This is a genomic window from Bacteroides sp. DH3716P, from assembly GCF_025914115.1.
GTDB classification, from domain to species: domain Bacteria; phylum Bacteroidota; class Bacteroidia; order Bacteroidales; family Bacteroidaceae; genus Bacteroides; species Bacteroides ovatus.
On the sequence record NZ_CP083673.1, the window covers coordinates 1585855 to 1643525 of the forward strand.

Annotated in this window: 41 protein-coding genes and 1 pseudogene (1 of these 42 running past the window's edge); 20 read left to right on the plus strand and 22 right to left on the minus strand. The window is 39.7% G+C overall.

What is annotated here, in order from left to right; genetic code table 11:
* Positions 1-80 precede the first annotated feature (80 nt).
* From KQP79_RS05520 to KQP79_RS05555, 8 genes and pseudogenes are all read left to right on the plus strand, one after another.
* Positions 81-3320 (plus strand): annotated as a pseudogene (locus KQP79_RS05520) (SusC/RagA family TonB-linked outer membrane protein); the annotation flags it as partial.
* Positions 3321-3340: 20 nt separating this feature from the next.
* Positions 3341-5173 (plus strand): RagB/SusD family nutrient uptake outer membrane protein, encoded by a 1833-nt coding sequence (locus KQP79_RS05525; RefSeq protein WP_372585140.1) that lies wholly within the window; start codon positions 3341-3343, stop codon positions 5171-5173.
* A 26-nt stretch (positions 5174-5199) separates the two neighbouring features.
* Positions 5200-6285 carry a family 43 glycosylhydrolase gene (locus KQP79_RS05530; protein ID WP_087317672.1) on the plus strand — a complete coding sequence of 362 codons (1086 nt, stop codon included), beginning with the start codon at positions 5200-5202 and terminating at the stop codon, positions 6283-6285.
* 3 nt (positions 6286-6288) lie between these two features.
* Positions 6289-7365, plus strand: a complete 1077-nt coding sequence (locus KQP79_RS05535) for a metallophosphoesterase (RefSeq protein ID WP_087317605.1) — start codon at positions 6289-6291, stop codon at positions 7363-7365.
* Between the two features lie 39 nt (positions 7366-7404).
* Positions 7405-9213 (plus strand): glycoside hydrolase family 2 protein, encoded by a 1809-nt coding sequence (locus KQP79_RS05540; protein ID WP_004307464.1) that lies wholly within the window; start codon positions 7405-7407, stop codon positions 9211-9213.
* A gap of 282 nt (positions 9214-9495) precedes the next feature.
* Positions 9496-10698, plus strand: a complete 1203-nt coding sequence (locus tag KQP79_RS05545) for a glycoside hydrolase family 88 protein (RefSeq protein ID WP_004298320.1) — start codon at positions 9496-9498, stop codon at positions 10696-10698.
* Positions 10699-10849: 151 nt separating this feature from the next.
* Positions 10850-12400, plus strand: a complete 1551-nt coding sequence (locus KQP79_RS05550) for a sulfatase (protein WP_087317607.1) — start codon at positions 10850-10852, stop codon at positions 12398-12400.
* A 113-nt stretch (positions 12401-12513) separates the two neighbouring features.
* On the plus strand, positions 12514-15375 hold the full coding sequence (locus KQP79_RS05555; RefSeq protein WP_087317609.1) for a chondroitinase family polysaccharide lyase: 2862 nt from the start codon (positions 12514-12516) through the stop codon (positions 15373-15375).
* A 139-nt stretch (positions 15376-15514) separates the two neighbouring features.
* On the opposite strand, the gene cysS is transcribed toward KQP79_RS05555, so the two are convergent.
* From cysS to KQP79_RS05580, 5 genes are all read right to left on the minus strand, one after another.
* The gene (gene cysS / locus KQP79_RS05560; protein ID WP_004308002.1) at positions 15515-16996 is read right to left on the minus strand and encodes a cysteine--tRNA ligase; all 1482 of its coding nucleotides are present in this window, start codon (positions 16994-16996) and stop codon (positions 15515-15517) included.
* A gap of 231 nt (positions 16997-17227) precedes the next feature.
* Positions 17228-18040 (minus strand): Cof-type HAD-IIB family hydrolase, encoded by an 813-nt coding sequence (locus KQP79_RS05565; RefSeq protein WP_004307449.1) that lies wholly within the window; start codon positions 18038-18040, stop codon positions 17228-17230.
* A gap of 164 nt (positions 18041-18204) precedes the next feature.
* On the minus strand, positions 18205-20208 hold the full coding sequence (locus KQP79_RS05570; RefSeq protein WP_061448412.1) for a PL29 family lyase N-terminal domain-containing protein: 2004 nt from the start codon (positions 20206-20208) through the stop codon (positions 18205-18207).
* 21 nt (positions 20209-20229) lie between these two features.
* Positions 20230-22818 (minus strand): DUF4955 domain-containing protein, encoded by a 2589-nt coding sequence (locus KQP79_RS05575; protein WP_004322491.1) that lies wholly within the window; start codon positions 22816-22818, stop codon positions 20230-20232.
* A 145-nt stretch (positions 22819-22963) separates the two neighbouring features.
* Complete coding sequence (locus tag KQP79_RS05580) at positions 22964-25804, minus strand: DEAD/DEAH box helicase (protein ID WP_138343102.1); 2841 nt, start codon at positions 25802-25804, stop codon at positions 22964-22966.
* Positions 25805-25857: 53 nt separating this feature from the next.
* Here KQP79_RS05580 and mnmA point away from each other — a divergent pair, with 53 nt between their 5' ends.
* The gene (gene mnmA, locus KQP79_RS05585; protein WP_004308010.1) at positions 25858-27015 is read left to right on the plus strand and encodes a tRNA 2-thiouridine(34) synthase MnmA; all 1158 of its coding nucleotides are present in this window, start codon (positions 25858-25860) and stop codon (positions 27013-27015) included.
* 180 nt (positions 27016-27195) lie between these two features.
* Here the strand turns inward: mnmA and KQP79_RS05590 are convergent, their stop codons facing one another.
* On the minus strand, positions 27196-28722 hold the full coding sequence (locus tag KQP79_RS05590; RefSeq protein WP_138343103.1) for a GH3 auxin-responsive promoter family protein: 1527 nt from the start codon (positions 28720-28722) through the stop codon (positions 27196-27198).
* A gap of 137 nt (positions 28723-28859) precedes the next feature.
* On the opposite strand from KQP79_RS05590, the gene KQP79_RS05595 reads away from it, so the two are divergent.
* A complete protein-coding gene (locus tag KQP79_RS05595; RefSeq protein WP_099147220.1) occupies positions 28860-29870 on the plus strand; it encodes an ATP-dependent 6-phosphofructokinase in 1011 nt (336 codons plus the stop codon).
* Here KQP79_RS05595 and rnc read toward each other — a convergent pair.
* From rnc to KQP79_RS05610, 3 genes are read right to left on the minus strand one after another with little or no spacing between them, the layout of a single operon-like run.
* Positions 29812-30876, minus strand: coding sequence for a ribonuclease III (rnc, locus tag KQP79_RS05600; protein ID WP_099147226.1), 1065 nt, complete (start codon positions 30874-30876; stop codon positions 29812-29814). The two genes, KQP79_RS05595 and rnc, sit on opposite strands and share 59 nt — an antisense overlap.
* Complete coding sequence (fabF, locus tag KQP79_RS05605; protein WP_008024013.1) at positions 30842-32104, minus strand: beta-ketoacyl-ACP synthase II; 1263 nt, start codon at positions 32102-32104, stop codon at positions 30842-30844. The genes rnc and fabF overlap by 35 nt, the downstream gene beginning before the upstream one ends.
* Positions 32105-32119: 15 nt before the next feature.
* Positions 32120-32356, minus strand: a complete 237-nt coding sequence (locus tag KQP79_RS05610) for an acyl carrier protein (protein WP_002558672.1) — start codon at positions 32354-32356, stop codon at positions 32120-32122.
* A gap of 98 nt (positions 32357-32454) precedes the next feature.
* Here KQP79_RS05610 and KQP79_RS05615 point away from each other — a divergent pair, with 98 nt between their 5' ends.
* Positions 32455-33075: a phosphoribosylglycinamide formyltransferase gene (locus KQP79_RS05615; protein WP_138343104.1), complete on the plus strand. Its 621-nt coding sequence runs from the start codon at positions 32455-32457 to the stop codon at positions 33073-33075.
* 108 nt (positions 33076-33183) lie between these two features.
* Here the strand turns inward: KQP79_RS05615 and pdxB are convergent, their stop codons facing one another.
* Positions 33184-34224, minus strand: coding sequence for a 4-phosphoerythronate dehydrogenase PdxB (pdxB, locus tag KQP79_RS05620; RefSeq protein WP_138343105.1), 1041 nt, complete (start codon positions 34222-34224; stop codon positions 33184-33186).
* 117 nt (positions 34225-34341) lie between these two features.
* Between pdxB and KQP79_RS05625 the strand changes: the two genes are divergently transcribed.
* The 3 genes from KQP79_RS05625 to KQP79_RS05635 are packed head-to-tail and all read left to right on the plus strand — an operon-like array spanning position 34342 to position 37118.
* Positions 34342-34947: a DUF4254 domain-containing protein gene (locus KQP79_RS05625; protein ID WP_004315555.1), complete on the plus strand. Its 606-nt coding sequence runs from the start codon at positions 34342-34344 to the stop codon at positions 34945-34947.
* 3 nt (positions 34948-34950) lie between these two features.
* Positions 34951-35982 carry a glycosyltransferase family 9 protein gene (locus KQP79_RS05630; protein ID WP_138343106.1) on the plus strand — a complete coding sequence of 344 codons (1032 nt, stop codon included), beginning with the start codon at positions 34951-34953 and terminating at the stop codon, positions 35980-35982.
* A 59-nt stretch (positions 35983-36041) separates the two neighbouring features.
* Positions 36042-37118 (plus strand): glycosyltransferase family 4 protein, encoded by a 1077-nt coding sequence (locus KQP79_RS05635; protein WP_055235778.1) that lies wholly within the window; start codon positions 36042-36044, stop codon positions 37116-37118.
* On the opposite strand, the gene KQP79_RS05640 is transcribed toward KQP79_RS05635, so the two are convergent.
* Positions 37101-38159 carry a glycosyltransferase family 9 protein gene (locus KQP79_RS05640; RefSeq protein WP_008641782.1) on the minus strand — a complete coding sequence of 353 codons (1059 nt, stop codon included), beginning with the start codon at positions 38157-38159 and terminating at the stop codon, positions 37101-37103. The genes KQP79_RS05635 and KQP79_RS05640 overlap by 18 nt on opposite strands.
* A 231-nt stretch (positions 38160-38390) precedes the next feature.
* On the opposite strand from KQP79_RS05640, the gene KQP79_RS05645 reads away from it, so the two are divergent.
* The gene (locus KQP79_RS05645; RefSeq protein WP_134993190.1) at positions 38391-39302 is read left to right on the plus strand and encodes a lipopolysaccharide kinase InaA family protein; all 912 of its coding nucleotides are present in this window, start codon (positions 38391-38393) and stop codon (positions 39300-39302) included.
* Here the strand turns inward: KQP79_RS05645 and KQP79_RS05650 are convergent, their stop codons facing one another.
* From KQP79_RS05650 to KQP79_RS05675, 6 genes are read right to left on the minus strand one after another with little or no spacing between them, the layout of a single operon-like run.
* The gene (locus KQP79_RS05650; protein ID WP_138343107.1) at positions 39303-40115 is read right to left on the minus strand and encodes an FkbM family methyltransferase; all 813 of its coding nucleotides are present in this window, start codon (positions 40113-40115) and stop codon (positions 39303-39305) included.
* On the minus strand, positions 40112-41245 hold the full coding sequence (locus tag KQP79_RS05655) for a glycosyltransferase family 4 protein (protein ID WP_138343108.1): 1134 nt from the start codon (positions 41243-41245) through the stop codon (positions 40112-40114). The genes KQP79_RS05650 and KQP79_RS05655 overlap by 4 nt, the downstream gene beginning before the upstream one ends.
* Positions 41246-41274: 29 nt before the next feature.
* A complete protein-coding gene (locus tag KQP79_RS05660; RefSeq protein ID WP_061448407.1) occupies positions 41275-42087 on the minus strand; it encodes a LicD family protein in 813 nt (270 codons plus the stop codon).
* Between the two features lie 17 nt (positions 42088-42104).
* Positions 42105-42836: an NTP transferase domain-containing protein gene (locus tag KQP79_RS05665; protein WP_061448406.1), complete on the minus strand. Its 732-nt coding sequence runs from the start codon at positions 42834-42836 to the stop codon at positions 42105-42107.
* Complete coding sequence (locus KQP79_RS05670) at positions 42833-43882, minus strand: pyridoxal phosphate-dependent aminotransferase (protein WP_061448405.1); 1050 nt, start codon at positions 43880-43882, stop codon at positions 42833-42835. Before KQP79_RS05670 ends, KQP79_RS05665 begins: the two co-directional genes overlap by 4 nt.
* 1 nt (position 43883) lies before the next feature.
* Positions 43884-44693, minus strand: coding sequence for a glycosyltransferase family 2 protein (locus KQP79_RS05675; RefSeq protein ID WP_009039125.1), 810 nt, complete (start codon positions 44691-44693; stop codon positions 43884-43886).
* Positions 44694-44889: 196 nt separating this feature from the next.
* On the opposite strand from KQP79_RS05675, the gene KQP79_RS05680 reads away from it, so the two are divergent.
* Entirely contained in the window at positions 44890-45873 is a 984-nt protein-coding gene (locus KQP79_RS05680; RefSeq protein WP_061448404.1) for a glycosyltransferase family 2 protein, read from the plus strand.
* Between the two features lie 28 nt (positions 45874-45901).
* Positions 45902-47005 carry a glycoside hydrolase family 99-like domain-containing protein gene (locus tag KQP79_RS05685; RefSeq protein WP_061448403.1) on the plus strand — a complete coding sequence of 368 codons (1104 nt, stop codon included), beginning with the start codon at positions 45902-45904 and terminating at the stop codon, positions 47003-47005.
* Between the two features lie 87 nt (positions 47006-47092).
* Here the strand turns inward: KQP79_RS05685 and KQP79_RS05690 are convergent, their stop codons facing one another.
* The gene (locus KQP79_RS05690) at positions 47093-49399 is read right to left on the minus strand and encodes a glycosyltransferase (protein WP_061448402.1); all 2307 of its coding nucleotides are present in this window, start codon (positions 49397-49399) and stop codon (positions 47093-47095) included.
* 352 nt (positions 49400-49751) lie between these two features.
* Between KQP79_RS05690 and KQP79_RS05695 the strand changes: the two genes are divergently transcribed.
* Both KQP79_RS05695 and KQP79_RS05700 read left to right on the plus strand, forming a co-directional pair.
* Entirely contained in the window at positions 49752-50681 is a 930-nt protein-coding gene (locus KQP79_RS05695; protein ID WP_061448401.1) for a glycosyltransferase family 2 protein, read from the plus strand.
* Positions 50682-50745: 64 nt separating this feature from the next.
* On the plus strand, positions 50746-52071 hold the full coding sequence (locus tag KQP79_RS05700; protein ID WP_061448400.1) for a glycosyltransferase: 1326 nt from the start codon (positions 50746-50748) through the stop codon (positions 52069-52071).
* Between the two features lie 72 nt (positions 52072-52143).
* Here the strand turns inward: KQP79_RS05700 and KQP79_RS05705 are convergent, their stop codons facing one another.
* The 4 genes from KQP79_RS05705 to KQP79_RS05720 form a co-directional block, all read right to left on the minus strand.
* The gene (locus tag KQP79_RS05705; RefSeq protein ID WP_061448399.1) at positions 52144-52983 is read right to left on the minus strand and encodes a glycosyltransferase family 2 protein; all 840 of its coding nucleotides are present in this window, start codon (positions 52981-52983) and stop codon (positions 52144-52146) included.
* Positions 52983-53984, minus strand: a complete 1002-nt coding sequence (locus KQP79_RS05710; RefSeq protein WP_061448398.1) for a glycosyltransferase — start codon at positions 53982-53984, stop codon at positions 52983-52985. Before KQP79_RS05710 ends, KQP79_RS05705 begins: the two co-directional genes overlap by 1 nt.
* 52 nt (positions 53985-54036) lie before the next feature.
* Positions 54037-54852: a glycosyltransferase family A protein gene (locus KQP79_RS05715; RefSeq protein WP_061448397.1), complete on the minus strand. Its 816-nt coding sequence runs from the start codon at positions 54850-54852 to the stop codon at positions 54037-54039.
* A gap of 188 nt (positions 54853-55040) precedes the next feature.
* A complete protein-coding gene (locus KQP79_RS05720; protein ID WP_225483878.1) occupies positions 55041-55898 on the minus strand; it encodes a glycosyltransferase family 2 protein in 858 nt (285 codons plus the stop codon).
* Between the two features lie 353 nt (positions 55899-56251).
* Between KQP79_RS05720 and KQP79_RS05725 the strand changes: the two genes are divergently transcribed.
* Positions 56252-57671, plus strand: the 5' portion of a protein-coding gene (locus KQP79_RS05725; RefSeq protein WP_229093020.1) for a DUF5722 domain-containing protein. Its footprint extends 302 nt past the window's final position; the window shows 1420 of its 1722 coding nt (coding positions 1-1420); the start codon lies at positions 56252-56254; its stop codon lies off the right edge, out of view.

Genomic DNA, 57671 nt, shown 5'->3' on the forward strand with positions numbered 1-57671 from the left:
GCTAACTCGTTACCACTGTTTCTCAAATACTCAGTTAAATGTTTATTCTTCAAACGGTTATATTAAACCGTTGAAAATCTAAAATAAAAGATAATCATATTATTATCACCCGGCCTGTCGTTCAGAAATCGGATAAGAAACGGCGTATCAATGGTGTCATCAGCGATGTCAATGATGAATTGTTAATTGGAGTATCGGTATCAATTCCCGGTACTAATATTGGCACGGTGAGTAATATGGAAGGGAAATTTGAACTGGAAATACCGGAGGACGCTAAGAAATTGCAAGTGTCTTATATCGGTTTTGACACGCAGGAAATTTCATTGTCGCCTGGCAAGACGACATTCAACATTGTAATGGGAGAGAATGTGAAAATGCTTTCAGAAGTAGTAGTGGTTGGTTATGGCACACAAAAGAAGGTGAACCTGACCGGTTCGGTTGCTACGGTAAATTTGGAAAAGGAATCACTTTCCCGTCCTTTGGTCAGTGCTTCGCAGGCGTTGAGCGGTATGACAGCCGGTTTGCAGGTGATGCAAAGCTCCGGGACTCCATATAATGAAGGCTTTTCTTTCAATATTCGGGGAGTAGGTACCCTGAACAGTTCTTCACCACTCGTGTTGGTGGATGGGATGGAACAAAGTCTGAATAATGTAGATCCCAACGATATTGCTTCTATTTCCATCCTGAAAGATGCGGCCTCGTGTGCTATTTATGGTAACCGAGGGGCAAATGGGGTTATTCTGGTTACTACCAAAACCGGACAAACAGGAAAGGTCAGCGTATCTTACAATGCTACTTTTTCACTGAATCAACCTACCAAACTGATAAAAACGGTATCTAACTACGCCAAGTATATGGAATTGATGAACGAAGCTGCTACTAATATAGGAGAATCTGCTCCTTTCAGCGACATTACCATCAATCAATGGCGTGAAGCTGAAAAAGATCCGAATGGCATTTCTGCCTCCGGCTATCCTAATTATGTAGCTTATCCCAATACGGATTGGTACGATGAGATATATAGTAATGACTGGATGATGAAACATTCGCTTTCCGTCACTGGGCAGGAGGGACGTACCGGATATAATCTTTCTATATCTTATACTGACAATCCGGGATTAATCAAGGATACCGGATACCAACGCTATTTTTTGCGTGCCAATGTTTATTCGGATATTACTAAGTGGTTACGTATTGGTACTCGCGTATGGGGGTATCACACTGACCAGAAGAAAAGCGATACCGGTTCACTCACCAATATCAATACCCAAAAAATGATACCGGGCGTATATCCATATTATGACGGAAAATATGGTGCGCCGGAAGCGAACGAGGAAGATCCGCAATCTCACAATCCTCTGTGGGACATGGCACAATCGGAAGGGCATATCAAAAACACGCAGTTCTTTACTACTTTCTATGCCAACGTGAAGTTTCTGAAACACTTCTCATACGATGTTAATCTGAACTATAAAGATTACCGTTATGAATCGATGTCCGTAAATACGGATTATGGGAAATATAGTTTTAGTACAGATCAGTGGATAGCTGCCCCCAAAGATCCTGCCGATTTGTATACCCGTATGGCGTATGTCCGTGAAAACCATTGGAAATTAACGCACTTGCTCAACTATAACCAGACTTTTTATAAGCATGATATTGGTATGTTATTGGGCTTTGAAGAAGAACGTTTTGTCAAACGGACTACCGACACTGCCAAACTTGGATTAATAGATTCGTCTGTGGGTGATTCAAGTTCTGCTACTACTCCTTCTTCCATAGGTGGTACAGGTGAGGAATTTACATCCCGTTCTTACTTCGGTCGTATTAACTATGCTTTCGACAGCCGTTATTTATTCGAGGTTAATATGCGTTATGACGGTTCCTCCCGTTTTGCTCCGGATAATCGCTGGGGGCTTTTTCCATCTTTCTCTGCCGGGTGGAGAATCTGTGAAGAGAGATTTATGAAAGGACTTCCTATCGACAATCTGAAATTACGTGCTTCGTGGGGTAAGTTAGGGAACAATGCGATTGGTAACTATGAATGGCAGGCTGTGTACAACTCGGCAAAGTACGCGTTTGGAGGTAGCCTTAATAATGGTTTGGCAATTACTTCTATTTCTAATAACCTGTTGGAATGGGAAAGTACTGCTATTACGAATATTGGTATCGACTTTGCAACTTTAAGAAACCGTCTGACATTCGAGGCTGAATTTTATAATAAAGTAACGGATGGAATCTTATATCGCCCTGATATGTATATGTCTCTCGGGACAGCCAGTGGCCCTCGTCAGAACATTGCGGAAGTGACTAACCGCGGTATTGAAATGACCCTGAATTGGCAAGACCGTATCGGTAAAGTAGAATATCGTGTATCTGGTAACTTTGCCTATAACCAGAACAAGGTCAGTAAATACAAAGGAGAGCTGCAGCGTGGCTGGGTGACAGATGAAAACGGGAACCGTGTTTATCAAACCAATATCGGCGATGTCTCTACCGGAGGATCTACCCGTGTAATAGAGGGTAAAATGATTAATGAATACTATATGTTGCAACCATATAAGGGCAGTGGAAACGGTTTTAACGCAGATGGAACAGTCAATATCAACGGTGGTCCGAGAGACGGAATGATCCGTACGGTAGACGACATGAAATGGCTGAATGCTATGGTAGGGGCAGGGTATAAGTTCTATCCGCGTCAGAACGTCAGTAAGAGTGGCATTTGGTATGGTGATTACATCTATGCTGACTTAAATGGCGACGGTGTATATGGTAATGACGCTGATAATGAGTTTCAGGGATGCTCCAATGTGCCCAAGTATAACTTCGGTCTGCAGGCAAGCGCTAATTGGAAAGGCTTCGATTTCTCCATGAACTGGTCCGGTGCGGCAGGTTTCAAGATTTACTACTATCGTTTGGCATTGAACAGCAGTGCTACCATCAAAGGATATGCTATTGGGGAAGCAATAGCAAACGATCACTATTTCTTTGATCCCAAAAATCCCAATGATCCGCGCACGAACTTGAGTTCAAAGAATCCTCGTTTGACAAATAACTCCGGTAACGACCAAAGTGGTATGACACAGTCATCAGTACATTTGCAAAAAGGGGATTATATTAAACTGAAGAACCTGACTATCGGATATACATTGCCTGCTGTCCTGTCGAAAAAAGTATATGCACAGAATATCCGTTTCTTTGCTTCCGGTGAAAATTTATTTACCATTACCGGGTATGAAGGAATGGATCCGGAAATGCGTACCGCAGTGGGATATTCTACTATGAGACAATATGCATTCGGTGTAAATATCACTTTCTAAACTTACTCTAAAACGATTTTATGATGAAAAACAAAATAAAAATATTTCGGAAATTAGTAAGATGTGCATCTATTGCCTTGCTGTCTTTCTCTATGGCTGGATGCGGTGCGGACTTTTTAGATACTACTCCTACCAATAACATAAGCGGTAGTAGTATCTGGACGAAAGCAACTTTGGCCGAACAGGCTGTTATCGGCGTATATAATGTCTTTCTGGATCAATATTGTCCTAACTCCGGCATTTTGGATTCGCACCGGATTCCATGGGATGCTTATTCTTCTGTGATGGATACAGACAAGAACTGGATTAAGCGAATGCCTAATTGTACAGGAGCAGCTACTCCCTCAAGTGGCCTGTTCAGTGATATTTATAAACGTTTTTATACTTTTATCTATCGTGCTAATGATGTGATAGATAATATTGGTCAGGTTCCTGATATGTCGACCGGAGAGAAGCAACGGGCTATCGCCGAATGTAAATTCTTGCGTGCATTTGCTTATATGCGCTTGAATATCTTGTATAAAGGAGTGCCGTTATATATGAATGCAATCACGAGTCCTGAAAACGGTAACAAAGCCCGTTCTTCAGAAGCGGATGTTTGGGCGGCTGTACTCCAGGATCTGACAGATTGTGTGAATGAACCCAATCTACCGGGTAAATATAATTCGGGTGACTCTAACTATGGACGGGTAACCAAAGGAGCTGCTTATGCATTACGCGGACAAGTATATATGTGGCAGAAGAATTGGGAGGCGGCGGTTGATGATTTTAATTCTGTGGCTGACTGTGGCTTCGGGTTATATACTAAGGCCGGTGCTACCAGTTATAAGCAGTTGTTGAAAATAGCAAATGAACAATGTGAAGAAATGATATTCTCTGTGCAATGCATCAAGCAATACGGCTACTCCAATACAAGGAACATCACTTACGGCAACCGTTGTACAGCAGGTTCTATGTGGAATAACTATTTGCCTAATCCGCATTTTGTAGAATCTTTTGAGACGGCGACCGGAGAAAAGTTTAATTGGGATAACTACTTGCCGGGCTATAGTGCGATGAAAGAAAAAGAACGTGTGGTGTTTTTTCTACGCGATGGACTGTCTGCGGCGGAAAAGGAACGTATGGCTGCCTATGGGGCAGATATGAACAAATATCTGGATAGTGGCAATGAAGCACGTATCAAAAAAGCTTACGAGAGCCGTGATCCACGTCTGCAAATGGCTGTCATTACCCCTTACGCACAATACAATGGCGCTTCTTCTGGAATAGCTCATACTTATACATTGCGTTGGCCTTATCGTGGCTCCGACAGTGCAGAGCCTTTTGATATCCGTACTGATACAAACGATAAGTTTTACTATCTATGGAGAAAGTTTGTTCCTGAAGGTCTGGAACAGACAGAACGTGATACTTATGGATTGGATATTCCATTAATACGCTATGCGGAAGTATTGCTCCTGAAAGCAGAAGCGCTAAATGAATGGGGAAGTACCCATGAAAGCGAAGCAATCAGATGTGTTAATGAAGTAAGACGTCGTGCAGGGCATGTCGAATTGAATAATGCAACTTATCCTGCTACGAAAGTTAACGGGCAGAGTGATTTGCGTGAACGTATCCGGAATGAGTATTACTGGGAAATCGGTGGCGAAGATTCCATGTATTTCCATGAATTGCGTTGGGGAACGTGGAAAGATAAGAAGTTTGATAATAATCGTAACGGTCTGATGCAGATGTGGGGTGAAACGACTTATACCTGGTACTGGTTGGGAGATCAGTGCTGGAGCTGGCCTATTCCTGCTAAAGAAATGGAAATGAACTCGAATTTGGAACAGAATGAAGGTTGGATAAATTAATCTTAGTTTTAACTAATAAAGTATATATGAAAAAAATATCTTTTTTAATTGCGACAGCATTGTGTATCATGGCATGTTCCGGTGGCTCTGACGAACAACCGGATGGGCCGGGTAACGGTAATGGAAATGGGGGTGGGGGGAGTACCCCTAATCCTGTTTCATTCTCCAATCCTATAGTCGGCAAACAGTTGCCTGATCCGACTATAATCCATGCGGCAGACGGGAACTTTTATTTGTATGTTACCCAACAGGATAATATCTATATTCCGATTTACAAATCTACTAATATGACACAGTGGACTTATGCTGGGGCAGCCTTTCTGCAAAAACCGAACTGGCAGCCGGACACTCGCTTATGGGCTCCGGACATTAACTATATCAATGGTAAATATGTGCTCTATTATACTCTCGGGCACTGGGACTTGCCTAAGAATAGTTGTATCGGGGTGGCGGTCAGCGACTCTCCTGTAGGACCTTTTACGGATCACGGAAAACTTCTTGACTACAATTCTGGTACTATGCAGTGCATCGACCCTTGTTATTTTGAAGATAATGGTAAGAAGTATCTTTTCTGGGGAAGTTATAATAGTACTTCTAAAGGCTATGAAGGAGGTATCCGTTATGTAGAGTTAAGTGCTGACGGTCTATCCATTAAAGGTGCTGTTTCCGAAAAGATAGCGGGTCCTTCAATAGAAGGCATCATGGTTCATAAACGCGGGAATTATTATTATCTATTTGGCTCTACGGGTAGTTGTTGTGAAGAGGAAAGAAGTACGTACCGTGTAGTGGTGGGGCGTTCTAAAAATATCGAAGGTCCTTATGTGGGTAAAAACGGTACTGTGATGAAAGAAAATAGTAGTTATAATGAAGTAATTCTACAGGGTAATAACCTGTTTGCCGGAACCGGACACAATTCCGAAATTATCACGGATGACGAGGGTAATGACTGGTTCTTCTATCATGCCTGGCAGAAAGCGAAAATAGATAATGGTCGTCAATTGATGTGTGACCGCATACAATGGAGCAGTGATGGCTGGCCTTATATTACTAATGGCACACCGGCATCCGTATCTCGTGCACCTGTATTTAAAAACGAAGAAGAAAAAGAGTAATCTATGAAACTATTCAACTATTTATTGGCCGGGATATTGTGTGCTTCTGTCACTTGTCTCCCGGCGCAGCATCGGGCTGATCCCCAGAAATTGGTCAATCCGGAATCCTTTTCTATGATTTTGCTCGGTGATCCACAGGGATATACCAAGTATGATATTAACCAGCCGCTTTTTGATCTTTGTACCGCATGGATTGCGGACAATATAGAGTCGCTTAAAATTAAAGCTGTCCTTTGTACAGGCGATTTGGTGGAGCAGAATGATAATAATGTATTAAACCGTAAGATGCTGAACCAGACCAGTCGTGAAATGTGGGAGGCAGCATCGCAGGCTTTGAAAAGACTGGATAACAAAGTACCTTATATTATTGCCGCAGGCAATCATGATTATGGATACAAAGCCGCAGAAAACGGTCGTACTTATTTTCCTGATTATATTCCTTTTGAACGAAATTCTACCTGGCGGAATATCTGTGTCAGTGAATTTCCTAATCGTGAAGACAGGGCGTCTTTAGAGAATTCGGCTTTTGAGTTTGATGAGCCGGGATGGGGAAAGATTTTGGTTATAGCAGTAGAGTTTGTGCCTCGTGATGAAGTGCTGCAATGGGCGAAAAATTTGGTAAACAAGCCGGAATACAAGAATCATAAGGTGATTTTTATCACTCATTCTTATCTTGATATAGGTAATAAGCGCGTTACGAAAGATGGGTATAAGATTTCTCCACAAAACTCGGGGCAGGCTATTTGGGAGAAACTTATTTATCCTTCTTCCAATATCCGTCTCGTACTTTGCGGACATGTGGGAAGAGGCACCGGTGAATATGAGAATAATGTGGCTTATCGGGTGGATAAGAACAGTGCCGGGAAAGATGTATCACAAATGACGTTTAATGTACAATATGTAGGAGGCGGTCCGGAAGGGAACGGAGGGGATGGTTGGCTTCGCATTCTGGAATTTATGTCGGATGGTAAAACGATCAAAGTACGTACTTATTCTCCCTTGTTTGGGATTTCAAAATTGACCAGGCATCTGGCACATCGTACGGCACCTTACGATCAGTTTGATATTATATTGGAATAACTTGACCTAGTAAAAATACTCTTAATAGAAATAATGTAGATGAGAAAAATTGTATGTTCTTTAGTGATACTTATTAATAGTGTTTATCTATTTGCACAGTGGAAACCGGTTGGCGGTCGAATTATGACGGAATGGGCGGCGAAAATAGATGTTGAAAACGTGTTGCCCGAATATCCCCGCCCAATTATGGAACGTGCTGACTGGATAAATCTGAACGGATTGTGGAATTATGCTATTTCTCCGGTAGGTCAAGCTATGCCACAAAGTTATGATGGTCGGATTTTAGTTCCTTTTGCTGTAGAATCAAGCTTGTCCGGAGTGGGGAAAAGTCTTGGGGAGAAGAATGAACTTTGGTATCAGCGTCAATTCTCGGTTCCCTCCAAATGGAAAGGACATAGGATCTTATTGCATTTTGGGGCTGTTGACTGGAAAGCGGATGTTTGGGTAAATAAGGTAAAGGTGGGACAACATACAGGAGGATTTACTCCTTTTTCTTTTGATATCACGCCTGCCTTGCTGAATGGGGAAAATGAATTGATCGTGAAAGTGTGGGACCCGACTGATAAAGGTCCTCAGCCTAGAGGAAAACAGGTTAGTAAGCCGGGAGGTATCTGGTATACTCCTGTCAGTGGTATTTGGCAAACAGTTTGGCTAGAACCCGTGCCAATCCGGTCGATTGTCAATATCAAAACGACTCCTGATATTGACAGGAATAAGTTGACAGTAGAGGTTATGACAGATCATCAGATGCTTTCAGATAAATTGGAGGTGAAGGTATTAGAAGGAAAGCAGTTGGTGGCTGTAGGAAGTTCCGTAAATGGTATTCCGGTTGAAATTGCTATGCCGTCTGATGTAAAGTGGTGGTCACCGGATTCTCCGTTTTTATATGATATGGAAATTTGTCTGTATTCAGAAAATAAGTTGATCGATAAGGTTAAGAGCTATACTGCCATGCGTAAATATTCAACGAAACGCGATAAAAATGGAATTGTACGTCTACAATTGAATAATAAGGACTTGTTTCAATTTGGTCTTTTAGATCAGGGCTGGTGGCCGGATGGCTTGTATACGGCACCTTCGGATGAGGCTTTAGTATATGATATTCAAAAGACAAAAGATTTTGGATATAATATGATTCGCAAACATATAAAAGTAGAGCCTGCCCGTTGGTATACGTATTGTGATCGTTTAGGGGTTATTGTGTGGCAGGACATGCCGAGTGGCGATAAGAATCCCGAGTGGCAGAATCGGAAGTATTTTGAGGGAACAGAATTTAAACGGTCTGCTGAATCAGAGGCTATTTATCGTAAAGAATGGAAAGAAATTATCGACTGCCTTTACTCTTATCCTTGTATTGGCACATGGGTACCTTTCAATGAGGCTTGGGGGCAGTTTAAAACCCCTGAAATAGCAGAATGGACAAAGCAATATGATCCTTCCCGTTTAGTGAATCCTGCCAGTGGAGGTAATCATTATACCTGTGGTGATATGCTCGATTTGCATAATTATCCCGGTCCGGAGATGTATTTATATGACGCACAGCGTGCAACTGTACTCGGAGAGTATGGAGGAATTGGTTTAGTGCTGAAGGAGCATCTTTGGGAGCCGAATCGTAATTGGGGGTATGTTCAGTTTAGTACTTCCAAAGAAGCTACTGATGAGTATCTGAAGTATGCTAATATGCTGAAGGATATGATTGCACGTGGATTCTCGGCTGCTGTTTATACACAGACTACAGATGTTGAGATCGAAGTGAACGGATTGATGACATACGACCGCAAAGTAATAAAACTGGATGAACAGAAATTGAAGAGGGCAAATACGGAAATTTGTGAAAGTTTAAAGTAAGAAGCCGGATTAGCTATTTGGCTGAACAAAAAACTCATCTGTAGCCATTCGAATTATAGATATAGTTTGCAATATTATATAATTGAGAAAACAGAATTCAGATACTTTCTTTGTATCTGGACTCTGTTTTTTTTGAATATATAATTCTATCCATTCCTTCATTTTTCAGTGAAATGTACCAAAATTGTCCTTCATTTGGATTATTTAGGTCGGTCAATTCTATTTAAATGCACTACTTTTGCCATCAGGAAAATTAATCACTTAACAAATAATCCCTGTATTATGAAAACAATTCTTAGCGCATTAGGACTTTCCCTATTGATCTTTACGAGTTGCGGTGGACAAAAAAAGGTTGAAGTAGACTTTATTCAGGACAACATCGACAACGCTGTGGCACAGAACACAATCCAGACGGACATTATTGAGAAGTCCGGTAAAATCTTGAATCCGAGAACAATCAACGAAGATGGGAGTATCTCTTACATACCGATGGAAGACTGGTGCTCCGGTTTCTTTCCCGGTAGTATATGGTTGACTTATAATCTGACGGGTGATAAGAAATGGTTGCCGCTGGCTGAGAAATATACAGAAGCTCTTGATTCTGTGAAATATCTGAAATGGCATCATGATGTAGGTTTCATGATCGGTTGCAGTTATTTGAACGGCTATCGCATGGCAGATAAGAAAGAGTACAAAGACGTCATTATAGAAGCTGCCAAATCATTGTCCACTCGTTTTCGTCCGAATGCAGGCGTTATCCAGTCATGGGATGCCGATAAAGGTTGGCAGGGAACACGGGGATGGAAATGTCCGGTGATTATTGATAATATGATGAATCTCGAACTCTTATTTGAAGCAACAGCTCTTTCCGGAGATTCTACTTTCTACAATATTGCAGTGAAACATGCTGATACAACAATGGCTCACCACTTCCGTCCGGACAACAGCTGCTACCATGTGGTAGATTACGATCCGGAGACAGGAGAAGTGCGTAAGAGACAAACTGCACAAGGATATGCCGACGAATCGGCTTGGGCTCGCGGACAAGCATGGGCTCTGTATGGATATACTACCTGCTATCGCTATACCAAAGATAAGAAATATCTCGACCAGGCACAAAAAGTCTATAACTTCATCTTTAATAATAAGAACCTGCCGGAAGACCTCGTACCATACTGGGATTATGATGCTCCGAATATTCCGAACGAACCGCGTGATGCTTCTGCAGCAGCTTGTACAGCCTCTGCCCTTTACGAACTGGATGGCTATCTGCCGGGCAACCACTACAAGGAAACGGCTGATAAGATAATGGAAAGTTTGGGCTCACCTGCTTATCGCGCAGAAGTTGGAACAAATGGAAACTTTATCCTGATGCATTCGGTTGGCAGTATTCCTCACGGTCAGGAAATTGACGTTCCTCTGAACTATGCTGACTATTACTTCCTGGAAGGACTGATGCGTAAAAGAGATTTGGAAAAGAAATAAGAAATAGACAATGAACGGTAAACAGTGAACGGTGAATGCTTAGCGGATTCTGACGGAACATGTTTACCGTTTATCATTCGCTACTTATTATCTATAACTTTCTATTGACCGTTTGTCATTTACCTGTTTTAATTATTTATCATAAACTATCATGAATAAACCTATAAACCTTCTTGTAGGAGGCTTGACGCTCTTTGCCGCACAAGGTTGCAAGGCTCCGAAACAAGCGTCCCAACAAGCGGAGCATCCTAATATAATCTATGTATTTCCCGATCAATACCGTAACCAGGCGATGGGCTTCTGGAGGCAGGACGGATTCCGGGATAAAGTAAACTTTGAAGGAGACCCCGTGCATACTCCTAATCTGGATGCCTTTGCACGTGAATCTATGGTCTTGTCGTCTGCACAGAGTAACTGCCCGTTGAGCAGCCCTCATCGTGGAATGTTACTGACCGGTATGTACCCGAACAAAAGTGGTGTACCATTGAATTGCAACTCTACACGTCCGATCAGCTCCTTGCGCGAGGATGCGGAATGTATCGGCGATGTGTTCAGCAAAGCAGGTTATGACTGTGCTTATTTTGGTAAACTTCACGCTGACTTCCCGACTCCGAACGATCCCGAACATCCGGGACAGTATGTGGAAGAAAAACGTCCGGCATGGGATGCCTATACACCGAAAGAACGCCGGCACGGCTTTAACTACTGGTATTCTTACGGAACATTTGACGAACACAAGAACCCGCATTATTGGGATACGGATGGTAAGAGACACGATCCGAAGGAATGGTCACCTTTACACGAATCAGGCAAAGTCATTTCTTATCTGAAAAATGACGGTAACGTACGTGATACCAAGAAACCTTTCTTCATAATGGTGGGCATGAATCCTCCTCACAGCCCGTATCGCTCCTTGAATGACTGTGAAGAGCAGGATTTTAATCTTTATAAAGATCAGCCTCTGGATAGTCTGTTGATTCGTCCGAATGTCGATTTGAAGATGAAGAAAGCGGAGTCTGCACGTTATTATTTCGCTTCCGTTACCGGAGTAGACCGTGCTTTCGGACAGATTTTGACGACATTGAAAGAATTGGGATTGGATAAGAATACAGTCGTAATCTTTGCTTCCGATCATGGTGAGACGATGTGTAGCCAGCGCACTGATGATCCGAAGAATTCCCCTTATTCTGAATCCATGAATATTCCGTTCCTGGTTCGTTTTCCCGGTAAGATTCAGCCGAGGGTAGATGATTTATTGCTCTCCGCTCCTGATATTATGCCTACGGTGCTTGGCTTGTGCGGACTGGATGATTCTATTCCGGCGGAAGTGCAGGGACGTAATTTCGCTCCTCTTTTCTTCGATGAAAAGGCTGAAATTGTTCGTCCTACAGGTGCACTGTATATTCAGAATGTAGATGGTGATAAAGATGAAAATGGATTGGTGCAGACTTACTTCCCTTCTTCAAGAGGTATCAAGACGGCTCAATATACATTGGCGTTATATATCGACCGTGATACGAAGCAATTGAAGAAAAGCCTCTTATTCGATGATGTAAAAGATCCATATCAACTGCATAACCTGCCTTTGGAAGAAAATAAGGAGATTGTGGCACAACTTTGCGGTGAAATGGGAGCTATGTTGAAGGAAATTAATGATCCTTGGTATACGGAAAAGATTCTGTCGGATCGGATTCCTTATTAGCGATTAGTAATTTATAAAACGCTGATTAACTCAAATAAGTGCCAATTTTAGGAGTAAATCTCTGCGACAATAATAGGTGTTAATCCGCATCCGCGTTTAAATTGAAAATAGTAATGAAAAACAGTTGTTTTATAGTATTATTCCTTTTGGGAATCATTCCTTCAGCTTTCGCTCAACTCATCGGATTTGAAGAAGAAGTGCCCGAAGCATTTACAGTTTCCGGAAAGGGAGAAGTGAAAATCTCTTCTCTTTTTTACAAAGAGGGTGAAAGTAGTCTGGAATGGGACTTTCAGCCCGGTTCTACGCTGGATGTTCAAATTGCTCCTTTATCGTTGAATACGAGAAACGAGAAGCAGTTCGGCATTACCTTGTGGATTTATAATGAGAAACCGCAGCAGGATTCTATTCGTTTTGAGTTTCTGAATAAGGAGGGAGAAGTCTCTTACTGGTTCTCTTATCGTTTGCAGGCAGCAGGCTGGCGGGCTTGCTGGATCTCTTTTGAGTATATGCAGGGCGACAAGAAAGATAAGAAGATCGTAGCCTATCGGCTGGTTGCCCCGCAACGGAAGGGACGTATCTTTCTTGACCGTCTGATTTTTCCGGAAAAGAAAATGAATCTTCGTACCACTCCCGACCAACAGTTGCCTACCAATAATGGGCTGTCTAATCGTGACCTGTGGCATTGGTGTCTCGTGTGGAAATGGGAACAACAGTCGTATGATATTCCTCTGCCTTCTAAATTGACAAGCGAACAAAAGAAGGAGCTGAAGACTATCGAACAACGTTTGACTGACTTTCTGGAAGTGAAAAAGGCTCCGCAAGGACCGATTAATGCTGCCTATAAAACATTTGAGAAAGCGGCTATCAGTCCATCCATCGCTGGGACGGGATTTATAGGAACTCCTATTGTTGCTCCTGATGAACAGGACAAGAAGAAAGGAGAAATGTCATGGAACGATATTGAAACGATGCTTTCCGGCTTTGCCTATGATGCTTATTATAACCAGAACGAAACATCAAAGAAAAACTACTTTACCGTATTCGACTATGCTATCGATCAGGGATTTGCATACGGTAGCGGTATGGGTACCAATCATCATTATGGTTATCAGGTACGTAAGATATATACAACTGCCTGGCTGATGCGTGATGCTATCTATAAACATCCTCATCGGGATGCTTATCTCTCCACATTGCGTTTTTGGGCGGCTCTGCAAGAAACTCGTCAGCCATGTTCTCCAACACGTGATGAATTGTTGGATTCCTGGCATACGTTATTGATGGCGAAATTTATTTCCGCTATGATGTTTCCCGATGCAAGGGAACAGGCGCAAGCTTTGAGCGGCTTGTCACGTTGGCTATCTTCTTCTTTGCGTTATACTCCGGGAACGATCGGTGGTATAAAGGTAGACGGTACGACTTTCCATCATGGCGGTTTCTATCCGGGATATACCACTGGAGTACTTGCGACTGTAGGAGAATATATTGCATTTACCAATGGTACAAGTTTTGAACTGACCGAAGATGCGCGCAAACACATGAAATCAGCCTTTATTGCTATGCGCAATTATTGCAATTTCTATGAATGGGGCATCGGAATCAGTGGCCGTCATCCTTTTGGAGGGAAGATGGGAAGCGATGATATCGAAGCATTTGCCAATATCGCTTTATCTGGCGATTTGTCCGGTCAGGGAAATACGTTTGATCGTGGTCTGGCTGCCGACTATTTACGTCTGATACGCAATAGTGATACTCCGAATGCGCGTTTCTTCAAGAAGGAAGGTATTCAACCGGCACAGGCTCCACAGGGATTCTTCGTTTACAACTATGGTTCGGCAGGCATTTTCCGTCGTGCGGACTGGATGGTGACATTGAAAGGGTATACCACTGACGTATGGGGCTCTGAAATTTATACGAAAGATAACCGTTACGGACGTTATCAGAGTTATGGCTCCGTGCAGATTATGGGGAAAGGAAATCCCGTGTCACGTGCCGGAAGCGGTTTTGTGCAGGAGGGATGGGACTGGAACCGTTTGCCGGGTACAACTACCATTCATTTGCCTTTCGATTTGCTTGATAGCCCATTGAAAGGAACGACTATGGCACGCTCCAAAGAGAATTTCTCCGGAAGCAGTTCTTTAGATGGTAAAAATGGAATGTTCGCTATGAAATTGGCAGAACGGGATTATGAGAATTTCACACCAGACTTTGTGGCCCGTAAATCCGTATTCTGTTTTGATAACCGGATGGTTTGCCTGGGAACAGGTATTTCGAACTCCAATGTGGATTATCCTACGGAAACGACTCTTTTCCAGACAAAATATAATGGTAAGGAGCCCAAAGTAGGAGAGGATAACTATTGGCTTCATGATGGTTATGACAATTATTATCATGTAGTGGACGGAACCGTTCGCGCACAGGTGGCAGAACAGGAATCACGGCACGAAAAGACGCGTGAAGTTACTAAGGGAAAATTCTCTTCTGCCTGGATAGAACATGGCAAGGCACCGAAAGAGGGGACTTATGAATATATGGTATTGATACAGCCTTCTGCTTCCGATCTCGACGAACTGCGTAAAACTCCTGCATACGAGGTGTTGCAACGCGATCAGACTGCTCACGTTGTTTATGATAAAAAGACTGGTATCACGGCGTATGCCGCTTTTGAAGCTTATCAGCCTGCCGCTGATAAAGTGGTCGTCGCTATTCCTGCGGAAACAATGGTGATGTATGCAAAAGAATCTGATAAGGGTATCCGTTTAAGCGTCTGTGATCCGAATCTGAATATAGAAGAGAAGACGTATACAACGAAAGAGCCCAGTCGTCCTATTACTAAGGAGATACGGCTTAAAGGACATTGGAGATTGACAAGCCCGATGGAAAATGTCCGGTTGGAACAGCAGGGAGACCAGACCGTACTGACAGTAACCTGTCAGCATGGACAGCCGGTCGAAATGCTCATGGAAAATAAATAATTAGTGAATAAGATAAGAGAAAACAAGAATTTAAAGAGAGGTATTAGTCATCATGTTTCTATGAAAAAAGAGAAGACCGGTTCATGGGGAGCCGGTCTTCTTTGTATTTACACGGTGCGTTGAGCACTTTCTTTTCTTGTTACTTATTCAGTCTCCATTCGAAACCGTCTTTAGTATCTTTGATTTCAAATCCGAGTGCTGTCAGTGCGTTGCGGATTTTGTCGGAAGTAGCCCAGTCTTTGTTGGCTTTCGCTTTCATACGTTGTTCCAGTAACATATCTACTACCTTGCCGTAAGCTGCTTCACGACCATCTGAAGAGCCTTTTTCTTCTTTCAATCCCATGATGTCGAAACTGAACAGATGGAATGTTTCTTTCAGGTCTTTCAGGTCTTCGGCGGAGATGGTGGCATTACCGGCAATGATATTGTTTATAATGCGGGCGCCTTCGAAAAGCTGTGCGATGACAATCGGTGTATTTAAGTCGTCATTCATTGCTTCGTAGCATTTAGCGCGCAGTTCTTTCACGTTGATTCCCTCTGAAGTTGCCGATGCGGGAGTAATCTTATCCAATGCGTCAATGGCTTCCATCAGACGCTGCAGGCCTTTTTCGGATGCTTGCAGTGCTTCATTGCTGAAATCTACCGTGCTGCGGTAATGAGCTTGCAGGATGAAGAAACGGATTGTCATTGGTGTGTAGGCTTGTGCCAGCAGCTTATGAGTACCGGTGAAGAATTCGTCCAGCGTGATGAAGTTGCCAAGTGATTTACCCATCTTGGTTCCGTTGATGGTAATCATGTTGTTGTGCATCCAGTAGTGAACCATGTCATCACCTTGTGAGGCTACCGATTGTGCGATTTCACATTCGTGGTGAGGGAAAATCAAGTCCATTCCTCCTCCGTGAATATCGAAGTGTTCACCCAGGTATTTGCGTCCCATAGCGGTACATTCGGCGTGCCATCCGGGGAAACCATCGCTCCATGGAGACGGCCAGCGCATGATATGTTCAGGTTGTGCCTTTTTCCAAAGGGCAAAGTCGGCGGGATTGCGTTTCTCGCTTTGTCCGTCGAGGTCACGGGTGGTATTCAAGACGTCGTCCAGATTACGTCCGGAAAGTTTTCCGTAGTGGTAATCTTTATTGTATTTGGCTACATCGAAGTAGACGGAGCCTTCGCTTTCATAGGCATATCCGGCATCCAAAATCTTCTGTACCAGTTGGATTTGTTCAATGATATGTCCTGAAGCATGTGGCTCAATGCTTGGAGAAAGTACATTCAACGCTTCCATTGCTTTATGATAGCGGTTCAGGAAATATTGAACAACCTCCATTGGTTCCAACTCTTCCAGACGTGCTTTCTTGGCGATCTTGTCTTCTCCGTCATCGGCATCGTGTTCCAGATGACCTACGTCGGTAATATTTCGTACGTAGCGTACTTTATATCCTAGGTGGGTGAGATAGCGGAATAACACATCGAAGGTTATAGCCGGACGGGCGTGTCCTAAATGGGCATCTCCGTAAACAGTCGGTCCACACACATACATGCCTACATGAGGTGCATGAAGCGGTATAAACAACTCTTTCTTTCTATCTAAGGTGTTGTAAATGGTAAGTTGATGTTCCATAACATTTTATATTTGTTTTATTGGAATCGCAAAGTTAGTATAAAATCTGAATATGCGCCCTATCTTTAATCGGTTGATTTTAAGTGTCGGGTCGTTTTTACCAGTAATGTGATTTGTTTCCCGGTATGAAACTAACAGTTTCACACCGAGGAACCAATAGTTTCATTCCTTGAAACCAAAGGTTTCTCACCGAGAAACTAAAACTCTGCCGGCATGCCAGTAAATGTTTGGCTATTGTTGATTGCAAAACTTCTTGATTGCTTCTGCTACACCGTCTTCTTCGTTACTTAGAGTGATGTAATCTGCTGCTTTCTTTACAGGTTCTTGAGCATTTCCCATGGCAATCCCCAGTCCTGCAAACCTAATCATGGATAGGTCATTATATCCATCACCTATGGCTATAACTTCTTCACGCGCTACTCCTATTTCTTTTAATAGGACGGCCAAAGAAAGAGCCTTGTCGATACCTTGCGGGACTAATTCGAGAAAATAGGGTTCTGAACGGAAAACATTAATGCGACCTTGTAACCGGAGACAAAGTTCGGCTTCAAGTGGAATCAGTTTATCGGCATCTCCTACGATGAGGCATTTGGCTACGGGAAGCGTGATGTCTGTCAGGAAGTCATTTGTCTCCCGAACTGCCATTTTATTGAGAAAGGCTTCTTTTAATACGTATGGATCTTGAGAGTTTTCGGTTATTATCTCTGCTCCGTCATAGGTTAATATACTTAGTTGATGGGTACGGGCACATTCGTAGAGCACTGGAACAACTTCATTAGGCAACACATTTTCATATACCATCTCTTGTGTTTCCCAATTAATGATTTCTCCTCCGTTATAGGACAGGATGAATCCACCGAATTCATTCATACGTAACTCATTAGCTAATGGCACAATACCATAAGTAGGTCGACCGGAAGCTAATACCAGTCGTATTCCTTGCTCTTGCATACGTATCAGAGTTTCCCTGTTGCGGGGAGTGATTTCCTTTTTAGAGTTGGTGAGTGTGCCGTCAAGATCGAGCACGATAAGTTTGTATTTCATGTAGGGTTGTTTTTGGATGCAAAGATAAATTAAAAAAGTTTTTCTGCAAGGTGGTGGGGGAAAAGATGTGGTTTTAGCTGAAATTGCACTGTGATAGTGCAATATACAAAAAAAGGATACCTGTAGGGCATCCTTTTTTGTATTGAGAAACGTGAGTTTATAGTTTATTGGTTAATAGTAGACCCGAATCCTGTATATGCATTGTCTGGTATAAAGATGCCTTTATCCAAATCCATTGAAGTGAACGGACTATTTGCCAGGCGAAGTAATTGTTCTTCGATTGGGTTGGTAGGCTTAACTGTTGCGCCAAAACTATTCCATTTATTTGTTTCGGTAAGTCCATATGCTATATTATCTTTCACATCGAATTCTGGAGTACTTTCTGTTTTATAAATACCACACATTGTAGCGTCACTATTCATGTTGGGATCTGCATAGAAAATATTTTTCGAGATCGTCATCTTTGTAGCATCGTAGAATTTTAGATGATAGTTCTTCCCTACATAGTTTACAATGCTATTATTACAGAAGGATACTTTTATTTGTTGCTGGTCGGGGGTTTGTACAATCTTGTTATCCCATGAAAGAATCTGTCCGGCAACAGATGTTTTATTGTATACAATGTTATTTTCAAAAGTAAACATTTGCATTGCGTCTAAGTGTGTTGTTTTGTAGATATTGAATATTAGAATACCATCTACTGTAGTATTTAATTGGAAACGTGAATTCTTTGCATAAATATTCTTGATTGTATAAGTTGCTACATTGTTATAATAAAAGTTCTTTTGAATATTAGTTATTTCACAGTCTTCGAACACAAAGTCTTCAAAATCTGCAGTAGCATCTGCATTACAGAACATATACTTATTATTACCTCCACTAGCATCAATTTTAGTTAGGTCTAATTGTATATTTTTGAATATCAATTTACCAGATTTGAGTTTCCACAAAAGCTCTGGTTTCAGTATAGGTTTACTGTCACTATATCTTCCGATTATAACAACTGTTCCTGTGATTTCAGCAATGGATGGTGTGTTAAAATCATAAGCTCCCTTTTCCAAGAAAATAACAGTTTGTTCTGTCTTTTGATGGATTAGGTTTCTGATATTAGAAGCACTCTCATCAGAGCCATCTAATAATATAGCTTCATTTGCTCCTTTTGTTATAGAAACATTTCCAATAGTAATATTCCCATTTGTATTGTACTCTGTGTAGAAGTCTTTGGATTGTGGGGTATCTATAACTTTAACCTGAATCTTTGCAATCATAGCATACTTTCCACTTGTTGCCAATACCGCAATATCAGTACTGTTATCAGCTGTTGCACGAGTCATCATCTTTGCGCTTGATGCAGGAGCAGTAACAACCAATACATTTTCTTTTCCAGCTTCCTTAGAGAATTTAGCACTCCAGCCTTCGGGAGCAGTAATCATTGTATTTTCTACTCCTCTCACGGTCATGGTAAACTCTTTCACTTCACCTGCCGAAAACTCCTGTACTTGTTTTAAATCTTCGGCTGCAAAACTACATTCGAAATCACGAACGATAGGGATACGTATGGTTGGAGCATCTTCACCTGCAAGTACTAAGACCAGTTCGTTGTTTTCTACTGTTACACTCTTGAAGTTTTTGTCTTCTGTCGGAGCAGAACCGTCACCGGTTGCGCTGACTTTGTCGTTAGTTCCTTCTTTGTATATATAACTATAATTCTTTCCTCCGTCATAGCTAACCTGCCAGTAACCTTCACTATCTACATTGAATGTAGGAGTCTTACCACTCTCTCCATTAGCTTTCACAGGTTGTCCGTTTACAGTCAGACGCTCCGGAGTTTCATTTTTGTTGTAAAGAACAGTCCAGTAGCCTTCTGAATCGATACCGATAATAGGGCATAACAGGTTATTGTCGTTTTTCATATATAGATTTACTGTCTTTCCATTGCTCAAAGTGAGTGTGTAGGAATCAGACTTTTCCTCTATATTAGTAATAAATGTTCCTTCATTATAAAGTTCGCGAAGAGCTTCAGTATTACTATTTATATCACGTACTTGTGTTTCGAGTGCGGTAACGCGCTTTTTCAGTGCGTCTACATCATCTTCCAAATCGTCAATGTTGGTACATGCTACCAGGCATACAGCCAATAACATGAACATACTCCATACTTTTTTCATGATTATATTGTTTTAAAGTTATTATTTTAAAGAGGATAGCCAGGAAGGAACATATCCCAAACGTTTACGTAATTGAGCCTCATAGAGTGAATATGGTTCCACAGCAGTTCCGTTACTTTCGAGCCGCTTCATTTGAGTATCATCAAAATCTAAAGGACTTCCGTGGAAACCGACAATGATAGGAGGCATAAATTTCCACCAAAAGCCGTTACCATCCCACCAGGTAAATTTACCTCCTGTATCGATGTCCTGGTCTGTTTGTGCATTTGTTGCGTAGAAATTCCATATTGTCAGATTCTCCATGTGATTAGGCATTTGAGCAGAGTCTCCTCCTTGTCTCCAATGCATGAAACCACCGGAACAGCAGTCGATTAGTGTTGCACGTGGCTGTGTGGCATGTGATTCAAAGCAAGAATCATCTCCCCATCTAACATTCCATATTACAGCACCCATACTTTGCTTTGAAACGCCGCAAGCGTGATATTGGCCAACGTTCGTTTTATATTCCATCAATGTGCTTTCACCTTCTCCTTTTCTAAGTGTGTAGCCATTGCTGTTTTCAGTTACTTTTCCAATAAAGATACGGGAAGAAGCCTGTGAACGGATAGAGGCGTGTCCACGATTACCGCCAATAGTGATGTCATAAGCAGAACAGTTGGCAGAATTTGTGATTGACATGGCTTCACTAACACTCTCAAAATTAACCCGGCGCATCCACGAATTGGTCAGACGCACAAAATCGATGAGCTTAAAACCACCATCGTCAATGTCAGAGCCGTGATGGATGAATTTTTCTTTGGCATGTCCTTTGAATGTAAGGTCTTCTACACCCACATTGGCATAATTGGCGAATTTATGTACATTCCATCCCCAATCTTTATTGATGGCGTGCATGATCGGCTCTTTGAAGGTGACACTATTACCACTGATTTTCTCAATCTGATGATATTCGTATATCTGAATCCCTTTTGTCTTGATATTGGGAGTACCGCCTTGCTGTATCTTAATATCTTCCCATTTGTGTGGATATAATTCGGAGTTAATTACATTGTCATCCGTATTTTCCAATACAAGGCATACCCAACTGCCTGCGCTTACTCCGGTTAAACTGGCTGTTATGGTTCTGCTGCCTATGGGAGCATCTTCAGTGATAACACCTATTGATTCTTTTAATCCTGTATTGTGTTTGAACTCCATCATGACAGGAGCATTCCACATTTCTTCTGTTGGTTTCGGAGAATTATTTGCAGCAGTCATTTCGAGTGTTGTTTTGTTTCTTCCGGCTCCTTTTAAAACAATATCACTCATTGATATACGAATTCTGCGATCTTTAGAATCCTCATCTTGCAGGATATAATTTCCTTCGGGGAAGTAGATAATAGCTTTAGCATTTTCCTTGATATATCGGTCGGTCATATTGAGGTCTTCTTGCTTTGTTTCACTTGCTATTTCTTCCAATACCTTCATGAAAGCTGCTCTGTCAGATTTGCCGTCGTTTGGGATAGCTCCGTATTTGGGATCTGTAACATCATATACTTTATATCCTTGTGCTATTAATGTTTCTGTTTCAGGAGGTGCTATTTCACCATGTTTATATCCGGCGTATGAAAAGTCTAATAACACATTCTGTTGGTCAGCGTTAACAAACTGCTGCCAGGCTTCTGCTCCGGCTTCGCTGGAAAGTTGTTTAACTTCAATAGATACAATACGGATATAATTCTTTGATGAAGTCAGTACAATTTTAATAGTTTCTTCCATATCCTTTGTCGCAGTTGCTTGTGGTGTGATAGTTAACAAGTTCTCGGATAAAAGAACATTCCATCCTTTGGGAGCTTGTACTACGGCTTGTTGTACGTCATTCTGTTCTACTTTATATTCCTTATGATTCTCATTGGGGGCGAAAACCTGCACAGTTTGTTCGCTGTCGGCATCATTGAGACCATAAATTATCAGTCCAAAGGTGTCATCTACCGGAAAGGTATATGTTTTTCCTCCATCGGATAATGTGAATGAGAAAGTATGGTTTGCTTCATTATATTCTACCTTACTGAATATACTGGTTCCTCCCTGACTTCCACCTTCGGCCTTAGTTCCTAAGCTTGTATACGTTTGTCCATTATCGTAGCTCACTTGCCAATATCCACTGGAAGATACGCTGATTAATGGAGTTGCCACCACATTGCCTTCTTCATCACGGGGCCATGCTGATACTTTCTCTCCATCGGCTCCTGGCAGATATTTGAAATTAGTATTATTACTTGTTTTATATATCCAGTAGCCTTCTTCGTCTACGGAAAATTCAGGGACAGACGCCTGTACTGCTTCACTTTCCATGACTTTAATGCTTGTTCCGTCACTAAGTTCCAGCAAATATCCCAGACCATCTTTAGTCGGAGTAATTCCGATAATGACTTTGTTTTTTTGCATAAGGGCTTGCAGACTGGCAAATGAAGTATTCAGTCCTTCCGTTGCTTTTTCCAAAGCAGCGACACGGTCTTTCAGAGAATTGATGTCTGCTTCCAGGTCATCTGTTTTCTGGCACGATTGCATGATTGCCAACATGCTGCAAATACCAAATAGTAATAGGTAGGTAATGCTCCTGTTTTTCATACGTTTATTATTTCGGGTTATTTATAATTTTCACAATGGCAAAGATAACCGGATAAAATAAGAGTATATGGATAAAAAAATTCAGGAATACGATGAAATAATACATTTTACACGTCTCTGTGATAGATTGCGACTTTATGTATTATTAGAGCAGGTCTACCCATTGCTCGTTGCTTAATATAGGTAATGGCTCACTATCAGTAACAAATGTTTCTGCCAGTTTCCGTTTCTCATCTTGTAGGTGAAGAATCTTTTCTTCGATACTGTTTTGGGTAATGAAGCGGTAAGCAATTACTTGCTTGTCCTGCCCGATACGATGGGCGCGGGCGATCGCCTGCGATTCGGCGGCAGGATTCCACCAGGGGTCTATGATAAATACATAGTCGGCTTGAGTCAGATTAAGTCCCACGCCTCCTGCTTTTAGTGAAATCAGGAATGCCTGGACGTCTTTTTGATCGGTGAAATGGGCGATTTCGGAAGGACGGTTGTTGGTCGATCCTGTTAATAAGGCATATTTCCAACCCCGTTCGTGGAAAGCTTCGGCGAGCACCTCCAGATGTCTGACGAATGAGGAGAAAATTAAAACTTTGTGGCCTTCGCTCTGTAGCGTATCGAATGTTTCGATTATCTGTGCCGTTTTTCCGGATGTTCCGGTATAGTCGGGAAGGATAAGTTGCGGGTGGCAAGATAGTTGTCGTAAACGTAAGATGCCATTTAATACACTAAACGAATGAAGCCTGTCGGTACTTTGAGGATGCTGAAGAAGGATGTTGCGCAGGCTGTTTTTCTCCTGTTCGTAACAAGTATTCTGCTCTTCAGTCATGTCGCAGTAGATGGTCTCTTCGGTAAGTGCCGGAAGTTCCGGAGCTACCTCTTTCTTGCTTCTACGGAGGATAAATGGGGCTGTCAGTTGTTGCAATAATACTTTTGCACGGGCATTCCCCTGACGAATCGGCATTATAAACTGCTTTTGGAAAGCATTTTCCGTACCCAGTAAGTCTGGTTGTATAAAGTGAAATTGAGCCCACAGGTCTTTTAATGAGTTTTCGATGGGAGTGCCAGTAAGTACAAGCCGGTGTTTACTTTGTAGTCGAATGGCTGACCGGAAGGTGAGCGATTCGCTATTTTTGATATTCTGGCTTTCATCGAGCACGATGTATTCGAAACAGTATGAACAGAGTATATCAATGTTATTCCTCATCATGCCATAGGTCGTAAAGATCAAGTGAAAATGACCGAAGAATTTTTCCGGTTGTTCCTTGTCTATAGACACGGTGTTGTTGTATTCCGTCATCGAGAGAGCTGTAAAGCGTTTGGCTTCCCGTCGCCAGTTATGAAGTAGCGATGTGGGGACAACGATCAGGGTAGCCGGTTGTCTGGGGGTAGATGGTTTATATATATATTGTAATAGAGTAAGAGTTTGGAGTGTCTTCCCAAGCCCCATGTCATCTGCCAGGCATCCGCCAAATCCTTGTTTATGCAAGTGTACCATCCATGAGAATCCTTTCTGCTGATAAGGACGTAACGTTGCTTTGAGGTTTTTGGGTACGGCAACATTTTGTATCTGTTGCTTCGCCGGAAATTTCTTTAATTCCTCTTTACCTAAGGCGGTCTGTGCAGCACCAACAAACGTATGTTTCAAGCGGATTCCTTTTTCCGTTTGAATTCCCATCTCTAGTAAATTCGCATATTTGCTGAACCATTCCTCTGGCAGGAGAATCATGCGGTCATCAGGTAACAGATATTCTCTCTTTTCCTCCAGGATATGTTTGCGGAAACGTGAAAAAGGAATACGCAGATTGCCGATAACAACGGTGATGTGCAATTCAAACCAGTCGACCTCATCGTCGCAACTTTGCTCGATGCGTATCTCGTCCAGGCAATAAGGTGTGTTTCCCATATTGCTGGTGAGATGGAAGGACTGCTGCAACATCTCCCGATGGTTGTTGATCCATTCGACGATCGTTTTCTCCGGAGCTTCAGGGGATAGGCTGAAATGTGTATCATTGAGTTGTCGCAGGCCTGCATCCGTTAAGAGCTGAACGGCTTGTTCTTCAGCAGTAATGTTCCGGCGAAAAAAGAAGATTTCACCGGATGTTTTCCGATAAATGATTTTTTTCATTTCAAGGGCACTATCCGGTGTAAATGTCTGATCTCCATAACGGAAACCAAGCTGCAATGCTTGTCCGTTGTACGTGGTATCTTCGAATGAGAGAATTGCTTCACAGGGGCATTTCTCTTCCATTATATTCAAACCGTGAGTCTCGATTTCATGATAACGAGCAATCGGGATAACAATGTTATCTATGTATTTTTCAATTTGGGAAGCGTCTACGCTGATCGATCTTTTCTTTGTAAAAGGTAAGATGCGTGCGCTTTCAATGTGCGGAAAGAAGTATAGCTCCATTCCCAATAATAGCGTGGCTGGTGCGGATGTCAGTACAACCACAGGTTTCAACTCACTTAAAGAGAATGGCTGTCCTTCATAATAGCACTGCAACTGATAACGAAACGTTTTATTGTCAACATGAAACGTTACACGAATTTCTGCATTATGAGGATTTATGTGATAGGCATGATGGGCGTATAGTATTTTACTGCCGGCTTGTTTCTGATAAAAAGGCAGTCCGTTGTCCCGTATCAGTACCAGCATTTCCAACAGTTTCTTTTCGATAGATGGATGGATATCATTCTTTATTCGTTCCGGATCTTCGGATAATTTATGTAAAAAACGCGATACTGTTTTTTCGCGGGAGTAGACACTCATTAGATGCTTCTCTGTATAATAAGAGGCGATATGAATAGCTTGTCTTTCTGCCTCACTCATCTTGCTCATAGCTTCGGGAGAGGCGTGAAATGCTTGTTCTACCAATTGCAAGGTACCATCGTCCAGCTTTTCCGCAATATAGGGAATCAGTAATATGCCGAGTATCGGATGCTCTGTGAAAACGATTATAACTTGTCCGTTAGTTGGTCTCTCTTTCATTCTCTTTTAGACTTTAACAAACAAAGATACGGGAAAATACTTAATTTTGCAGCATGATGGAGGAAAACAAACGAGTATTGCTTGGAATGAGTGGCGGTACAGATAGTTCTGTTGCTGCTATGCGATTGCTGGAAGCCGGTTATGAAGTGATCGGAGTAACCTTCCGTTTTTATGAATTGAATGGCTCGACAGAGTATCTGGAAGATGCCCGTAATCTGGCAGAACGTTTAGGAATACGGCATATAACATACGATGCCCGTGAAATATTCAGTAAACAGATTATTGAATATTTTGTGCAGGAGTATCTGGCAGGACGGACTCCAGTCCCTTGTATATTGTGCAATAATTACCTGAAATGGCCTCTGCTTGCTAAAATTGCCGATGAAATGGGCGTTTTCTACATCGCTACCGGGCATTATGCACAGAATATACAACTAAATAATACCTTTTATATAACATACGCTGCCGACTCGGATAAGGATCAAACCTTCTTTCTATGGGGATTGAAACAAGATATTCTTTGCAGGATGTTGTTGCCGATGGGGGATATTACGAAAGTGGAAGCTCGTGTCTGGGCTGCGGAACATGGGTTCCGGAAGGTGGCAACTAAAAAGGATAGTATAGGCGTTTGTTTTTGCCCAATGGACTATCGAACTTTTCTGAAAAACTGGTTGGCTCAAAATAATGAGGCATTGGCAGAAGAAGAGCAGATGATGGGGGAGAATCAAGCATTGGTTGGAGATTGGCAAGTATTGGTTGGAAGCAATCAGGCAGGACTCAATAAAGTGAAACGAGGAAGGTTTGTCGATGAAAAGGGAGATTTTATTGCCTGGCATGAGGGTTATCCTTTTTATACCATTGGACAGAGACGTGGCTTGGGCATTCATTTGAACCGTCCCGTATTTGTGAAAGAGATTAATCCTGAAAAGAACGAAGTAGTATTAGCTTCTCTTTCAGCTCTGGAGAAAACAGAAATGTGGTTGAAAGACTGGAATCTTGTCAATCAGGAGCGTACTTTAGGGCATTCTGACATCATTGTGAAAATACGGTATCGCAAACAGGAAAACCATGCTACGATTACCATTACACCAGATCATCTACTGCATGTGCAACTTCATGAGCCTTTAACCGCCATTGCTCCGGGACAAGCTGCTGCATTCTATAAAGATGGCTTATTATTGGGAGGAGGGATAATAGTCAACGCCCGGTAATTAGCCGACATAATTTAGGCACGGATTACACGGATAAACACGGAAAGAGAATAAACTTTATCCATGTAATTCGCATAATCCGTGCCTGGAAGAAATTGGAGAGGTGCTTCGAAACGCTCTCCTTGTACAAGTAATCTCTGTAATAAAGAAAACTAGTGTCGGTTATGTCTTGGTTTTTGGTTATTCTTCCGAAAGAATGCTGTCATTCAGCGCTAACATTGTTTCTATATATTCGCGCGTATTACTTAATCTGGGGACTTTGTGTTGTCCTCCCAACTTTCCTCTCTGTGCCAGCCAATCATGGAATAATCCCTCACGGGCAACGATTACTTCCAATGGTTGCAGAGCTATATCTTTCCATCGTTTCGCCTCATAATCGGAGTTGACCTCCTTCAGTGTGGCATCAAGTATCGCTGCAAATTTTTCTACTGAATCCGGCATCTTAGCGAACTCTATTAACCACTGGTGCCGGCATTTGGCATTCTCATCCATAAATACAGGTGCCGCGGTGTATTCACTAACTTGTGCTCCGGTTTCGGCACAAGCCTTTGCCAATCCTTTTTCAGCGTTATCGACAATCAGCTCTTCGCCAAATGCGTTGATGAAATGCTTTGTTCTTCCTGTGATGACAAACTTATAGGGATTCTTGCTGGTAAACTTCACTGTATCCCCAATCATGTATCTCCATAAGCCGCAAGAAGTAGAAATAACCATTGCATAGTTCTTGTTGAGCTCGACTTCTTCAAGGCAATAAGCTCGTGGACTCTCTTTTCCTACTTCCTCCAGCGGAACAAATTCGTAGAAGATTCCGTAGTCGATCATTAATAACATGGCAGGATCAGAGAGGTCGTTTTGAGTTCCAAAATATCCTTCCGAAGCATTATAAGTCTCTACATAATGCATTTTCGGTGTTTGAATTACCTGCTTGTATTGCTCACGATAAGGAGTGAAAGCCACTCCACCGTGGAAGAAAACTTCCAGGTTGGGCCATACTTCTTCCAAAGTCTGTTTTCCTGTCTTTTCAAGAACACGTTTGATAAGTACCAGCATCCACGACGGTACGCCGGACAAGCTTGTCACATTTACCGGAATAGTGCTGTTGGCGATTGCTTCTATTTTGGTCTCCCATTCGCTCATCAATGCAATTTTCTTGCTAGGTACACGAATGAAATTGATAAGCGGATTCACATTTTGAATCAGAATAGCGGATAAATCTCCTACTAAACTATGGTTAGAGTTGAGGTTCGGACTATGGCTACCCCCGAGAATCAGTCCCTTGCCGGAGAAAAAATGGCTATCCGGATTGATGCGGAAATAAAGAGCTGCCGCGTCTTTTCCTCCTCTGTAATGAATGTCTTCCAGTGCCTCTTTGCTAACGGGAAGGAATTTACTTTTATCATTAGTCGTTCCGGAGGATTTTGCAAACCAGCGTATCTCCGATGGCCAAAGCAGATTCTGTTCCCCGGCTCGCAAACGTTCTACATAAGGTTTGATTTCTTCGTATGTTTGGATAGGAACACGTTTTCGGAAATCTTCATAGTTACGGATAGAGGAATAATCGTACTTTCTTCCCCATTCAGTTTGAGCGGCCTGGCGTGTTAAGCGGCTTAACACACGATGCTGTATCTCACTAGCCTGACTAGCATATAGGTCTATCTGTTTTAAACGGGAATCGAAAGTCTTACTAATAATTTTTGTAATATTCATTTCTGCTTTAACATAATAATGTTTAGTCGTGCAAAAGTAACTTATTTATCTTTTTTTTCTATCTTTACGACGGAAATAATCGTTAAAAATTGACGACTTTCATATAAATCCCGAGTTTTAGACTAAAAAATGCGACAATGAGAATTGGAATCTTAACATCCGGCGGGGACTGTCCCGGTATTAATGCCACGATTCGTGGCGTGTGCAAAACTGCCATCAATTATTACGGAATGGAAGTGGTAGGTATTCACAGCGGTTTTCAGGGCTTGCTGACTAAAGATGTCGAATCTATTACAGACAAGTCGCTCTCCGGTTTGCTCAATCTGGGTGGAACGATGTTAGGAACTTCTCGTGAGAAGCCTTTCAAAAAAGGAGGCGTTGTCTCTGATGTTGACAAACCGTCTTTAATTCTTCAGAATATCCATGAAATTGGGCTGGATTGTGTCGTTTGTATCGGTGGAAATGGAACGCAGAAGACTGCAGCCAAGTTTGCTGCAATGGGAGTTAACATCGTATCTGTTCCTAAAACCATTGATAATGATATTTGGGGCACGGACATCTCTTTTGGTTTCGACTCGGCGGTAAGTATTGCTACTGATGCCATCGACCGTCTACATTCCACCGCAAGCTCTCATAAAAGGGTGATGGTGATTGAAGTGATGGGGCATAAGGCTGGCTGGATTGCTTTGTATTCCGGTATGGCAGGAGGAGGGGATGTGATTCTCGTTCCTGAAATCGCTTATAACATTAAGAATATCGGCAATACGATTCTGGAAAGACTAAAGAAAGGCAAACCCTATTCTATTGTAGTGGTAGCGGAAGGAATTCAGACTGACGGGCGTAAACGTGCTGCTGAATATATCGCGCAGGAAATTGAATATGAAACCGGTATAGAAACCCGCGAAACAGTTTTGGGGTATATCCAGCGTGGTGGTTCGCCTACTCCTTTCGACCGCAATCTTTCTACCCGCATGGGCGGGCATGCAACAGAATTGATAGCCAATGGCCAATTCGGGCGTATGGTGACTTTACAAGGAGACGATATAGCATCTATTCCTCTTGAAGAAGTTGCAGGAAAACTGAAATTGGTTACTGAAGATCACGATTTGGTGATTCAGGGTCGTCGCATGGGGATTTGCTTTGGCTAGTTGCCGGAGCTTCTGTGGCCTGCACTGTGGAAATCTCATCGACGAGGATGTTTTCTTCTGAAACATTTTCCGGTTCTATCTCGGGATTTGTGTTCAGTTCGGTTTCGGGCTCATTCTCAAGCCCGCTTGCCAATTCAGTCTCAGAATTAGTCGCAAATTCAACTTCCATTTCTGTTTCCATTTCAGTAGCAGTTGCCGAATGTTGTATTTTAATCTCTTCGATGGTTGACATAAATGTCGGTTCCTTTACCTTCTTTATAGCCATCTGGGCGGCATTCTGTTGAGACTCCTTCTTGGAATATCCCGTACCTGTTCCTGCCGGAAGTCCTTCAATACGTACTTCAGTTTGGAATACAGGGTTACTGTCATGATCGAGAAACTGCTCGATTAATTCAAAGGAAACCTCCATTTTGTTCTTTTGGCTCCATTCGATAAGTTTGGATTTGAAATTAACCTCTTTTCGGGATATTTTATCCAGATCGATATAACGGTTGATAATCCGTTGTTCCATAAACTGTTTGCAACGTTCATATCCCTGATCCAGATAAATAGCTCCGATAAACGCTTCAAAAGCATTTCCGTACATGTAGCTGTTGTGAGAGGAAGAACGGGTAGAATACTTGATGAGCTTATCCAGGCCGATTTCAACGGCCAACTTGTTCAACGTCTCCCGTTGTACAATCTTGGAACGTGTATTGGTTAGGAAACCTTCCCGTTTCCCTTCGAAACGTTTGTAGACAATATCTCCCACGATGGCGTCGAGGATGGCGTCACCTAAAAACTCCAGCCGTTCATTGTTGAGAGGACGTCCCTTGTCGGAGCGGACAGAAGTCGATTTGTGCAGGAGAGCCTGCTCATAAAGCTGGATATTGCGCGGGTAGAACCCGAGTATCCGGTAAAAACAAAGATAAGACTCTCTATCCTTGCGGAACAAGAGCCTTATCTTATCTATTTCGTTACGTAACACGATATTACTCTGCGTATTTCTTGAAGATAACGCACGCATTGTGACCACCAAATCCAAATGTATTGGACAAGGCAACATTAACTTCGCGTTTCTGTGCTTTATTGAACGTGAAATTAAGGTTATAGTCGATATTCTCGTCGTTGTCACCTTCTTCGTGGTTGATAGTCGGAGGAACAATGCCGTTCTTGATAGCAAGGATACTTGCAATAGATTCTACCGCACCGGCAGCTCCCAGCAAGTGACCTGTCATAGATTTTGTTGAACTGATGTTCAACTCGAACGCATGATCACCGAATACTTCCTTGATTGCTTTTGCTTCTGAAATATCACCAACCGGAGTAGATGTACCGTGTACATTGATATAATCTACTTCTTTCGGATCCATTTCCGCATCTTCCAGTGCATTTTTCATCACCAATTTCGCTCCCAGACCTTCTGGATGAGAAGCTGTCAGGTGATGTGCATCTGCAGACATACCTACACCGGCAACTTCTGCATAGATTTTTGCACCGCGAGCTTTAGCGTGTTCCAGTTCTTCCAGGATCAGGCAACCGCCACCTTCGCCCATAACGAAACCATCACGGCTTGCGCTAAACGGACGTGAAGCTTTAGAAGCTTCGTCGTTGCGTGTTGACAGTGCGTGCATAGCGTTGAAACCGCCCACACCTGCCGGGAAGATAGCTGCTTCCGAACCACCGGATACAATTACGTTTGCTTTACCCAGACGAATCAGGTTGAAAGCATCTGCAATAGCGTTGGTTGAAGTAGCACATGCTGAACAAGTCGCGTAGTTAGGACCATGGAAACCATACATGATAGAAATCTGTCCGGCTGCAATATCCGAAATCATCTTTGGAATGAAGAACGGATTAAACTTCGGACCCATTTCCTGACGAGTGTAGTAGTTGCCTACCTCTTCTTCAAATGTATGTATACCACCAATACCGGCGCCGAAAATAACACCGATTTTGTTCAAGTCTTCTTTCTCGACGTCAAGACCGGAATCACTCACCGCTTCTTTAGCAACAGCGATGGCATATTGAGTATACAAGTCCATCTTTCTTGCTTCTTTGCGGTCTATGTATTTCGTTGCATCGAAGTCTTTCACTTCGCATGCGAATTGGGTCTTGAATAACGACGCATCAAAATGAGTAATAGGCCCTGCTCCACTAACCCCGTTCACAAGGTTTTCCCAAAATTCGGGAACGCTGTTGCCAACGGGAGTAATGGCGCCAAGGCCTGTTACTACCACTCTTTTTAATTCCATATTGATGAAATCGAATTACTTAGCGTGTTCTTCGATATAAGATACAGCATCACCTACAGTACCAATCTTTTCTGCTTGGTCATCAGGAATAGAGATACCGAATTCTTTTTCGAATTCCATGATAAGTTCTACAGTGTCAAGAGAATCTGCTCCCAGGTCGTTAGTGAAGCTTGCTTCGGTTGTAACTTCTGATTCTTCTACGCCTAATTTATCAACGATAATCGCTTTTACTCTTGATGCAATTTCAGACATAACTTTAAGTTTTTAATTAATAATTAGTTTTATTTCTTTAAATTTGCGGTGCAAAGGAATGAATATTTATCGTTTTGCGCAAATATTTGACTAAATAAATGCAAAGTTTTGCACATTTTTCACTGTTTTGTGCATCGAAATTGAGGGTTATGAAGAAAAACATCGCAATTTTTGCTTCCGGTTCCGGTTCAAATGCCGAGAATATTATCCGGTATTTCCAAAAAAACGATTCCGTTCAGGTTTCGTTGGTACTTTCTAATAAAAGTGATGCATACGTTTTGGAACGTGCGCATCGTTTGGGAGTGGCCTGTAACGTGTTTCCAAAGGAGGACTGGATAGCCGGAGATGAAATTTTGGCTATTTTGCAGGAGTACCGCATCGACTTTGTCGTACTGGCTGGCTTTCTGGTTCGTGTGCCTGACTTGCTTTTGCATGCTTATCCCGATAAAATTATAAATATACATCCTGCCCTTCTGCCGAAGTTCGGAGGCAAAGGAATGTATGGTGACCGGGTTCATGAAGCGGTAGTGGCTGCCGGTGAAAAGGAAAGCGGTATCACTATACATTATATAAATGAGCATTATGACGAAGGAAATGCAATCTTCCAGGCTACCTGTCCTGTTCTTCCGACAGATTCTCCGGATGATGTAGCCAAAAAAGTGCATGCCTTGGAATATGAACACTTCCCGCAAGTCATAGAACAAGTATTAAAAAAATAAGTATTAGGTATTAAGTATTACTCCATGCGGATAATCGTTTGACGGAATTTCATGAAGTTCTCGGTCGCTACGGTTAATACTTAATACCTAATACTTAATACTTATTTCTTAATACTTGATTAAATAAGCTGTCTCTTCTCGCCGCAAAGGATAATCCCCGCGTAAGGTTTCGAATTGTTCCGGTTGATTTTTCAATCGGGTGCTATCTTCGACTGGATTATATATTTGGAGGATTGCTTCTTCATGGTTTTTGGCATGTATAATAGGAGAGGCGGGTGCCGGTGCGTTTATTTTATAATCAGCTTCTATTTGGAAGAATTTGCAAATGGCATCCAGTGACATGCGTGTGGCGTTTGCTTTTCCATCGGCAGAGTAACCCGCAATGTGGGGAGTGCCGATAAATACTTTATCCAGTAACTCACGGTTAATTTCCGGTTCATGTTCCCATACATCAATGATGGCATCTGAAATGATCCGGCTGTCTAGGGCTTTTAAAAGAGCATTGGTGTCAATGACCTCTCCTCGGGAGGTATTAATGATAGCCGGTTTTCGTTTGAGTGATTGGAAGAAGTTCTCATCTGCCAGGTGGAAGGTTTTATATTTCCCTTCCTTATATAAAGGTACGTGAAAGGTTATGATATCACATTCTTCTGCAATTTTTTTTAGTGAGGCAAATAGCTCTGTTCCTTCTTTTTCCTCCCGTGGCAAATCATTCAGTAAAACGCACATGCCAAAATCCCGGGCAACTTTAGCTACCTTACTCCCTACGTTTCCCACTCCTATGATGCCAATCGTCAGTTCGTTTAACTTTTTGTTTCTGCAAGATTTCCACACCAGAAGCGATGACTGTATATATTGGGCGACAGAAGCAGAATTGCATCCCGGAGCATTTGTCCATTCTATGCCTGCCTGTTTGCAATACTCTGTATCAATGTGATCGAAACCTATGGTTGCCGTTGCTATGAATTTCACTCGACTACCTTCCAATAAATTCCGGTTGCAGTGTGTGCGGGTACGGACGATAAGTGCGTCTGCATCCCGTACGAGCTCCGGAGTAAAATCTTTCCCCGGTACATAAACCACCTCATCGGCTATTCTCTGAATCGCCTCTTTTATAAATGGTATTTTATTGTCGATAATAATTTTCATATACAATTCATCTTTAATACCCACAAAGGTAACAAATAAAAAAGTAAGAAACGGTTGCTTGTCTGAAAAATATTACATAGATTTGCCCTATTATATATCTATTAGCTAGTTAAGATTATGACATTTAGTAACCTTTGCAACGAGATTTTTTGGAAATCGACAACAGATTACCATGTAACGGATAGTGTGGATGCTCCGATGAACAATCCTTACGAGTTGAAAACTATTGAGTATTATTTATATCTAAAGAACTGGATTGATGCTGTGCAATGGCATTTTGAGGATATTATCCGTGACCCGCAGATTGATCCGGTAGAAGCATTGGCTTTGAAAAGAAGAATTGATAAATCAAATCAGGATCGTACAGACTTGGTGGAACTAATTGATAGCTACTTCTTAGACAAATACAAAGAAGTAAAACCTCTTTCTGACGCAACGATCAATACGGAAAGTCCTGCATGGGCTATTGACCGCTTGTCAATTCTTGCATTGAAAATTTACCACATGCAGCAGGAAGTGGAACGTACGGATACTACAGAGGAACACCGTCTTCAATGTCAGACTAAGCTGAATATCCTGCTGGAACAACGTAAAGACCTCTCTGCGGCTATTGAGCAGTTATTGGCTGATATCGAAGCCGGGAGAAAATATATGAAAGTATATAAACAGATGAAAATGTATAATGACCCGGCATTGAATCCGGTGCTTTATGCAAAAAAATAACGAATGGCGCGTATTCTCATTATTCGTTTTTCAGCTCTTGGCGATGTAGCCATGACAATACCGGTAATACATTCGCTGGCTATGCAATACCCGCAGCACGAAATAACAGTGTTAAGTCGTGCTGTATGGCAGCCGCTCTTTCAGGGGCTGCCTACGAATGTAGGTTTTGTCGGAGCTGACTTAACAGGCAAACACAAGGGGCTTTGGGGCTTGAATAGCCTCTATTCGGAGTTGAAAGCGATGCATTTTGATTACATTGCTGATTTTCATCATGTGCTTCGTTCCAAATATTTATGTCTGCGATTCCGTCTTGCCAATAAACCGGTAGCTTCCATATGTAAGGGAAGGGCCGGTAAAAAGAAACTGGTTCGTCGTCACGATAAGGTGATGGAGAATCAGAAGAGTTCTTTTCGCCGTTATGCTGATGTGCTTGAGAAGCTCGGTTTGCCGGTTTTATTAAATTTCTCTTCTATTTATGGCGAAGGAAAAGGCAACTTTGCAGAGATAGAGCCAGTCACAGGACCTAAGGAAGATCAAAAATGGATTGGTATAGCCCCTTTTGCCAAACACAGAGGTAAGATTTATCCGTTAGAGTTGCAAGAGCAGGTTATAGCGCATTTTGCGGCTAACCCACAAGTGAAAGTGTTTCTTTTTGGAGGTGGTAAAAGCGAGCAGGAAGTGTTTGACGCATGGATTGCTAAATATCCTTCTGTTGTTTCAATGATCGGTAAACTGAATATGCGTACCGAGCTGAATCTGATGAGCCATTTGGATGTGATGCTTTCAATGGATTCTGCTAATATGCATTTGGCGTCCTTGGTCAATATTCCGGTTGTTTCTATTTGGGGGGCCACTCATCCTTATGCCGGTTTTATGGGCTGGAAGCAATTGCCGGTTAATACCGTGCAACTTGATTTGTCATGCCGTCCCTGCTCTGTGTATGGACAGAAGCCTTGTTGGCGTGGTGATTATGCCTGTTTAAGAGATATAAAGCCGGAACAGGTTATTGCAAAAATAGAAGGGATTGTAGGTTGATATTCGCAGGAATTCAATTTAGTTGTTTTTGAGCCGAAAGAGCGTAGAATCAAATAATGATGGAAAAAGAGATACAACGAAAGAAAAAGGTACTGATAGATCTTACGAATTATGGTAGTCTAACAGCTGGTTTCGGACAGATTGCGGCCAACTATGCGGCCGCTTTTTCGTCTATGCCGATAGAGGATCTTCATTTTGTATATTTGTTGAGACAGAAATATATGCAGGAATTTGGCCCGAATGTGACTTCTGTTCCGGTACGTCGTATCAATAAGTTTTTTCCTTTTACCCTTCCTAAAGTAGATGTATGGCATGCGGTGAATCAGCAGCGGAAGTTGTTGCGTATTGCCGGTGGTACAAAGTTTATCTTTACTATACATGACTTTAATTTCTTAACGGAGAAAAAGCCTTGGAAGGCTAAAATGTATCTTCGTCGGATGCAGAATAAGGTCAATAAGGCAGCAGTAGTCACAACGATTTCTCATTATGTCGCAGATGTCATTCGTCAACATATAGATTTGAAGGGGAAAGAGATCCGGGTCATCTATAATGGGGTGGAGAGGATCGATATGTTGGAAGGAACCCAGCCGTCTTTTGCGACGGGACGTCCTTTCTTTTTTACGATTGGACAGATCCGTAGGAAAAAGAATTTCCATCTCCTGGTTGACGTAATGCGCCATTTCCCGGAATATGATTTGTATATTTGTGGAGATGCCCATTTCGCTTATGCTGAAGAAGTGCGTAATCTGATTCGTGAGAAGCAAGTCACTAATGTGTTTTTGACAGATGTAATCACTCAAAGTGAAAAGATATGGTTGTATCGGAGCTGTGAGGCGTTCCTGTTTCCTAGTGAAGGAGAGGGTTTTGGACTCCCTGTGGTGGAAGCTATGCAGTTTGGAAAGGCTGTATTTGCAGCTAATCGCACTAGTTTACCGGAAGTTTGTAATGGACATGCCATCATGTGGGAACATTTGGATACAGAATCTATGGTGCAAAGTATCCGGGAACATTTGCCTGATTTCTATAAAGATGAGGAACGCTTGACCAGAATGAAAGAACATGCAGCTTCATTCAGTTACGAGAAGCATATACAAGCTTATCTTGATTTATATCGCGAGTTAGCTCAATTGTCTTAATGTCGAAGTTAATTGATCGTATACCTTTTCCGGGGTAATTAATGCGAAACGTTCTTCATAAGTTAATGTTGCTTGTTGTTCCGGCGGAAGAATATCGTCGGGACTAATACCTCGGGCAAGTACGGAATTTGCAGGTAACCACATTGATTTAGAGGCGCTTGGCGAATAAATAGCGAATGAAGGAATTTCGAGGGCTTGCGCAATGTGTCGGGCTCCTCCTTCGTTTCCGAAATAAAACGAGCAGTTGGCGCAAAGTGCTGCCAGTTGTCGTAATGAAGAGGCTTGTATATCAATCTTGATGCGTTCCGGACATCCCAATTCCTTGTAGATATTTCTTGCATCTTCTTCTTCATACCCCGGTGCATAGTTGAAGATCATTTGTATGTCCTTGTATTCTTCCAATATTCTTTTAAGTGTGGTTATCATAAACTCCGTATTCCATTTTTTATGGAGGAGCTTGGTGGTGACTCCTATTAGGAATACAGGGCGCGCGAAATCTATCCCCTCCTTTTCCATATAATATCGAAAGTCTTTTTTCTCCTGGTCAGTGAGGTATAACCTGAATTCTTTTGTATATTGAATAGGCTTGATTTTCTCTAATGGCGCTGCAAGCAATAGGTTGCGTTCTACCATATCAGTTGTTAGACTATTGCTGTAAGTGTCTGTCCGATAATTTAATAGAAAACGTGTGTATCCCTTGATACGCCCTATCCGGAAAGGGGTTTTTAATGAAAAAAGAGAGAAAAAAAGAGTCCGGATCGTAGAACGCATATCGATGATGACATCGTATTTGTTTTGATGCGTCACTTGCCATACTTTTTTTATATAAGCAGTGAATGGTTTATTCTCATTCTTGTCAAATGTAATAACCTTATCTATGTCCGGGTGACCCTCATAGAGCGATGCTATATTTTTATTCAGCACAAAGTGTATTTCTGCATCGGGAAAACTTTTTTTCAGCGTACTGCACAATGCAACAGCCAGAATAGAGTCCCCTATTTGTCTAAATCGAATAATCAGAATTTTTTTGATTGGTTTCATGCTTGACTTCTTTATGCTTTTTATCGTGCAAACATAGCTAAAAAAAAGCATTTATGTCTAAATATAAATGAAAAGAAAAAAGAAAAAACGACTAAAGTTGTTCTCAACAGTACTTATATGTATAGAGAGTTAGCCAATCTTTGTGAGAAAAGAAAAAAATATAGTCGGAATATGCCTTAATTTCTTTATCTTTGCTCCATCTTTGTAATTAGTATTATATAGGAGAGTGTAATGAGAGTGATTGTAAATCCCAAGTACGCGCATCTGCAGAAGGAGATAGAAGAAATTCCAAGGTCCTTCCAGGAAAAAGGAGATGTGGTGTACGATGGGCGTAATGTTTTAAAACGAATTGGCTTAGGCAGCATTGATGTTGTGGTGAAGAGCTTTAAGAAGCCTCACATCATCAATCGTGTTGTATATTCGTTTTTCCGGCAATCAAAAGCAGAGCGTTCCTATATTTACTCTATGGAAATTCAACAACATGGCTTTGACACTCCGGAGCCAGTTGCTATGATCGAACAATTCCAAAGTGGCCTTCTTTCACATAGCTATTACATTTGTTGTTATGATGGTGGCGAAACAGTCCGTTCCCTGATGGATGGGAAAGTGGAAGGAAATGAAGATAAACTTTCTGCTTTTGCGCGCTACACGGCTGCTTTGCATCAGGCAGGTATCCTGCATTTGGACTATTCGCCCGGCAATATATTGATCCATCAGAATGATGCGGATGAATATAGTTTTTCCCTGGTCGACGTGAATCGCATGCAGTTGCTATCGGATATTGATTGTGATACTGTGTGCCGTAATATGTGTCGTTTATGCATCTCTCGTGAAGTGCTGACTTATATAATGACAGAATACGCTTCTTTGAGAGGATGGGATGTAGAATCTACTGTCAGTCTGGCTCTTCGTTATAGCGATCAGTTCTTTACTCATTATATTTATCGTCGTGCGGCGCGAAAAGAACAAGAAAGGCATATCGTATCCCTGATTTTATTCTTCCGTTTGTACCGTTCTGTGCGTAAGTTCTTTTCTTGGGAACCGCATATCTCACGTTTCTTATTGAAAAAAGAAAAGCGCATTTATGATACATACTTGTGTAAGTATGACTATTGCGAATTGCTTTCTGCTGATTATCAATGATTAACTCTTACTTCCGCGCATGACTACACTGCGGATTTTATGCCTGAAAAAACCTTTCTGATTGGTATATGTGCAGTTATTCTTATCCAAAAATGCAGAAATGACTGCTTCGTCATCATGTAGATGGTATGTGCAAATTGCAAAATCCAACTTTTGGCAATTCTGAAATAAGTTCTTGCATCCGGCCAATGCATGCCGTTCAGCTCCTTCGATATCCATTTTTAGAAACAGATGCTCATCCGTTTGATTGTTGAAGAAGTCATCCAGGGTTTGTTCTCTTGAAGAGTTATGGTCGCTTACATACTTTTGGACAATCGTAACTTTATCTTGCCATGGCTCAAAGGTCGCTCTGATGGCCTCTAGCCATTGTTCGTCCTGCTCAAACAAGTAAACATGTTTGGCTTCATCGATGATTTCCAATGAAGAATATCCTTCGGCGCAACCAACATCCACAAATACCTTTCCTGTCACTTCTTTAACGCTGTTGAAGTAATGGTGCGGTGAACGCCTGTCTTGTTCCATGCTCAAAGCCCTGTAATATTTTTGAATTTTCCTGGCCGGAGTGCTCTTTCTGAAATAGAGCCGTTTCTCTTCTTTTTGAACATAGTATAAACCTTTCTCCTCGTCTTTCTGTACGTCAACGGGCATATTTGCATATTCATCTTTGAATTCATACAGGTGTCTTGAATATCCATGTTCTTTAATATATTCATAGTATTTCAGATAAGGAGAGCCGGGCTTATATCCTTTCATGAAATAATATGGGAGAGTGCCATATATAAATTTCTTTATTGTGTGTTTAAGTATGTTCATCTCATTAATTTCTTGTAGATGTTTAAGATCTCTTCTGCTTGCTTTTCTTCAGAGAATCTTTTGGCAAATATTTGCCCTTTTTCAATCATTACTTTCTTTCTTTCAGGGTCAGAGTATATCTGTTTGAAAGCATTGGCCATTCCTTTGATATCGTCGGGATGTATATAGATTGAGTCGGGACCTCCGGCTTCTTCCAGGCAAGAACCTGTTGCGGCTACTACCGGAATTCCGGAGTATAAAGCTTCTATGATGGGGATGCCAAAGCCTTCAAAGCGTGAAGGATATACAAAAATTTCAGCTAGTTGATAAAAAGTCGGCAGATCATCAAAAGGAACATTGCTGATGATGTGCACTCTTTCTTCCAGCTTATTCTCCTTAATAAAATGTTCAATCTTATCAGTGTATTCTGTATGGCGGCCTACAATGACAAGATGAATTTGTTCAGGAAGCATCGTCAGTGCTTGTACCGCCGAAAGGGCATTCTTTCGTTCTTCAATACTTCCTACGTTGAGGATATAGTGTTCCGGTAGCTGATATTTAGCTCGGACTTCTCTTTTTTTCTCTTCTGTTACAGGGTGCGTGAATGAAGTATCACATCCCTGATAAACAACTTCTATCTTATCGGCAGGAATCCCGAAATACTCAATAATATCACGTTTGGTACATTCGCTGATAGCAATGATTCTATCCGCATTTTCGCAGGCTTTGCGGAATTTGTATGTATATATATTCCTGTCGATCGAATGATAGTATTGTGGGTATCGCAGAAATATCAAATCGTGGATTGTTACGATACTTTTTACCTTACTTTTATGGATATTCAGGGGTAATTCATTGCTAAGTCCGTGAAAAATATCAATTCTTTCTTTTTCCAATTGGCGGGTGACTCCCAACACTCGCCATAACGAACTTAACTTTTTCCAGAAAGAAGTAGTGGGGTAAGAAAGCTGTAGTTGCCGATATTGCTTCGTTAATTTGTTCAGCCTTTTATTTTCCCGTTTCTTGGGGGCATACAATACATATTCATTCTCCGGATAGAATTGGCATAGAATATCCACTATATAGCGGCTATAATTACCCAAACCGGTGAAATTCTGTACTGCACGTTTTCCGTCAAAACCTATTCTCATTTCTACTTCTTACCTTTATGTGATTATAGTTAGACTTCAAATTCCCGATAAGGTTTATTCAGGTCTAAATAATGGAAATTGTGTTGTCTTTGCCCACTTTGTTTAGGTATGGTCATGTAATCTCCGTATTTCTGTGACAGATAGGCATCATATTTCTGTACTCCCCATACTTCTTCATCTTCAAATAAGACTGGAGTAGGGATGCCCAGAATATCTTTAGACATGATTCCTTTCATTCCGTCATCATAATCACAGACCAATGCGGATTGGTCGAAATCATACTTTTTCATTACTTTCCTGATACTTTCCTGTGCTCCGGTAAGGGTAAAAAGCTTTCTGCATAATAGCGGTATCCATGAACTGGGACCTTTTCCATGCTTGTATGGATCGCGATGAATCAGATAAAGTACACGTTTGTAGAATTCGTACTTTGCAAAATGCATTCTTTGCGCCATGCGGCTCTCCGGAACTCCGTCCAGTGGGAATATATCAATATATACGCCTCCCAAATATTTGAGATGCATACGTTCAATTAAAGTGGTGTTGGCATCCTGTACTTTTGCGAATGGAAGAGGATATTCCTTGTCGTTTTCAGCACATACAGCTTCGTATGGTTTCGGCAACCATTCTTTGGCATTAGCCATTAATAAATCATAATCGGCTCTTGGCATGCCGATATCCAGATCATCATCCCAAGGGATAAATCCTTTGTGGCGGACGGCTCCCAGCATGGTGCCTGCCATGATGTAATATCGCAGATTATGTTCTTTGCAAACTTTGTCAACAGCTAATAAATTTTTTAATATGCGAAGCTGTAGAGGGCGGATATCGTAATTTGCCATTTTCTATCTGAATTTGATTAATAAAGACTGGCTGGAATCAGCTTCTGTGCCTGTTGAAAGTCCTCTACGGTGTCCAGTTCGGCCGAGAAGAACTCGGTGGTATCCATGACGTAAAAGCTATATCCTTGCGGAATCAGTCGTTCAAAAGCCCGTTCGTAGAATATATTGTCCAGTCCTTCAGTGGTAATCATAATTTCCAGTTCCCGGAATAGAACTTTGGTGTATTCAGCTGACATTTTTTCGATACCGATAGACTCTCCGATAGCATCGGATATAGAACAGACTTTGCTGATTTCAACAACCTTTTGTGCATCGTCTACGATAACTTTTATTTCTTCCGCTCCAAGCTCATGACGATTCAGTGCCAATATGTCGTCCTTATCCGAGTGAAGCAGTTTTTCTACAATTTGAGGATCAAAAACAATGTCGCTGTCTAATAACAATATTTCTTCCCCGTCTGTATACGGTCGGGTAAGCCATAATGAATAGATATTGTTGGTTGATTCATATCTGTCATTATAGATGAAAGTAATATTTTGGACTGGATAACGTGCCTGCAGAAAATCAACGATTTGTTGCTGGCGATATCCCGTGACGATAATGAATTCGTCGAATCCGTTTTGTATCAGAGCATCAAAAGCCCTTTCCAGTAGGCATCGTTTTCCTATCTTAAGGAGACATTTGGGTGTTGTATCGGTCAGCGGGCGTAAGCGTGATGCTATTCCTGCGGCTAATATTACTGCTTTCATTTGGAGGCGATTTCTTTAATTGTATCTATAACGATTCGGTTTTGCTCTGGACGTCCCAATGTGATACGCAAATGAGTGTTGATATCCGGTTCATTCATAAACTTCACTTTATAACTCTGTTCGGCAAAAGCCTTTTGTAAAGCCTCTTTTAGCTCTATCGGGTATCTGATTAAAATGAAATTGGCAACCGATTCATATACTTTGAATCCGGGTAACACGCCGATTTCCTTTTCGTAGCACTCACGGTCTTCGTTCATCAGTTTAGCGATATTGCGGTAGTGTGCGTCCGATTTAAGAGCTGCAATGGCGATATCTTCGGATATTCGGTTGTATCCCAGATATTTATTGCTGTATCTGCTGAATTTTTCCAGTTCTTTACTCATAAATCCGAATCCCATACGTAGGCCTGGTAATCCATAAAACTTGGATAAAGTACGGGAAATAATCAAATTCTGATATTTATTAACCAGCTTTTTGATATAACTGGTATCAGTTGAAACAAAAGAAGCGTATGCCTCGTCTATCAGTACCACTGTTTGGCTGGGTACTTCTGCAAGCAGTTTATCCAGTTCTTTTGGAGTTAAACCGTTGCCAGTAGGGTTATTGGGAGAAGCCAGTAAAAGAATCTTCGGATTCTCTTTCTGAATCATATCTTTCAGCGTATCAAAGTCATATTTAAAGGTGTTTCCGTCTTCGTAAAGAGGATATTGCAAAGTATGACCATTCACCTCATCTGCAATTGACTTATAATACCACCATGAGAACTTGGGAATCAACATCGTTTTGTTTCCATCTTCTTGAGTCAGGAAGTAATGAACGGCTTGCTTCAGAATATCTTCTCCGCCGTAGCCTAGCAGGACTTGTGTTTCATCTATATCATATAATTTGGATAAGAAAACAGATAATATACTTTTCTTTCCTTCATCATAAATGCGGGTATAAAAACAAAGTTTATTTATATCGAAGTTTTTTAAAGCTTCTACTACTTCTTTTGATGGACTGTAGTTAAATTCGTTTCGATCTAAAAAGTTCAAATTCTTTTCCATATTAGTTTTGTATGATTCCTTTATCGCACCAGGTTAGTTTCCTGACTTTCGTTTCGTTCAAAATACTGCGGTTGTTATTTAAATTATCTGTTCCGTGTAGTTCATGATGAAGATGGAATACGATTCCCGCAAATTTGATGGTACGCTTGCGTACACCACTGTTGATAAGGCGGCATACTAATTCATGATCTTCACTTCCCCATCCGGTTATAGCTTCATTGTATCCATTGACTTTTAACAAATCCTCTTTCCAGAAAGCCATATTGCATCCTCTCGAGTAAGAAACATCCCATTGACGATAATGTTGAAGTAGTGGACTCAACCAAGGTAAATGTACTCCGTTGATTGTGTTTTTAGTACCTTTGTCGTGAATGGAAATGATGCAGTTTTTTTCTGCTAACATTTTTCTCGTTAAGCCTTCCCGGATTAATACACGGCTACCAGTTACGAAACTACCTCTTTTGGCAAAACGTACATGATCTTTGACGAAATCTTTGTGTAAGACGATATCTCCGTCAATTTGTATAATATATTCTTTAGATGCTTTCGCAATAGCTTTGTTGCGGATGGAGGCCAGTCTGAAGCCTAAATCCTCATGCCAAACATGAATAATGGGAACTTCAGAGGAAGCTGCCAATTGATGAATTAGCTCTCTTGTATCTTCTTTAGAACCATCATCAGCAATGATAATTTCATCAGGAAGGAGAGATTGACGTAGCACGCTTTTAACGCATAATTCTAATGCGTCGCTTCTATTATAGGTGGATATAATTAGCGATGTACTTATGTTGCTCGCCATTGGTTTATTCATATAATTATTACTAAGTTAGTTAAATAGTTAAGGGGGCTTGTACTAAAATTCTACAAATGTATACATTTTATTTGGTTGTGACAAGCGTTGAGGGCTTTTTTGCTAAACATTAGAGGGTTAGCGTTCTTTTTAAGAATAATATCCCTATCTTTGCTATTAGTTTGTTATAATAACCAAGATAAATAGTGTGTTTGTAATGGAAAATCATCCGGTGGAAGTTAGCGTAATCATCCCTAATTATAACTATGCTCGTTTTTTACAGCAACGTATTGAGTCGGTATTGGCACAAACATATACAGACTATGAAATTATATTATTGGATGATGCTTCAACCGATGATAGTGTGTCTATTTTAAACCATTATAAAACAAATTCTCGTGTTACTCATTTGGAGATTAATTCAGTCAATACAGGGAGTCCTTTTGCTCAATGGCAAAAGGGAATAAGTTTGTCTCGTGGAAAATATATCTGGATTGCCGAGAGTGATGATGCGGCTGAATCTTTTTTTCTAGAGAAAGCTGTTTCTGTTTTAAATCAATATCCTCGTGCTTCCTTCTGTTTTTTAGGTTCACACTGTATAGACGAAAAAGGGAATCAACTATCTACTGATTTTGACCGCTGGACTTCAAAACAATTACGTCGTCCTTACAATATAGGTGTTTTTGATGGTGAAGATTACATAAAACATAATCTTTATTGGCGTAATTATATTTACAATGCTAGCGGCGTTGTTTTTCGTAAACAATGTTTTGAACAGATAGAGGATTTATCTTGCTTCTCAATGCGCTATAGTGGTGATTGGCTTTTTTGGATAGAGATGGCGAGGCAAGGGAGTGTTATTGAGTTATATGAAAAGCTAAACCTTTTTCGATTGCATTCAACAAGTACAACTGTTGAGGGTAACGCTTCAGGTAATGCAATTCTTGAAGATATTCAAGTAGTACATTATGTTGAATCATTTTCTTATCCAATAGGGTGTTATAAGCGTTTGATGCGGCATGGAATGCTTTATAAAAATATAAAGCGTGCTAAAATTGATCCGAAAATGAGGTTGTTGTTGTTTGAAAAACTGAAAGGGTGTTTTGGCACAAGTGTGTGGACATATAGATGGGAACGGTTTAATAAATACATGAGTTTTTTGAATCCATGGCAACCTACAAGAGATAGAAATAGGTTGTAATGAATTGTGAAGTGCAATAAAGAAAGATATGGTTGACAAAAGAATTATAGCATTTTATTTGCCGCAATATCATCCATTTTCTGAAAATGATGAATGGTGGGGCAAGGGATTTACTGAATGGAGAAATGTGGTCAAGGCTAGACCTCTTTATCGTGGCCATTATCAGCCACATTTACCAGCAGACTTAGGTTTTTATGATCTGCGTGTTCCGGAAGTTCGTCAGCAGCAAGCTGATATGGCTCGAATGTACGGAATTAATGGCTTTTGTTATTATCATTATTGGTTTAATGGTCATCAATTGATGGAAAGACCATTAGAAGAAGTGCTGTCTTCTGGCAATCCTGATTTTCCATTTATGCTTTGTTGGGCTAATGAAAATTGGACAAGGGCGTGGGATGGTGGAAGTCGTCATATTTTGATTGCTCAAAATTACTCGGAAGAGGATGATCGTGCGCATATCCGTTATCTGTTAGATAATGTATTTAGTGATTCTCGATATATAAGAGTAGACGGTAAACCTGTGTTTTTAATTTATCGTTCCATGCTTTTTCCGAATATGAAAGAGACTATTCGAGTTTGGAGGGAAGAAGCTTCTAGTAAAGGAGTGGAGTTGTATTTATGCCGCGTCGAGACTATGGATTGTTATGGAGAAGAATACCTTCAGGATGGTTTTGATGCTGCCGTAGAGTTTCAACCTTTCACTCATCAAATGAATGAGTTTCAAAAAAAAAGAAATCCATTACGGAAGTTTGCTTATAATATAAATCGTCACCTTTTTAATACATGTAAGAAGAAAAAGATTGATTACTCGGAATATGTAGATTATATTTGTAAAACTCCTTTTCCTGATTATAAAATGTATCCGGGGGTTACTCCAATGTGGGATAATACTTCTCGTCGAAAGCAAAAGATGTTTATTTTGGACAAGAGTACTCCCGAAAAATACGGTGAATGGTTATGTTCGGTTATGAATAAATTTGTGCCTTATAGCAAAGATGAGAATTTTATTTTTGTCAATGCTTGGAATGAATGGGCGGAAGGTAATCATTTGGAACCTGACTTAAAATGGGGATTCCGTTATTTAGAAGAAACAGAAAAGGTGGTAAAAAGTATGCAAAAAGGTGGCTTTTAGATATAGGGAGGTGTTTGTATTTTTCTAGAGTATATAATGTTGCTCGTGTTCGAGCCAGAGCTAGAGAAATCTTACAAAAAGATTTCTCTAGATATTAATTCGTAGAATTCTGTACCATATAAATTTGAAAAAGATCTTGTTTTTGCATTTACTATTGGTATAGGTGTGGCGAAAATTTTGCACTTCATTAAAAGCTTGTTTGAGAGGAACTGAACTTTTAATAATATGCTTTACTCGTTTATACTCTTTTTTTTCTTCTTTAAGGTCTAATGTCGGGGTCTCTTTTCCTTTTCTATAAAATTCATTCCTTGATTGTATATAGTATATGTCATGATTTTTAACAGGAAATACGTTGATCGTTTTATTGTATATTTCTGTGTATTCATTGCCCATATCTTTTAAGGACTTCATGTTTTTTAAAAGATGTCTTATTCTTTCTACTTTCTGTTTATATTCTTGTGGGGCTGATTTTATAGTTGAAATGAGTTTAAAGATATCGTCTAATGTACTATTTATAGGTAAAATCCAGCCGACATCTGCTTTTTTTACTCGTTCGGCAATTGCCCCTAGATCAAATGAGATTACGGGGATCTCTGAAATTAAACTTTCTGATAAGGTATAAGAATATGTTTCGGGCCACATAGATAATAAGCAGATTAATTTTATGTCATTCTCTAGCAGTAAGTTGGGAAGATCTTGTTGTATATACTTGCCGTGATAAACATAATTTTTCTTATTCTTATTGCATTTTTTGTTTGTTGTTTGTCCGAAAAGATGGACGTTTATGTCTGTGCCTTTTACTTTCTCTGTTAATTCCTCTAAATATTTTAGTCCTTTTTCTTCTGTTATATATCCAATAAAGGCGATATTAAACTTTTTATTCTTCTTTTTATCTGGATTGTCATTATTTGGCTTTCCGTTTATTTTGTCATAACCATGTTCTACCACTTCGATTGTTAAATCCTTATATGTGTTCAGGAATATGTTTTTTGTACTGTACGATGGAACAATGATCTTTTTTACGGTTTTAAGATTTTCATAAAACTCTTTTCTCCAAAGTGGAATGAAGTTGATATTCAGGTTGAATGTTTTTGCTATGCATGAACCACATCCTGCTGTGTTAGCATAGTTGCATAGAAAAGTTTCTTTGTTAAAGAGCTTCACAGAAGGACATATTGAATAAAAGTCATGTAAAGTATATATGACAGGGATACTTCTTTCTTTTGCTACTTTGAATATGTCCAAATACATGTGTTTTAAATGATGGATATGTATTAAGTCTATTTTTAAAGTGTCTATTAGTATTTTAATGTCTCTATTAAATGTGTCATTATAGAGGTTTAATGTCGTATATTGTGAATATGCACCTAGGGTGGAGGTGATTTTGTCAAATGGTAAAAAAGAAGTTACATGATATTTAAAATCATCATCGGAATAATAAAGAACATGAAAATTAAATTCTTCTTTCATATTTGTTATTAAATCATGTACATGTAAAGTTGTTCCTCCTATATTTTTCTTTTCGGCTTCTTTGAAATCATGTATTACGATTAATACATTTTTCTTAGGATGTGAATTAATGGCATAGCGGATATTTAACTGTATATCTGAAATTGGATTTTGTTGTACAAAGGACTCTGTGTTTTCAACACATGAAGGATATCTACTTTTTAATATTTGTAGGTGAGAATTTATTAGCTCTGTTTTTTCTTGAGAAAATGACTGGGTTCCTTTATGATAGATGTATGTGTTGTCACATAGTAGATGTCTATATCCAGCTTGTAGACATCTGTACGAAAAATCATTTTCTTCACCGTAGCCTTTTCCAAAAGTTTTTTCGTCGAAGAGACCAATGTTGTTTATGGCTTCTCGTTTAATATACATACAAAATCCATTTGCAGTAGGAATTTCAGGGAATAGGTTCATGCTGCATCTTTCAACAATTCCTGCATATTCCTCTATCGTAAAATCTGATGGTATCGTATTTTCTGACATAAAATCAGGTACGGATGCTAATGTCGCATTGTTAGATAATGGAGTAACAGTTGCTATTGCAGCTTTGCTATATGCGCACTTTTGTATTTTAGGGAGCCAATTTTTCGTGACCTCTGTGTCGCTATTTAATAAAACAACATCGCGTGACGAGTGTTGCATCCCGATATTAACCGTTCGTACAAATCCTTGATTGCTCTCATTGTTGATTATTGTAATATTTAAAGATGGATATTCTGTTGTAAACAGGTTTAGCAAAGGAAGGATTCGCTGGTCTGTACTTTTATCATTGATAAGTAGTAAGGTATGTTTAGTAAGGTCTGTATGCTCAATCACAGTCTCTATACACTTCTTGGTAAAATCAAAAGCATTATAGATTGGTATTATAATATCAGTATCCATGGTGAATTAAAATAGATTGAGGTGAAGTACCACTTTATAGAAGTACAGATTGTTTTTATACATAATGACACAAAGGTATAAAGAAAAAATAAGAGTGGCAAGTTATTAATCTCAGAGGTATAGATTTTAAGGCAATATGTTTTTCGTCTAACTTAATACTCTGCTATGGCTTTTGATGTTATTTGGGTATAGGGAGCTTCCAAAATATAAAGTCAATTGTTCTTGTATAATTGATTGTTAGGTTTGTCTTTATTAGAATCGAGAATATCAGAAATTAAAGTGATCTTATTAATGCAGATCTTTCATCTCATTTACTTATCTTTGCAAATGAAACTATTGAATAGTTAGAAAAATGAAAAATAAACTGGCGATCATTATACCTGCTTATAAAGCTTGTTTTTTTCGGGAGGTTTTAGATTCTATTGTAAGGCAGAGTAACCGTGATTTTACGGTCTATATCGGTGATGATGCCAGTCCTGATGATTTAGAATCAATAGTATCTGATTATAAGGATAAATTAGATATATTCTATTTCCGTTTTGAACAAAATTGGGGTGGGAGAGATTTGGTTGCCCATTGGGAGCGCTGTATTGAATTATCTGATGAGCCGCTGGTATGGCTTTTTTCAGATGATGATTTAATGCCACCAGATGCTGTAGAACGGGTAATAAAGGGTTGGAAGAAGTCTGGAGAATGCGATGCTGTATTTCGCTTTCCTTTGGCTATAGTAGATGCGTATGGTGAACTGAAATATACTAATCCACCTTTTGAGACAGAAAGGATTTCTGGTTATGATTTCTTATTAGATAAGTTAAGTGGTAAAATATCCTCTGCTGCGTGTGAGTATGTATTTACACGTGATGTTTGGAAGAAAACAGGAGGGTTTGTTAGGTTTCCTTTGGCATGGTGTTCAGATGATGCGACATGGGCAAAGTTTGCGGATTATGCATCTGGTATTATTTCATTACCGGGAACTCCTGTTTATTGGCGGAATGCTGAAGATAAGAATATAAGTAATTCTACACGTTTTGATGGGGAGAAGCTTAAAGCTACCGGACTTTTTCTAAAATGGATTGGAATGAATTATAGATTAAATCTCCGGGAGTCTAGATTTCAAGATGCGTTGGTGACTTATGTGAATGTAATACTAGAGTGTTCTGTAAGAGGAAATTATAGTCTAAAAGATTTGGTTTGTTTATATGCTATTATGAGAAAATTCTCTCCTACTGTGGCTTCACGTATCCTACGTTCCCATATTTTGAAAGCCAAACTTTTTATTTGAATGAAATGAATTTATCTCCTAGTTAGAAAGAGATGGTTGAATATTAATTTTATTGAAATGCAAAATGAAGAAAATACTTTTTATTATACCTTGTGTTCCTTACCCTTTGAATTCTGGGGGAAATCAGGCTTTCTTTCAAATGGTAGACTATATCCGTCATAAAATGTCAGTTTCTGTGTTGTTTTATGCTTGGACGATTGATGAGGCAAAAAGGGTAGAAAAGTTAGAAGATTTGTGGGAAGATGTGGATTTTTATACTTTTGTTAAGGAGACAAAAGAAGAACCGGACTCTCCTTTAGTGCGAAATCCTTTTTATTATAAGTGGCTGAAAAAGCTCAAGATGTCTATTGAGCGTAAAATGCGGAGGCAGTTATTATCTACGTCAAACAGTACCGTTGATTTGTTGAAAGATAAAGATTTTGTACGTGAAAAGTCTGTTTTACCTAATTCTGTATATAAAGAATTTGATACACGGTATATAGATTATATTACAAAAGTAGCACATACAGGGTTTGATATCATTCAGGTAGAGTTTTATGAATTGATAGCATTGGGATATGTGTTACCGCAGAATGTACAGACGATTTTCGTTCATCATGAATTGCGATATATACGTAACGAGAATGAGATGAACCTTTTTCAGGCAATACGGCCTAGTGACCGGATGAATTTTCTTGTTGCAAAAGACTTCGAATGGAATGCGTTGCAGAAGTATAAGCATATAATTGCTTTAACGGAAGTCGATAGGCTATTGTTAGCTAGCTATTTAGGTCGCGAAGATCATATTTATGCTTCTCCTGCAGTGGTAAAATTTGAATCGAATTCAGAGACGGAGTTTATCCCTTGTGTTCATCGACGTTTTACTTTTGTGGGATATGGAGAACATTTTCCAAATCTAGATGCTGTTGTATGGCTTTGTAAGGAAATTGTTCCTTATTTACGTAAATGCAATTTTGAGTTCACTTTGCAAGTGGTTGGAATGGGATATGAATGCTATTCTGCTGAATTACGAACGGCTTGTCCTGAGATAGAGTTAGTTGGATTCGTTGAGAATTTGACCTCTTTCTTGCAGGGGAGCATTGCTCTTGTTCCCATTCGTATCGGAAGTGGTATGAGAATGAAAATACTTGATATGGTTTCTTCAAATGTTCCTTTTATTACAACTTCAAAAGGATTGGAAGGTATTCATTTTAGTGACGGCGTAGATTGCTTGATAGCCGATAATACTGTTGATTTCGCAGATGCTATGATTAAATTATCCAATGATTTGGAGTTACAAAAAATGTTGGTTCATCAGGCTAATGACAAAATGAAGAATATGTATAATCCACAAGAAATGTTGGATCGGAGATTATCGGTTTATACTTCTATTCTTAAAGATGAATTTTAATGTTTTTGTTGAGCCTTTGATTCTATATTGTCATCTTGAAAATGTTTTAGATTCTTTACACATTAGCTGCTACTATTCATTCTTGAATGATATGAAGTGGCAAAAAGATTTAATAAATTGTTTGAAAGACTTTTTATCTTTGGGAATATTGGCATTGGCTATTATCTGGGATAAACTGTATTGAGATACTAGATATTGGTCTGAGCTTTTTATAAAGCCGTTGAAATCTTTATTGTCAGAGACTGCATCATAACTCTCATTGTGTTTTCTCCATAAAGTTATTTCTTGGGGAATGTAATAGACTTTATTGAACACACATATTTGTCTCCAAAGCCAGAAATCCAACCATGCGGGGTAAGGGGTACTAAAATTAATATTTTGAATTACTTCTTTTTTTACGCAAACGGCGGAGAATGTGGGGATATAGTTTGAATCAAGGTAGGGAAATATGTTACTACCTGAATGTCTTTTGAGGAATGAAGAACTAAACTCTATATATGAATCATATTCAGGGTTATTTGATAGGTTTATAACTTTGATACCATTGACTATGAAATTTGCTAAAGGATTCTGTTGAATCGTATCTTGTAAAGATTCAATATGGTTATTGGTCCAATAATCATCGCTCTCACAGAATGCGATGTATTCTCCATTGGATTTTTCAATTCCTAATTTCACAGTCTCAGCTAATCCTTTGTTCTGGTTGCCGGGATGTGTGTATAGTTTTATATTTTTAAAACGGTTGGCATATTCTTCTATTATAAGAAGGCTTTGATCTCTGCTTCCATCATCCACAACAATAACTTCAAATGATTTATTGGTTTGTCTGATTAAAGAATCTAAAGTCTCTTTTATATATTTAGCATAGTTGTACGAAGCAACGATAACTGATATCAATGGTTGTTTCTTCATTATTGTTGTAGAATAATAGTTAAACATAATAGTATCAGTAAGACACAGGATATTCCTAAAGTGACTAAATAGTATTTCTTATATTTCTGGTATTTAAGCTTATACTTGTTGTATTTAGAAAAGAAAAACGATGGATCTTTATATAAATTGAAAACTTCTTGTAGGTGATTGTATAACCATTTGTCTTCTTTTCTTCCCAGATAATCATAGAATTGAGTAAAATAGTATACATATCCTGCATAGCCGCCAGGATTTGCATCGAAAACGATACGGAAAAAAGAATAATCAGTAATAAAACCAGCTTCATTGAGATTGCTGCTAGGCTTCATGCCATGAAAATGGATAAGTTTAGCTTTGTCATTGATACCCCAATAAGGTTTCCAATTATATTCTATTGGTAATAGTTCCATGTCTTTGAAGCATAGCTCATTTAAATATCCTTGGTCAAAAAGTCCGGATATGTTTCTTTCTCTATTTTTCATTTTAAGAATAAATTCCTCATATTTCTCTTTCATGCCTTGGATATTCATAACTAATACTCCCGCATTAAAATATTCCATATCTTCCACATTGCGTTCATATTCTGGGGCAGCTGCTAGATAAGTGGGATGTGGAAGCTCCTCAAGTAAAATGTCAGCATTGAAAATCACGTCTATATCAGAATAAAGAACATACTTTTCTTCTTTTTCTACAACAGGGATTTCCATTCTCATAAATGTTCCGAAAATTCGGTTATATTCGATTTCTTTCCCTAAATTCTGCAACATCCATTCACGCGGATATATCTCCATCAACTCTTGCTTATAGGGCAATTGATGGAGGATTATTTCTACATTGAATTCCTTTAATAAGTTATAAACAAGGTCATTTGTGTTGCCATCATATAGACAAACTAAATGGAGAGATGTGTTTTTCCTAGCACTGATTAACATGACTTTTAGTAAATCAAGATAATCTTTTCGAGTGACTATGGAGTCTGTCAGACAAATATAGCATTTCATAATCTGATATTTTTATTGCGTTATTTAATAGAGAACATTATAGATATATTTTTCACTCTTTTTTAGCCGAGTTTGTATTTGTCTGATTTTGTTTTGACCAATGGGTTAGTGTTTTAATATGCCCCAAATAATATAATTCTTCTTCAGTTGGTTTTGCGCTATTCATATACCAAGGTAAATGTCTGACGGAATAAGGGTGTCCGGTTCGAATACAGAAACAGTCTGGGTCAATAGGCTCCCCGATAAAATAGGGCTTATATACAGCAAAGGTTGTATCTATTAAAGCTTTGAATATGTTAGGCTCTATTTCTTCTTTCCAGAAAACGCTTTCCCACTCTATAACTTTTTCTTTTAATTTATAATGATCTGGTAGGTCGTCTATGCAGATTGAGAAGCCAGCCTTTAATGCTTTGGGATATTTTTGTAGTAATAAAATGAATTTCTCAATAAAATCGTCAGGACAATTAGGGAGGATCTCTAAATCAGAATCGGTATAGGCATAATAAGAATCCTTGAATTGTTTAAATATCCCTGTTTCCCACAATGATAGATGCCCGACATTCTTATTTAACATATATACAGGGTATGGTAGTCTTGTATAGTATTCTAATAGTGGAGGGTATGTTGATTGGTTATCAATAATATATAAATTATGATATCCCTTATTTTCTAAGCTATGGATTAGCTTTGTTAGCATTTCCAAACGGTTGTAATTGTTAATAATGATAGGGATGTCTTTATAGTTGATTTTCTTTACTCCCAAAAATCTTCTTTTGATTTCGGGAATAAACCATTTAAGAAATAGCTCTTTAGACCTTTGAAAGTCTTGATTGAATGCTTTATATTTTCGAATCAACTTTCTTCTCATTTTTTATTTCTGTTAACAATGATGTTATACATTATTTTTCTGGTTTATAGATTACAAAGCTACTATTTTTTTTGATTAATATTCGTCATTTCTAATATTGTATATTTAATATTATTATAGTATGATGTTTGGATAGAGGTCGGCATTAAACTTTTTTAGATATTCAGAGCGACGGCTTGAGATGTTTATTATCTTTTTCTTTTAAGAAATCTTTCTACTAAAAATAATAATTTAATATACTGTCGTGCTTTTCTTTGGATCCAAACAGTGTCTATAAGTTGTTGAACTCGGTGTTTTGATAATATGTCTAATGCCTGCTCTTGAGTTCTTGTCTTCTCTTGAAGGGCAGTATGATTCTGATAAAACTCACTAATCAGATAGGGAAAATCATTTTTAAAAAAATCGGAACGTTCTTGCATGATTAAGTTACCGCTTTTAGGGTCAGAACTTATTCCATAAATATTAAAGTATGAGACTGCAAAATTTAGATGTTTTGTTGTGCGATTAAACAAAAGGATCTGTTTTATAAAAAAAGCCCAATCTGATATAATCTGGTATTTTTCTTCATATAGCATATTTTTAAAGAGTTCTCTTTTAATAAAAGTCGACGGATGTCCTAAAGAATAATTATATATAAAAGGTAGGGTCAATTTGTCGGGATAAGGGCTGATTTGTACATCATCAGCATTACGATACAGATATAAATCAGCATAGACAATATCTTCTGTGAAATTTTCTTTAAATACTCGTGCTAGAATGTCATTTTCTAACCAATCACCGGAATTTAAAAACAATAGATAGTTGCCTTTAGCTTTAATAATTCCTTTGTTCATTGCATTATAGATCCCTTTATCAGGTTCTGATACCCAATAAGATAAATGTGATGCATACTTTTTTATAATGTTAATACTATTATCGGTTGAGGCTCCATCAATAATAATATGTTCAAAATCCTTAAAAGATTGCTTTTTCCATATACTTTCTAGAGTTTTCTCTAAACCCTTAGCGTCATTTTTATTAATTGTGATTATGGATAGTTGTGTCATATTGTTTAGGTTCATGTCTATTGTTTTGGTTTATGATGATTGTTGTTGGTTGATTGTATATTAGTGTGCTATAATCATGTGAAAATTCTGTTTTTTGTGCCTACAGGAGTCTCTAAGGATTTTCTCTATGATAATTATTCCTGCATTTCTCTGCAAAAATAGTGATTTATGCGTAATAATGTATGTTCAGTGATTGGAAAAATGAATAAAGTTTGGATAATTTATGTGATATCTATATATGTTTAAAATAAAAAAGATAAACAAAAAAAGAGAAATAAAATCTTTTTTTCAATTGTATAGTCTATCTTTGTACGAAAGAATCCTAAACCTTTTATTTTTATTTACTTATGGGCATGTTTGAAAATCGATCACTTGTAAGCAGTGGTAGCCTGAAGCAATTGTTGCTTTTTGTGTTGTTTTTGTTATCTGGACTGATGTTGTTAGTTGGATGTCATGAAGATCAAAAGGAAGAAGCTGTATCTTCAATTTATAAAGAAGATAATCTGAGATATGAAGATAGTTTAAAACGATATTTGCGAAACACTTATCCCTCTGTTATAAATAAAGTGTCTGTAACAGAATCATTTATTGAAATTATGGGTAACTGTGTGGGTGAGGGGCATTTTTATTTGGGTGAGATTCCTCCTTATTTGGATGTAACAAAGCTAGACAGGACCCCATATAAGGTAGAGTTGACTGAAGCATCATTTAGCATCGTATTAGATCGTTTTATTGAAAGGGAAGGTGTTTTATATGATCGGTTATTGTCAAAATGGGCTATTTTCCAAATGGCAGATTTAACAGACCAATTGGTGTCTCATGCACGACGACATGCGGATGAAATTTGGGCGTATCAACATTTATCTCCTATTACATTGACTTCTAAGAAAGGATTGGGAGGTCTTACTGCAAATTCGTTTATATCAGATTTAAGTTTGTTGGGTATTAGTAGTGCTACAATTAATGTTTGTATAACTCATTTTATGCATCTTACTCCCAAAGCAGGAGATATAGAACATCTGTATGGAGGAAAAACGTATTATATGGATGAAGAGTATCTCAATAATACTTTAGACAAAGTATTATTAGAAGCAACAAAAAAAAGGAATATCTCTGTTGCGGCAATTATTTTAATTGATCCAGCTTCACGGAGTGTAGATACGGGAATTGGAGAATTATTACAGCATCCGGATTATAGTGAAGGAACTTACACGATGCCTAATATGACAACTTTGGAGTCGGTAAATTGTTATGCTGCCGCACTTGATTTTTTAGCTAAACGGTACTGTAGATCAGATAATCGCTATGGACGTATCTCTCATTGGATTATGCATAATGAGGTTGATGGTGGGCTCTCGTGGACGAATATGGGGGTGAAGCCTGTTACTATCTTTTCGGATACTTATATAAAGTCTATGTGTATGTGCTATAATATTGTGCGTCAGTATGATGAACATGCAGAGGTGTTCGCTTCTTTTTCACATTCGTGGACTGATATTTCTAATGTGGGATGGTATACTAGTAAAGAAATTGTTGATTTGTTGAATACTTATAGTCGGATTGAGGGAGACTTCCAATGGGCTATGGCATATCATAGTTATGCGCAATCATTATTTAATCCTTGTACATGGCTCGACCCGGATGCAACTTACTCTATGGATACAAAGTATATAACATTCAAGAATTTAGAGGTGTTGAATAAATGGGCTTTGTCTAAAGAAAATAAGTATAAAGGGACTGTTAAGCGTTCTGTATGGCTTTCAGAGGCAGGTG

Excerpts from the sequence above, each read along its gene's own strand:
- KQP79_RS05590 (WP_138343103.1), bottom strand. The coding sequence starts at position 28,722 with ATGAATATTACAAAAATTATTAGTAAGACTTTCGATTCCCGTTTAAAA.
- KQP79_RS05570 (WP_061448412.1), bottom strand. The coding sequence starts at position 20,208 with ATGAAAAAAGTATGGAGTATGTTCATGTTATTGGCTGTATGCCTGGTA.
- KQP79_RS05675 (WP_009039125.1), bottom strand. The coding sequence starts at position 44,693 with ATGAATAAACCAATGGCGAGCAACATAAGTACATCGCTAATTATATCC.
- KQP79_RS05695 (WP_061448401.1), top strand. The coding sequence starts at position 49,752 with ATGAAAAATAAACTGGCGATCATTATACCTGCTTATAAAGCTTGTTTT.
- cysS (WP_004308002.1), bottom strand. The coding sequence starts at position 16,996 with ATGGAACATCAACTTACCATTTACAACACCTTAGATAGAAAGAAAGAG.
- KQP79_RS05565 (WP_004307449.1), bottom strand. The coding sequence starts at position 18,040 with ATGAAATACAAACTTATCGTGCTCGATCTTGACGGCACACTCACCAAC.
- KQP79_RS05640 (WP_008641782.1), bottom strand. The coding sequence starts at position 38,159 with ATGAAACCAATCAAAAAAATTCTGATTATTCGATTTAGACAAATAGGG.
- KQP79_RS05705 (WP_061448399.1), bottom strand. The coding sequence starts at position 52,983 with ATGAAGAAACAACCATTGATATCAGTTATCGTTGCTTCGTACAACTAT.
- mnmA (WP_004308010.1), top strand. The coding sequence starts at position 25,858 with ATGATGGAGGAAAACAAACGAGTATTGCTTGGAATGAGTGGCGGTACA.
- KQP79_RS05715 (WP_061448397.1), bottom strand. The coding sequence starts at position 54,852 with ATGAGAAGAAAGTTGATTCGAAAATATAAAGCATTCAATCAAGACTTT.
- KQP79_RS05690 (WP_061448402.1), bottom strand. The coding sequence starts at position 49,399 with ATGGATACTGATATTATAATACCAATCTATAATGCTTTTGATTTTACC.
- KQP79_RS05700 (WP_061448400.1), top strand. The coding sequence starts at position 50,746 with ATGAAGAAAATACTTTTTATTATACCTTGTGTTCCTTACCCTTTGAAT.
- KQP79_RS05670 (WP_061448405.1), bottom strand. The coding sequence starts at position 43,882 with ATGGAAAAGAATTTGAACTTTTTAGATCGAAACGAATTTAACTACAGT.
- KQP79_RS05535 (WP_087317605.1), top strand. The coding sequence starts at position 6,289 with ATGAAACTATTCAACTATTTATTGGCCGGGATATTGTGTGCTTCTGTC.
- KQP79_RS05575 (WP_004322491.1), bottom strand. The coding sequence starts at position 22,818 with ATGAAAAACAGGAGCATTACCTACCTATTACTATTTGGTATTTGCAGC.
- KQP79_RS05610 (WP_002558672.1), bottom strand. The coding sequence starts at position 32,356 with ATGTCTGAAATTGCATCAAGAGTAAAAGCGATTATCGTTGATAAATTA.
- KQP79_RS05655 (WP_138343108.1), bottom strand. The coding sequence starts at position 41,245 with ATGAGAATAGGTTTTGACGGAAAACGTGCAGTACAGAATTTCACCGGT.
- KQP79_RS05635 (WP_055235778.1), top strand. The coding sequence starts at position 36,042 with ATGGAAAAAGAGATACAACGAAAGAAAAAGGTACTGATAGATCTTACG.
- KQP79_RS05615 (WP_138343104.1), top strand. The coding sequence starts at position 32,455 with ATGCAAAGTTTTGCACATTTTTCACTGTTTTGTGCATCGAAATTGAGG.
- pdxB (WP_138343105.1), bottom strand. The coding sequence starts at position 34,224 with ATGAAAATTATTATCGACAATAAAATACCATTTATAAAAGAGGCGATT.
- KQP79_RS05530 (WP_087317672.1), top strand. The coding sequence starts at position 5,200 with ATGAAAAAAATATCTTTTTTAATTGCGACAGCATTGTGTATCATGGCA.
- KQP79_RS05595 (WP_099147220.1), top strand. The coding sequence starts at position 28,860 with ATGAGAATTGGAATCTTAACATCCGGCGGGGACTGTCCCGGTATTAAT.
- KQP79_RS05645 (WP_134993190.1), top strand. The coding sequence starts at position 38,391 with ATGAGAGTGATTGTAAATCCCAAGTACGCGCATCTGCAGAAGGAGATA.
- KQP79_RS05680 (WP_061448404.1), top strand. The coding sequence starts at position 44,890 with ATGGAAAATCATCCGGTGGAAGTTAGCGTAATCATCCCTAATTATAAC.
- fabF (WP_008024013.1), bottom strand. The coding sequence starts at position 32,104 with ATGGAATTAAAAAGAGTGGTAGTAACAGGCCTTGGCGCCATTACTCCC.
- KQP79_RS05550 (WP_087317607.1), top strand. The coding sequence starts at position 10,850 with ATGAATAAACCTATAAACCTTCTTGTAGGAGGCTTGACGCTCTTTGCC.
- KQP79_RS05660 (WP_061448407.1), bottom strand. The coding sequence starts at position 42,087 with ATGGCAAATTACGATATCCGCCCTCTACAGCTTCGCATATTAAAAAAT.
- KQP79_RS05625 (WP_004315555.1), top strand. The coding sequence starts at position 34,342 with ATGACATTTAGTAACCTTTGCAACGAGATTTTTTGGAAATCGACAACA.
- KQP79_RS05540 (WP_004307464.1), top strand. The coding sequence starts at position 7,405 with ATGAGAAAAATTGTATGTTCTTTAGTGATACTTATTAATAGTGTTTAT.
- KQP79_RS05580 (WP_138343102.1), bottom strand. The coding sequence starts at position 25,804 with ATGAAAGAGAGACCAACTAACGGACAAGTTATAATCGTTTTCACAGAG.
- rnc (WP_099147226.1), bottom strand. The coding sequence starts at position 30,876 with ATGCGTGCGTTATCTTCAAGAAATACGCAGAGTAATATCGTGTTACGT.
- KQP79_RS05630 (WP_138343106.1), top strand. The coding sequence starts at position 34,951 with ATGGCGCGTATTCTCATTATTCGTTTTTCAGCTCTTGGCGATGTAGCC.
- KQP79_RS05665 (WP_061448406.1), bottom strand. The coding sequence starts at position 42,836 with ATGAAAGCAGTAATATTAGCCGCAGGAATAGCATCACGCTTACGCCCG.
- KQP79_RS05710 (WP_061448398.1), bottom strand. The coding sequence starts at position 53,984 with ATGAAATGCTATATTTGTCTGACAGACTCCATAGTCACTCGAAAAGAT.
- KQP79_RS05720 (WP_225483878.1), bottom strand. The coding sequence starts at position 55,898 with ATGACACAACTATCCATAATCACAATTAATAAAAATGACGCTAAGGGT.
- KQP79_RS05555 (WP_087317609.1), top strand. The coding sequence starts at position 12,514 with ATGAAAAACAGTTGTTTTATAGTATTATTCCTTTTGGGAATCATTCCT.
- KQP79_RS05685 (WP_061448403.1), top strand. The coding sequence starts at position 45,902 with ATGGTTGACAAAAGAATTATAGCATTTTATTTGCCGCAATATCATCCA.
- KQP79_RS05545 (WP_004298320.1), top strand. The coding sequence starts at position 9,496 with ATGAAAACAATTCTTAGCGCATTAGGACTTTCCCTATTGATCTTTACG.
- KQP79_RS05525 (WP_372585140.1), top strand. The coding sequence starts at position 3,341 with ATGATGAAAAACAAAATAAAAATATTTCGGAAATTAGTAAGATGTGCA.
- KQP79_RS05650 (WP_138343107.1), bottom strand. The coding sequence starts at position 40,115 with ATGAACATACTTAAACACACAATAAAGAAATTTATATATGGCACTCTC.